General features: G+C 56.3%; 53 protein-coding genes and 1 tRNA gene (1 of these 54 cut by a window edge). 25 read left to right on the forward strand and 29 right to left on the reverse strand.

Going from position 1 to position 57463, the window contains the following annotated elements; genetic code table 11:
- Positions 1–67: 67 nt before the first annotated feature.
- Positions 68–2203 (reverse strand): ornithine decarboxylase, encoded by a 2136-nt coding sequence (locus EKN83_RS17175; protein ID WP_126801347.1) that lies wholly within the window; start codon positions 2201–2203, stop codon positions 68–70.
- A gap of 180 nt (positions 2204–2383) precedes the next feature.
- Here EKN83_RS17175 and EKN83_RS17180 point away from each other — a divergent pair, with 180 nt between their 5' ends.
- Positions 2384–3097, forward strand: a complete 714-nt coding sequence (locus tag EKN83_RS17180; protein ID WP_045286745.1) for a DUF554 domain-containing protein — start codon at positions 2384–2386, stop codon at positions 3095–3097.
- 95 nt (positions 3098–3192) lie between these two features.
- Positions 3193–3268, forward strand: a tRNA-Phe gene (locus EKN83_RS17185).
- 226 nt (positions 3269–3494) lie between these two features.
- Here the strand turns inward: EKN83_RS17185 and EKN83_RS17190 are convergent.
- From EKN83_RS17190 to EKN83_RS17200, 3 genes are all read right to left on the reverse strand, one after another.
- Positions 3495–3821 carry a hypothetical protein gene (locus EKN83_RS17190; protein ID WP_045286545.1) on the reverse strand — a complete coding sequence of 109 codons (327 nt, stop codon included), beginning with the start codon at positions 3819–3821 and terminating at the stop codon, positions 3495–3497.
- 113 nt (positions 3822–3934) lie between these two features.
- On the reverse strand, positions 3935–5734 hold the full coding sequence (locus EKN83_RS17195; RefSeq protein WP_126801348.1) for a hybrid sensor histidine kinase/response regulator: 1800 nt from the start codon (positions 5732–5734) through the stop codon (positions 3935–3937).
- Positions 5731–6363 (reverse strand): response regulator transcription factor, encoded by a 633-nt coding sequence (locus EKN83_RS17200; RefSeq protein WP_126801349.1) that lies wholly within the window; start codon positions 6361–6363, stop codon positions 5731–5733. The genes EKN83_RS17195 and EKN83_RS17200 overlap by 4 nt, the downstream gene beginning before the upstream one ends.
- 175 nt (positions 6364–6538) lie before the next feature.
- On the opposite strand from EKN83_RS17200, the gene EKN83_RS17205 reads away from it, so the two are divergent.
- Entirely contained in the window at positions 6539–6853 is a 315-nt protein-coding gene (locus EKN83_RS17205) for a lipoprotein (protein WP_045286548.1), read from the forward strand.
- A 116-nt stretch (positions 6854–6969) separates the two neighbouring features.
- Positions 6970–9987 (forward strand): autotransporter domain-containing protein, encoded by a 3018-nt coding sequence (locus tag EKN83_RS17210; protein WP_126801350.1) that lies wholly within the window; start codon positions 6970–6972, stop codon positions 9985–9987.
- 55 nt (positions 9988–10042) lie between these two features.
- Here the strand turns inward: EKN83_RS17210 and EKN83_RS23645 are convergent, their stop codons facing one another.
- Entirely contained in the window at positions 10043–10576 is a 534-nt protein-coding gene (locus tag EKN83_RS23645; RefSeq protein ID WP_050597176.1) for a helix-turn-helix transcriptional regulator, read from the reverse strand.
- A 672-nt stretch (positions 10577–11248) separates the two neighbouring features.
- On the opposite strand from EKN83_RS23645, the gene pgaA reads away from it, so the two are divergent.
- From pgaA to pgaD, 4 genes are read left to right on the forward strand one after another with little or no spacing between them, the layout of a single operon-like run.
- Positions 11249–13687, forward strand: coding sequence for a poly-beta-1,6 N-acetyl-D-glucosamine export porin PgaA (pgaA, locus tag EKN83_RS17220; RefSeq protein ID WP_126801351.1), 2439 nt, complete (start codon positions 11249–11251; stop codon positions 13685–13687).
- 8 nt (positions 13688–13695) lie between these two features.
- Positions 13696–15645, forward strand: coding sequence for a poly-beta-1,6-N-acetyl-D-glucosamine N-deacetylase PgaB (gene pgaB, locus EKN83_RS17225; RefSeq protein WP_126801352.1), 1950 nt, complete (start codon positions 13696–13698; stop codon positions 15643–15645).
- Positions 15638–16969 carry a poly-beta-1,6-N-acetyl-D-glucosamine synthase gene (gene pgaC, locus EKN83_RS17230; protein ID WP_045286648.1) on the forward strand — a complete coding sequence of 444 codons (1332 nt, stop codon included), beginning with the start codon at positions 15638–15640 and terminating at the stop codon, positions 16967–16969. The genes pgaB and pgaC overlap by 8 nt, the downstream gene beginning before the upstream one ends.
- Positions 16966–17400 carry a poly-beta-1,6-N-acetyl-D-glucosamine biosynthesis protein PgaD gene (gene pgaD, locus EKN83_RS17235; protein ID WP_025759795.1) on the forward strand — a complete coding sequence of 145 codons (435 nt, stop codon included), beginning with the start codon at positions 16966–16968 and terminating at the stop codon, positions 17398–17400. The genes pgaC and pgaD overlap by 4 nt, the downstream gene beginning before the upstream one ends.
- 438 nt (positions 17401–17838) lie before the next feature.
- Here pgaD and gss read toward each other — a convergent pair whose 3' ends face one another.
- From gss to EKN83_RS17265, 6 genes are all read right to left on the reverse strand, one after another.
- Positions 17839–19704: a bifunctional glutathionylspermidine amidase/synthase gene (gene gss, locus EKN83_RS17240; protein WP_126801353.1), complete on the reverse strand. Its 1866-nt coding sequence runs from the start codon at positions 19702–19704 to the stop codon at positions 17839–17841.
- A 110-nt stretch (positions 19705–19814) separates the two neighbouring features.
- Complete coding sequence (locus EKN83_RS17245) at positions 19815–20792, reverse strand: ABC transporter ATP-binding protein (RefSeq protein WP_126801354.1); 978 nt, start codon at positions 20790–20792, stop codon at positions 19815–19817.
- Positions 20789–21766 carry an ABC transporter ATP-binding protein gene (locus EKN83_RS17250; RefSeq protein ID WP_126801355.1) on the reverse strand — a complete coding sequence of 326 codons (978 nt, stop codon included), beginning with the start codon at positions 21764–21766 and terminating at the stop codon, positions 20789–20791. Before EKN83_RS17250 ends, EKN83_RS17245 begins: the two co-directional genes overlap by 4 nt.
- A complete protein-coding gene (locus EKN83_RS17255) occupies positions 21759–22604 on the reverse strand; it encodes an ABC transporter permease (RefSeq protein ID WP_025759790.1) in 846 nt (281 codons plus the stop codon). The genes EKN83_RS17250 and EKN83_RS17255 overlap by 8 nt, the downstream gene beginning before the upstream one ends.
- 5 nt (positions 22605–22609) lie before the next feature.
- Positions 22610–23563 carry an ABC transporter permease gene (locus EKN83_RS17260; RefSeq protein WP_126801356.1) on the reverse strand — a complete coding sequence of 318 codons (954 nt, stop codon included), beginning with the start codon at positions 23561–23563 and terminating at the stop codon, positions 22610–22612.
- A 45-nt stretch (positions 23564–23608) separates the two neighbouring features.
- Entirely contained in the window at positions 23609–25198 is a 1590-nt protein-coding gene (locus EKN83_RS17265) for an ABC transporter substrate-binding protein (RefSeq protein WP_126801357.1), read from the reverse strand.
- Positions 25199–25443: 245 nt separating this feature from the next.
- Here EKN83_RS17265 and yghU point away from each other — a divergent pair, with 245 nt between their 5' ends.
- The 3 genes from yghU to EKN83_RS17280 all read left to right on the forward strand — a co-directional run bounded on the left by yghU (position 25444) and on the right by EKN83_RS17280 (position 27251).
- The gene (yghU, locus tag EKN83_RS17270; RefSeq protein ID WP_059384918.1) at positions 25444–26310 is read left to right on the forward strand and encodes a glutathione-dependent disulfide-bond oxidoreductase; all 867 of its coding nucleotides are present in this window, start codon (positions 25444–25446) and stop codon (positions 26308–26310) included.
- A 160-nt stretch (positions 26311–26470) separates the two neighbouring features.
- Positions 26471–26803: a glycine zipper domain-containing protein gene (locus EKN83_RS17275; protein WP_045286656.1), complete on the forward strand. Its 333-nt coding sequence runs from the start codon at positions 26471–26473 to the stop codon at positions 26801–26803.
- A gap of 31 nt (positions 26804–26834) precedes the next feature.
- Positions 26835–27251, forward strand: coding sequence for a hypothetical protein (locus EKN83_RS17280; RefSeq protein WP_260591288.1), 417 nt, complete (start codon positions 26835–26837; stop codon positions 27249–27251).
- 46 nt (positions 27252–27297) lie between these two features.
- Here the strand turns inward: EKN83_RS17280 and EKN83_RS17285 are convergent, their stop codons facing one another.
- The 3 genes from EKN83_RS17285 to EKN83_RS17295 are packed head-to-tail and all read right to left on the reverse strand — an operon-like array spanning position 27298 to position 29929.
- The gene (locus EKN83_RS17285) at positions 27298–27963 is read right to left on the reverse strand and encodes an alpha/beta hydrolase (protein WP_126801358.1); all 666 of its coding nucleotides are present in this window, start codon (positions 27961–27963) and stop codon (positions 27298–27300) included.
- Positions 27953–28849, reverse strand: a complete 897-nt coding sequence (locus tag EKN83_RS17290; protein ID WP_126801359.1) for an alpha/beta fold hydrolase — start codon at positions 28847–28849, stop codon at positions 27953–27955. The genes EKN83_RS17285 and EKN83_RS17290 overlap by 11 nt, the downstream gene beginning before the upstream one ends.
- A gap of 24 nt (positions 28850–28873) precedes the next feature.
- Complete coding sequence (locus EKN83_RS17295; RefSeq protein ID WP_126801360.1) at positions 28874–29929, reverse strand: sugar phosphate isomerase/epimerase family protein; 1056 nt, start codon at positions 29927–29929, stop codon at positions 28874–28876.
- A gap of 141 nt (positions 29930–30070) precedes the next feature.
- Here EKN83_RS17295 and EKN83_RS17300 point away from each other — a divergent pair, with 141 nt between their 5' ends.
- The 3 genes from EKN83_RS17300 to EKN83_RS17310 all read left to right on the forward strand — a co-directional run bounded on the left by EKN83_RS17300 (position 30071) and on the right by EKN83_RS17310 (position 31490).
- Positions 30071–30661, forward strand: a complete 591-nt coding sequence (locus EKN83_RS17300) for a TetR/AcrR family transcriptional regulator (RefSeq protein ID WP_025759777.1) — start codon at positions 30071–30073, stop codon at positions 30659–30661.
- A 157-nt stretch (positions 30662–30818) separates the two neighbouring features.
- Entirely contained in the window at positions 30819–31151 is a 333-nt protein-coding gene (locus EKN83_RS17305) for a type II toxin-antitoxin system RelE/ParE family toxin (RefSeq protein WP_025759776.1), read from the forward strand.
- A 12-nt stretch (positions 31152–31163) separates the two neighbouring features.
- A complete protein-coding gene (locus tag EKN83_RS17310) occupies positions 31164–31490 on the forward strand; it encodes a DNA-binding protein (RefSeq protein ID WP_032672665.1) in 327 nt (108 codons plus the stop codon).
- Positions 31491–31522: 32 nt separating this feature from the next.
- Here EKN83_RS17310 and EKN83_RS17315 read toward each other — a convergent pair whose 3' ends face one another.
- Complete coding sequence (locus tag EKN83_RS17315) at positions 31523–33070, reverse strand: methyl-accepting chemotaxis protein (RefSeq protein ID WP_025759773.1); 1548 nt, start codon at positions 33068–33070, stop codon at positions 31523–31525.
- Positions 33071–33290: 220 nt separating this feature from the next.
- On the opposite strand from EKN83_RS17315, the gene EKN83_RS17320 reads away from it, so the two are divergent.
- Positions 33291–34331: an aldo/keto reductase gene (locus tag EKN83_RS17320; RefSeq protein WP_126801361.1), complete on the forward strand. Its 1041-nt coding sequence runs from the start codon at positions 33291–33293 to the stop codon at positions 34329–34331.
- Positions 34332–34456: 125 nt separating this feature from the next.
- Here EKN83_RS17320 and EKN83_RS17325 read toward each other — a convergent pair whose 3' ends face one another.
- Both EKN83_RS17325 and EKN83_RS17330 read right to left on the reverse strand, forming a co-directional pair.
- Positions 34457–34945, reverse strand: coding sequence for a TIGR00645 family protein (locus EKN83_RS17325; protein WP_014171606.1), 489 nt, complete (start codon positions 34943–34945; stop codon positions 34457–34459).
- An 81-nt stretch (positions 34946–35026) separates the two neighbouring features.
- Positions 35027–35530, reverse strand: a complete 504-nt coding sequence (locus tag EKN83_RS17330; RefSeq protein ID WP_025758470.1) for an ESA_00282 family adhesion-associated protein — start codon at positions 35528–35530, stop codon at positions 35027–35029.
- A gap of 103 nt (positions 35531–35633) precedes the next feature.
- Between EKN83_RS17330 and EKN83_RS17335 the strand changes: the two genes are divergently transcribed.
- Together EKN83_RS17335 and EKN83_RS17340 are read left to right on the forward strand one after the other, a co-directional pair.
- Positions 35634–36038 carry a hypothetical protein gene (locus EKN83_RS17335; RefSeq protein ID WP_025758471.1) on the forward strand — a complete coding sequence of 135 codons (405 nt, stop codon included), beginning with the start codon at positions 35634–35636 and terminating at the stop codon, positions 36036–36038.
- Between the two features lies 1 nt (position 36039).
- On the forward strand, positions 36040–36486 hold the full coding sequence (locus EKN83_RS17340) for a hypothetical protein (protein WP_045285891.1): 447 nt from the start codon (positions 36040–36042) through the stop codon (positions 36484–36486).
- On the opposite strand, the gene EKN83_RS17345 is transcribed toward EKN83_RS17340, so the two are convergent.
- The 3 genes from EKN83_RS17345 to exbB form a co-directional block, all read right to left on the reverse strand.
- Positions 36483–37934, reverse strand: coding sequence for a methyl-accepting chemotaxis protein (locus tag EKN83_RS17345; protein WP_126801362.1), 1452 nt, complete (start codon positions 37932–37934; stop codon positions 36483–36485). The genes EKN83_RS17340 and EKN83_RS17345 overlap by 4 nt on opposite strands.
- A 274-nt stretch (positions 37935–38208) precedes the next feature.
- Positions 38209–38634, reverse strand: coding sequence for a TonB system transport protein ExbD (gene exbD / locus EKN83_RS17350; protein WP_025758475.1), 426 nt, complete (start codon positions 38632–38634; stop codon positions 38209–38211).
- A 4-nt stretch (positions 38635–38638) separates the two neighbouring features.
- Positions 38639–39370 (reverse strand): tol-pal system-associated acyl-CoA thioesterase, encoded by a 732-nt coding sequence (gene exbB, locus EKN83_RS17355; RefSeq protein WP_025758477.1) that lies wholly within the window; start codon positions 39368–39370, stop codon positions 38639–38641.
- Positions 39371–39621: 251 nt separating this feature from the next.
- Here exbB and metC point away from each other — a divergent pair, with 251 nt between their 5' ends.
- Together metC and yghB are read left to right on the forward strand one after the other, a co-directional pair.
- A complete protein-coding gene (metC, locus tag EKN83_RS17360) occupies positions 39622–40809 on the forward strand; it encodes a cystathionine beta-lyase (RefSeq protein ID WP_126801363.1) in 1188 nt (395 codons plus the stop codon).
- A gap of 143 nt (positions 40810–40952) precedes the next feature.
- Complete coding sequence (gene yghB, locus EKN83_RS17365; protein ID WP_025758479.1) at positions 40953–41612, forward strand: DedA family general envelope maintenance protein YghB; 660 nt, start codon at positions 40953–40955, stop codon at positions 41610–41612.
- Positions 41613–41657: 45 nt separating this feature from the next.
- On the opposite strand, the gene EKN83_RS17370 is transcribed toward yghB, so the two are convergent.
- Entirely contained in the window at positions 41658–42557 is a 900-nt protein-coding gene (locus tag EKN83_RS17370) for an AraC family transcriptional regulator (protein ID WP_021242116.1), read from the reverse strand.
- 195 nt (positions 42558–42752) lie between these two features.
- On the opposite strand from EKN83_RS17370, the gene yqhD reads away from it, so the two are divergent.
- The gene (yqhD, locus tag EKN83_RS17375) at positions 42753–43916 is read left to right on the forward strand and encodes an alcohol dehydrogenase (RefSeq protein ID WP_126801364.1); all 1164 of its coding nucleotides are present in this window, start codon (positions 42753–42755) and stop codon (positions 43914–43916) included.
- A 105-nt stretch (positions 43917–44021) separates the two neighbouring features.
- The gene (dkgA, locus tag EKN83_RS17380) at positions 44022–44849 is read left to right on the forward strand and encodes a 2,5-didehydrogluconate reductase DkgA (RefSeq protein WP_025758482.1); all 828 of its coding nucleotides are present in this window, start codon (positions 44022–44024) and stop codon (positions 44847–44849) included.
- 41 nt (positions 44850–44890) lie between these two features.
- Here the strand turns inward: dkgA and EKN83_RS17385 are convergent, their stop codons facing one another.
- The 6 genes from EKN83_RS17385 to EKN83_RS17410 all read right to left on the reverse strand — a co-directional run bounded on the left by EKN83_RS17385 (position 44891) and on the right by EKN83_RS17410 (position 52879).
- The gene (locus tag EKN83_RS17385) at positions 44891–45292 is read right to left on the reverse strand and encodes a carboxypeptidase-like regulatory domain-containing protein (RefSeq protein WP_045285897.1); all 402 of its coding nucleotides are present in this window, start codon (positions 45290–45292) and stop codon (positions 44891–44893) included.
- Positions 45293–45401: 109 nt separating this feature from the next.
- Positions 45402–47576, reverse strand: a complete 2175-nt coding sequence (locus EKN83_RS17390; protein WP_045285898.1) for a YgiQ family radical SAM protein — start codon at positions 47574–47576, stop codon at positions 45402–45404.
- A gap of 151 nt (positions 47577–47727) precedes the next feature.
- Positions 47728–49140, reverse strand: a complete 1413-nt coding sequence (ftsP, locus tag EKN83_RS17395; RefSeq protein WP_126801365.1) for a cell division protein FtsP — start codon at positions 49138–49140, stop codon at positions 47728–47730.
- Positions 49141–49198: 58 nt separating this feature from the next.
- Entirely contained in the window at positions 49199–49936 is a 738-nt protein-coding gene (gene plsC / locus EKN83_RS17400; protein ID WP_025758488.1) for a 1-acylglycerol-3-phosphate O-acyltransferase, read from the reverse strand.
- A 164-nt stretch (positions 49937–50100) separates the two neighbouring features.
- On the reverse strand, positions 50101–52359 hold the full coding sequence (gene parC / locus EKN83_RS17405; protein WP_045285901.1) for a DNA topoisomerase IV subunit A: 2259 nt from the start codon (positions 52357–52359) through the stop codon (positions 50101–50103).
- Positions 52360–52477: 118 nt separating this feature from the next.
- Entirely contained in the window at positions 52478–52879 is a 402-nt protein-coding gene (locus tag EKN83_RS17410) for a YgiW/YdeI family stress tolerance OB fold protein (RefSeq protein ID WP_025758490.1), read from the reverse strand.
- A gap of 138 nt (positions 52880–53017) precedes the next feature.
- Between EKN83_RS17410 and qseB the strand changes: the two genes are divergently transcribed.
- The 4 genes from qseB to EKN83_RS17430 all read left to right on the forward strand — a co-directional run bounded on the left by qseB (position 53018) and on the right by EKN83_RS17430 (position 56056).
- A complete protein-coding gene (gene qseB, locus EKN83_RS17415) occupies positions 53018–53677 on the forward strand; it encodes a quorum sensing response regulator transcription factor QseB (protein WP_045285903.1) in 660 nt (219 codons plus the stop codon).
- Positions 53674–55023, forward strand: coding sequence for a quorum sensing histidine kinase QseC (gene qseC, locus EKN83_RS17420; protein WP_126801366.1), 1350 nt, complete (start codon positions 53674–53676; stop codon positions 55021–55023). Before qseB ends, qseC begins: the two co-directional genes overlap by 4 nt.
- 105 nt (positions 55024–55128) lie before the next feature.
- Positions 55129–55710 carry an NAD(P)H-dependent oxidoreductase gene (locus EKN83_RS17425; RefSeq protein WP_008502985.1) on the forward strand — a complete coding sequence of 194 codons (582 nt, stop codon included), beginning with the start codon at positions 55129–55131 and terminating at the stop codon, positions 55708–55710.
- A gap of 31 nt (positions 55711–55741) precedes the next feature.
- Entirely contained in the window at positions 55742–56056 is a 315-nt protein-coding gene (locus EKN83_RS17430) for a putative quinol monooxygenase (protein ID WP_025758496.1), read from the forward strand.
- Positions 56057–56152: 96 nt separating this feature from the next.
- Here EKN83_RS17430 and EKN83_RS17435 read toward each other — a convergent pair whose 3' ends face one another.
- A complete protein-coding gene (locus EKN83_RS17435; protein ID WP_047959473.1) occupies positions 56153–57040 on the reverse strand; it encodes a MurR/RpiR family transcriptional regulator in 888 nt (295 codons plus the stop codon).
- A protein-coding gene (locus EKN83_RS17440) for an iron-siderophore ABC transporter substrate-binding protein (protein ID WP_126801367.1) crosses the window boundary here: on the reverse strand, positions 57037–57463 show its 3' portion. The gene runs 524 nt beyond the window's last position; 427 of the gene's 951 nt are visible here — the last part of the coding sequence; its start codon lies beyond the right edge, outside the window; it ends in the stop codon at positions 57037–57039. The genes EKN83_RS17435 and EKN83_RS17440 overlap by 4 nt, the downstream gene beginning before the upstream one ends.

Here is a 57463-nt window from a genome sequence, read left to right on the forward strand (position 1 = left end):
CGAGGGTGAAAAGACGGCTCCGTGCAATCCCCTCTCCCCTTTGGGGAGAGGGTTAGGGTGAGGGGGTCTACTTCAATACATACCCATACAGCCGCTTAATCCCGTCGGCATCCTTCTCGCTGTAGACCCCCTGCAGCTCCGGCGAGAAGCCCGGCAGCAGGTTGATGCCCTCCTCCAGCGCCAGGAAGTAACGCTGCACCGCCCCGCCCCAGACTTCACCCGGCACCACGCACAGCACGCCCGGCGGATAAGGCAGCGCCCCTTCAGCAGCAATCCGCCCCTCAGCATCCCGAATACGCACCAGCTCCACGTTCCCGCGAATATACGCCTGATTGGCGTCCTGCGGATTCATCACCACCTCCGGCAGGCTCTCCTTGCGGAACATCGCCTTCTGCAGATCTTTCACGTCAAAGCTGACGTAGAGATCGTGCATCTCCTGACATAACTGGCGGAGCGTATAATCCCGGTAACGCACCGGGTATTTCTGGAAGATAGTCGGCAGCACGTCCGCCAGCGGCGTATCGTCTTCAATATGCTGTTCAAACTGCCCCAGCATCGCCACCAGCTGAGCCAGCTTGTCGCTGCTTTCGGCAGGCGTCAGCAGGAACAGGATCGAGTTAAGGTCGCACTTCTCCGGCACAATGCCGTTTTCGCGCAGATAGTGCGCCAGAATCGTCGCCGGAATACCGAAATCCGTGTACTCCCCCGTTTCAGCATCAATGCCCGGCGTGGTCAGCAGCAGCTTGCACGGGTCGACAAAGTACTGCTCGCGGGCATAGCCCTCAAACCCGTGCCATTTAGCACCGGGCTCGAAGCTGAAGAAGCGAAGCTCGCTGGCGATGGCGTGGGTGGGATGATCCTGCCACGGCCGCCCCGCCACCACCGGTGGGATAAACGGTTTGATCATATGGCAATTGGCAATGATCGCCTTACGCGCCTCAATGCCCAGCTCAACGCACTCCGCCCACAGCCTGCGCCCGCTTTCCCCTTCGTGGATTTTCGCGTTCACATCCAGCGCCGCGAACAGCGGATAGAACGGGCTGGTGGAAGCATGCAGCATAAACGCATTGTTAAGACGCTTGTGCGGGCAGAAACGCGCCTGACCGCGGATGTGGTTATCCTTTTTATGGATCTGCGACGTTTGCGAGAACCCGGCCTGCTGTTTATGCACCGACTGGGTCACAAAGATGCCCGGATCGTTCTCGTTCAGTTCCAGCAATAGCGGGGACGTCTCCGCCATCATCGGGATAAACTGCTCGTAGCCCACCCATGCGGAGTCAAAGAGAATGTAATCGCACAGATGACCGATCTTGTCGATCACCTGACGAGCGTTGTAGATCGTCCCGTCGTAAGTGCCAAGCTGAATGATCGCCAGGCGGAATGGCCGCGTCTCGTCGGCCTTTTCCGGCGCCGTCTCGCGGATCAGCTCCCGGAGATACGCCTCGTCAAAGCAGTGCTCGTCAATTCCGCCAATAAAGCCAAACGGGTTACGCGCGGCCTCAAGATACACCGGCGTGGCGCCCGCCTGGATCAGCGCCCCGTGGTGGTTGGATTTATGGTTGTTACGGTCAAACAGCACCAGATCGCCACGGGTGAGCAGTGCGTTAGTCACCACCTTGTTGGCCGCCGACGTACCGTTCAGCACAAAGTAGGTTTTATCCGCGTTAAACACTTTTGCCGCAAACTTTTGCGCATGCTTGGCGGACCCTTCGTGGATCAGCAGATCGCCCAGCTTCACGTCGGCATTGCACATGTCGGCGCGGAAGACGTTCTCACCGAAGAAATCATAGAACTGCCGCCCGGCCGGGTGCTTTTTGAAAAAGGCGCCGTGCTGGTGACCCGGACAGGCAAAGGTGCTGTTGCCCATCTCAACATACTGGCTCAGGGTGTCGAAAAACGGCGGCAATAGGGTCTCTTCGTAACGGCTGGCTGCGGTCTCCAGCTCCAGAAACTCCTGAGCTTTACCCGAGATGACCGCGCTGACGCCGTCGGGCGCTTCCGTGGGCTCCTGCGAGAAAATGAACACCGGCAGCTGAAAGCCCGTGCGTTTCAGTAGCGCAAGAATGCCGCTGCGACTGTCTGTCGTCGTCAGGACGACGGCGGCCACATCGGTGAAATCCGTGTTATCCAGCGTCACCTTTTCGCGGTGCGTAGACACAGTAGAGAGCAGCTCGCGGCTGACGGCGATTTTCATGGTTTTCATAAGCGCAGTTACCCTCACCGAACGGTGAGACAGGAGGAGAAAATTCGCGCAATAATGTCACCTTTTATTTTTAGCTGCAACAAGCAATCCTTATGCATTTAATCACCCAATGCTTACGGCCGGAAAGCAGAAGCATGTCATAATCATGCAATACCAATGAGTAAGTAACAGGAGTCAAATGTGGTTATCGGGCCATTTATCAACGCCGGCGCCGTATTGCTGGGCGGCGTACTCGGCGCAGTGCTGAGCCAGCGGTTACCGGAGCGTATTCGCACCTCAATGCCCTCCATATTCGGCCTGGCGTCGCTAGGGATCGGTATTCTTTTAGTCATCAAATGCGCCAATCTGCCCGTGATGGTGCTGGCCACCCTGCTCGGCGCGCTCATTGGTGAGTTCTGTTATCTGGAAAAAGGTATTAACAGTGCAGTCAGTAAAGCCAAAAACCTGATTGCCCGGCCGGGCAAAGCGAAGCACGGCACGCATGAGTCCTTTATTCAGAACTATGTCGCCATCATTATTCTGTTTTGCGCCAGCGGCACGGGGATTTTCGGTTCGATGCAGGAAGGGATGACCGGTGACCCGAGCATCTTAATTGCGAAGGCGTTTCTCGATTTCTTCACCGCCACCATTTTCGCCACCACCCTTGGCGTCGCAGTGGCGGCGATTTGCGTCCCAATGCTGCTTATCCAGCTGGCGCTCGCCACCTGCGCCACCTTGATTCTCCCGCTGACCACGCCAGCGATGATGGCGGACTTCACCGCCGTCGGTGGCCTGCTGCTGCTGGCGACAGGGTTGCGCATTTGCGGGATCAAGATGTTTGCCGTGGTCAACATGCTACCCGCACTGCTGCTCGCCATGCCGCTCTCTGCGCTCTGGACGCACTTTTTCGCCTAAAGATGCGGCGAAATGGCGAGAGATTGCGCAGTCTGTAACGAAAACAACATTTTTCGTTGACGACAGAGGGCAGATCGGGTTTAATGCGCCCCGTTGCCCGGATAGCTCAGTCGGTAGAGCAGGGGATTGAAAATCCCCGTGTCCTTGGTTCGATTCCGAGTCCGGGCACCACTTATTTCGAACCCTCGCTTAGGCGGGGGTTTTTGCTTTCTGAATCAGCAATTTTTGTTTTATCAGTAGTTAACGCCCTTATCTTTCCTCCGGCCCCGCTTCCCGGTGGTGCAACATCGGCATTATGATAAAGCCTACCAAAGACCGAAACGGTACCTTCTACATCCGAAAAGTGTTTCCTCAGGCGCTACGTTTAGGGTCACACCCGGAGACAATTTGTTGTCCGTCAGCGACCCGTCCCAGAATTAGTCAGCATTTTACGATAACGCCAGGATTTATAGCCAAGTTTTGCTGGCGTTATATACCAAATAAAAGGGAGTAAAATCAATAATGTGAGCGCAAGGTTAAGACTTGTATCCCTGGAGGCAAGTAAAAGAGTTAAAGCCAGTATGATGAACGCAATAATCGTTATCCACTTCATTGCCTTAAAACGATTGGACAGATCATGAGTTACGCTATCCAACGAACCACCGTAATTCTCAATATTGTTTTTTAGCTTTTGAAGATCTCGTTTACTGAAACCTGATTTTAAAAGTGCTTCTTCGCTGGTCATTCCGTTACCCGCCCTATAGCCCACTGAAATAATTTATTTATATCAAATAGTTGAAGATATCTACACCCTCGAACACTGACATTATTGCCCACTTCAGAGCTTCACTGCTGCTGTTATCTATTCCCATATTCACGACACCCCGACCACTGCGTCAGCAGCGCATGCAGTTTAGCCGGTTCGAGAGGCTTGCGAAGCACCAGGTACCCCTCCTGCTCCGCTTCCATCAGAACCGGTGAATTAAATTCGCCGCTGACTATCGCGCCGCTCATATCCGGGAGACGTTCAAAAAGCGCTTTCAGGATATCGAAGCCGCTTTCGCCGGATCGCAGGCGCTGGTCGCACAGCACGGCAAACGGCGTGAAGCCGTCGTCGATAATGGCGAACGCTTCTTCAGCAGAGGCCGCACATCGCACGTTGATTCCCCAGATGCTCATCAGGCTCTCCCAGGCAGACGTTACCAGCGGATCGTCATCGACGACCAGGCAGGAACCGTGCAGCGGCGCATAGCGTACCGGCGTGGCCGTGTTGTCACAGGTGGGCGAAATATCCGGCGCGATGTCTTCGCCAGTATATTGGGTGAAGCGCATCCAGAAGCGTGAGCCTTTACCTTCAATGGATTGCATCCCGTACTTCACCTTCATCAGCTTGGCACAACGGGCCACTACGGCCAGTCCCAGCCCGTGTCCGGCGCTGTCGATCTTCCATGCCAGCTCGGGACGGTAGTAAGGCGAGAAGATTTTGCCCTTCTCGTCATCGGCGATACCGACCCCCGTATCCCACACCTCCACCATACACTCCTCGCCGCGTGGTCGGATGGCGACCAGCACGCCGCCCTGGAGCGTGTAGCGAAGGGCGTTTTGAATCAGGTTAATCAGAGATTGTCGCACCAGCAGCGGATCGCCCAGCACGTAGATGCGGCGTTTGGGCCGCCGGGTACATAGCTTAAGCGCGCGGCTGTTGGCCTCTTCGCGAAACAGCGTGATGACCGAGTCGAGCAGAGCACCGATATCCACTTTGCCAGGGGCAGAAAGTACATTCCCGGATTCTATTTTGCTGAGATCGAGCAGAGAATTGAGCATCAAATGTACCGAGCGAACGCTCTGCTGCAGGTCAAGAAGCTGTGGCGTCAGGCTAACGTCCCGGTTTCGGTGGAGGATGGCCTCGATCAGAAAGCCCATCGCGTGCACGGGCTGGCGCAGATCGTGGCTGGCGGTGGTCAGAAACTGATTTTTATCCAGCAGCGCCTGCTCCGCGTCCTCTTTGGCCTGACGAAACTGTTCCGCCAGCCGTGAGCTTTTTTCCTCAAGCAGCGCTTGCTGAATAAAGAACGCATGTGACGTTAACGCATGGCGGTAAATCGCGAAGCCGTAAAGCAGATTCAGCATAAGCACGATAAACATCAACTCATCCAGCCGCCAGATAATACCGAGGTTCAGCATCCCCCAGGAGGCGAAGAAAAACCGCGTAAAGGTGCTGATGACAGGCGTCAGATGCGTCGCATTGGCGGCGACGATGGCGGCAATGCTGATATTAAGCAGCAGGAAAAAGTCAAAGTTCTGCGTCTGCGGGGTAATTAAATAGAGGGATGAGATTCCCAGCCCGTGAATAAAGGCGATATTATTAATACGCGGAAGCCAGCGTCTCAGGACGTCTTTTTCAACGTCTTCTTTCGCTTCGCGCTGATAACGTCGGTGCAATATTCGTATCGCCACAGCACATAGCAGATAAATGATTATCCAGGAAATCGTTGGGCCAAGGTCGTCCCCAAGCATATAAATCCAGATGGCGAAAGGAATACCGACAAAGGGCACCGCGCTAAAGCTGAACACCAGCCGTAAAAAGGTGTTGTTTAGCAAACGGATCTGCGCTGGAGCGGAGATACCATCGTTCTGTAAACTCTGAAAAAACCTCATTCCGACGGTTCCTGCTTGCCATGCAGAAGCGTAATGGCCTCGACACGACTATTAACGCCTATCTTTTTCAAAATATTACTAATATGTTCTTTTACCGTGGGCTCGGAAATTGAAAGCTGCGCGGCGATCCTTTTATTTGGCAGGCCGCGCATAATCATATTTAACACGTCAATTTGTCGCGGCGTTAAGTTAAATTTACTTAACTTCTCATTATTCGACTTGATGGAAAGTTCGTTTCCCTCAGGAAACCAGGTCAGATTATCGGTGAGTGCGAAAACGGCCCGTGAGAACATTTCAGGCGGCTCGCTTTTTAATACAAAACCGTGCCCCCCGGCGGTATGAACTTTCCGCCAGATATCATTATTGTCATCCCCGCTGACCACCAGGAGTCGTACCTGTGGGTAAAGTTGTTTTATTTCCTTGAGTAAACTCAAGGCCGTTCCGGACGAGAGCCAAAAATCGATTACCAGCAAGCGTGGTGGGCCATTGTCCCTAATTTGACGGTAGCAATCTTCCTCATTCGTCACCACATGCGCCTGCTTAAAGTGGCAGTGTGTAATCAGAAAATTGGCGATGCCGCTTGCTACCAATGGATGGTCATCAACGACCAACGCATAATTCTGTCCCAAAGGGTCCTCCTTTTACCTTCGCATATCTAAGAGTACGGATGAATTATTTTCTACCCACCCTACTTTAGGAGGGTTTTTTCGATTAGGAAAGGGAAATATATTATTTGCTGATTTGGGCAACTGTAAACATAAATACAATCAGTGAAATTAACTGATTGGATATAAAGGGTAATTTATGAGAAAACCACTAATCTTTTTAACCGTTACGTTGATGCTAGCCGGTTGTTCCACGCTAAAAACCGATCAGGCTATTCCACTTCTGCAGGCGGAGACCGCTAAAATGCTGGGGCTGGGCTCATCGGATGAAATAACCGTGACTAACGTTAATGGCGCCCAGCCAGACGCACTGGGAGGACAAAAACTCTCTTATCGCGCGACGACAGAAAAAGGGCGTATTTTCGATTGTTCATCGATGATGATGCCAGGGATTTTAGGATCCGCACCGACGCTGAGCGCGCCAACCTGTACACCTGTTGTCACCCATAAATAATTAACACCACATTAAAAGGCGTACTGAAATAACGCCTTTTACGTCATCTGACATATCTGAGTTTTCATATAAAAACGATTTTCCCGACATCACGCTAATGAGTACGGAGATAGCCCGTGAATAACTCTACATCGCATTCTTTAGCGGTTAAGACACCGCTTTCCAGACTTTACCTCGCTCTATTTTCCGCGCCGCTGTTACTGCTTTCACCTGCCGATTTCGCGCGTGCAGCGGATGCTATTTTTGATGGCGACTCGCGTATTACCGAAACGCTGGGTTACACCGGAGATGTTTACGTAGGACGTAATCAACGCGGAAACCTGCTGATCGATAATGGCAAAATCACCGCCTATAACATCAATATCGGTCGGCTGTTCGACGGCCAAATTTATGAAAGCGTGGTCACGGTCCGTGGGCCAAACGCGGAGCTTAACGCGCTGAACGATCAATACGTCCTGCACGGCGACCTGAATCTTGGCCTGGGCACCCTTCGAGTCGAAGAGGGCGCGCTGGCAAGCGCTAAGGAGATCGTTGTCGGCACCACGCGTGGCTATGACAGTCACCTTATCGCCACGGGTGCAGGCTCTCGCGTGACCAGTAATTTTCTTAGCGTAGGCACCGATCTGGGCGCACGCTCCACGCTGGCGATTGAAGACGGCGCGGCGCTCAATACCGCCTACGATGCGCGCATCGGCAATGGTACGGGGCCGGATGAAACCGACACGCTGAGCCCAAAAGCCACCGTCACGGGGAGCGGCTCACTGTGGAATGTTGGCCGTACGTTGACGCTTAATGGCGACCTGGACGTACTGAACGGCGGAGCGGTTAACGTTGGCGGCGTGCAGGTAGCGGGCGTCTCCGGGGCAGGGAAAACCGCTGAGCTGGTAATTGCGGGCAAAGGCTCGCGTTTTACCAGCCAGAGCAGCGTTAGCGTGGGCGATTATGGCAACGGTGTGCTGTCGGTTATTGACGACGGTTCATTTTCCGCTGGCAGCAATGCGCTGATCGTGGGGACATCGGGTTCCGGTTCGAACCGGGGTGCGCTAATTATCGGCAGCCGCGGCAACATGGACACCGGCACGGGTATAACTGAACCAACGCTTGGTAAGGCGGGCGGTGCGGGTACCCTCGATGCGAAGACGGCAATCAGCCTGCGTGGCGGGCTGTTCGGCAGCTATGTCTACTTCAACCATACCGACGAAAATTACGTCTTCAGCAACACGATGAGCGGCGAAGGTGAGGTGATCAATACCTCCGGACAGACAACGCTGAACGGCGATCTTTCAGCCCTTCAGGCGAACGTGACCGCGCGCGGAGGCAAAGTCATTATTGCCAGCAACATCAACACCCAGGCAGAAGACGATATCTTTGACATTCAGACCCTTAGCGCCGAGAACGGCGGCACGCTGATCCTCAACGCGACGGCGGGTTCAGACGTCAGCAATGGACTGGGTTACAGCAGCGCCGCGTCAATCAAGGCCGGCGGCACCCTGGGCGGCAACGGCACGCTGGGCCAGACCGAGATCCTGTCCGGTGGGCATATCTCGCCAGGGGATGGCGATATCGGCACGCTGACGCTGAAACGCTATCTGAATTTTGTGGGCGAGTCCTTCTATGACGTCGATATCGCAGGAGATGGCCGCAGCGACCAGCTGCTGGTATCGGGCAAAACGACTATCAGCGATCTGGCTAAAGTACAGGTCACCGCGCTGGACCCGCAAACCAGTTACAAAACGGGCCAAAGCTATCGCATATTAACCTCGGACGGGGGAATTGACGGTCAGTTCGCCGGAGCGATTTCCAAATCGGCCTTCCTGGACGTGGCGCTCAGGCAGGGCACCAACGCCGTCGATCTGACCATCGCCCAGAAAGAGACTGGCGGCGAGAATCCTGGAGGCGAAAACCCGGGTGGTGAGAACCCGGGAGGAGAAAACCCAGGAGGTGAGAATCCAGGAGGAGAAAACCCGGGCGGTGAGAATCCTGGCGGTGAAAACCCCGGCAGCGGCAAGCCGGGGATTTTCCAGACCGTGGCCAAAAGCAGCAACCAGTGGAACACTGCCGGCGCGCTCTCCACGCTGACGCAAAGCGGCCCGTCGCTGGCATTGTATAACTCGCTACTGGTGCTGAGCGCACCGGAAGCACGCGAGGCGTTCAACCAGCTATCCGGTGAAGTTTATCCGTCAATGCAGTCCAACCTGATTGCCGGCAGCACGCAGGTGTTTAATGTGTTAAACCAGCGGATGCAGCGCGCGTTTGATAACGACACCCTGGTGATACCACCGTTAGCAATGTCGCTGGTGCAGCAGCCGGAGCCGCAAAACAATGGCGTCTGGGGCCAGACCTTCAGCTCCTGGAGCCGAAACAGCGGCGACGGTAACGTGGGCAAGCTGGACGGCAACACCACCGGCTTCCTGCTGGGGGCAGATCGCAAGCTGGCGGACCATAACGTGCGTGTCGGTGGCTACTTCGGCTATAGCCGGGGGGATTACGACGTCGACAGCCGTCGTTCCTCAACGGATACCGACAACTACCATCTTGGCCTGTATGCGGCTGGCCAACAGGATGCGTTCTCCCTTCGTGGCGCGCTGGGTTACACCTGGCACAAGATTGAAGGCGAGCGCAATGTGGATTTCAGCGGCTTCTCGGATCGGCTGAAGTCGGATTACGACGCCAACTCGCTGCTGGCGTTCACCGAAGCGGGCTACCGTTTCGGCCAGCCAGAGATGAATGTCGAACCCTTTATTAATCTCTCCTGGATCCGACTGCATACCGACAGCTTCAGGGAAGACGGCGGTGCCGCCGCGCTGAGTGTACGTAACGAAACGATGAACACCTTCTATTCCACCCTCGGGGTGCGCGGCGTGACCGAGTTGCCGAAGAACGTTAACCTCTATGGTTCGCTGGGCTGGCAGCACGCCTATGGCGATAAGAATACGTCTTCGCGCATGGCGTTTGCGGGCAGCGACGCATTCATTACTCAGGGACAAGCCGTGGATGAGGACGTGATGGTGGGTGATATCGGCGTGAGCGTACAGCTGTCGCGGGCTGCGACGCTGGATGTGGGGTATCAGGGACAATACGGTGCGGATACCCGCGTCAACTCGGTTAACGCGAATCTGCGCTGGTCGTTCTGAATGATTTCCCTTTAAATAACCCGCCCTTGTGGCGGGTTCTTTGTTTTGGTTTCTGTCAAAGCCAGGGATCGTTCCCACCTGCGTCCAGCAGTTTGTTTTTAAAGATAAACAAACACGCCTCATTAAAGTTCTCAGCCCCCAGCCGTTCCGAGAGCGCCGTGCGTTTGCGGTAGAGGCTTTTAACCGACATCCCCAGCTCGCTTGCCACCTCCTCCATCGACATGCCTGCCCGCAGCAACCGCAACATGATCGCTTCGTGCATGCTTAGCCGCAGGTTAAGCAGCCACTTCGTGGTCAGACGCCTGCCCTTCATATTCAGCACCAGATTAAACAGTGAGGCCATATCCGTCGCGGTGTGCGACATGTTGGTAAACAATTTCATACTGAGCAGATTCTCCTCACGATGGCGCATATCGAGCATAACGCAGCAGATCGTTTTTTTCGTTCTGGCCGGATGGCGTATCAGGTAATCATATAAACGGAGCGGAGAACGACTATCAATCAATACAGAATATTCATCTGCACCGTTATCAAATATGTTTCTGTCAACCGAGTCGAGCAGGATAATATCCGGGAAAAATAGCCTCATCCCCCTGACAAGGTAGCGATCCTGAGTCACTAACACTATTGAAGTTGCCACTAACCATCCCTTTTAGATTAAAGCAAGAACGATCCTGCGGAAAGAAAACCGCCTTCGTTTTATAGCGCTGTCATATTAACGATAAATGTATTCTGGCTTTGGACATCCCTCAATTCAGACATTGATGAGTGAGACTTCCTGTAGACTCTCATTCAATGGCTACCATTAATTATAAATAAAAAACAATCGCAGAAAAGTCACTTCTCTGAACATTAAGAATTTTTGTCATGAAACTTCCCAAACATGCACCAGAAACTACTTTAATTGACGCAGGTAATCGGCATTAAAAATATAAACATTCTTGTCACAATAAAAATAAATTAATTTAATTTCAAATAGTTAGAATTAACCAACCCCTTCCAAATAATCGCTAAAACCGGCTCATCCCAGAATTATCTCAAAACAGCATAGCCGCTTTTCAGCATATTTATCCGGCAAGATATCAGGTGTACATTATCTTCCATCCCACCGACTGAGATAAGGATCCATAATTACCTTTAAGTAAGTACCCCGTAACATCACTGCATTCAGATTTAATGTTCTCATTTATGGCCTTTAACGCTGAGTTTAAAGGCGGCCGTGTTATGCAATGGATTCATGATAAACAAATGGCAAATAGATATGGAAAGTTCACTTCGCTTCAATACGTTATTCTTTTATCGCATCCCAACATTATTGTTCCTGTTATTACTCTTTCCTGTTCTGGTTCAGGCTACGGGATCCGTTTATGAGCAACAGATTCAGCAGGCGCGTAACGGTAATTACACTCCGTTTCTCGATTATGTTCAGCGTTATCAGCAACAGCATGCCCTGGCGCCTGAGAACGTTGCGGACTGGCTACAGGTAGCAGGATGGGCAGGTCGCGATGACGAGGTGATTCAGGTCTGGCGGCGTTATGGTATTTATATGCCGCTTCCCGCCCGGGGCGTTGCGGCCGTCGCGCAGTCCAGTCGAAATCAGAAAGCGTGGCAGCCCGCGTTATCGCTCTGGAATGAAGCGCGTAGCCTTGCCCCAGATAATGACGATTACCGTATCGGCTACATCAAAACCCTTGCTGATGCCCGCATGGATACCCTTGCGCTGCAGGAAGCCCGGCAGCTGGTGGCTGAAAATCCCTCGCAGGCCCATCTTCAGACGCTCGCGTATGTCTGGTTAATGCAGGGAAAAAACAGCGATCGGCTTTTAGCGGACACGCGCGCGTTGAATATCGCGCCAGAGAATAAGGCGCTGCAGAGAGACCTTATCGACGCGCTTACGGATAACCGGGTGAATACCCCCGCGCTTCAACGTTCACAACGGGTGGCGCTGACTCCCGCGCAGCGTCGCCGTCTTGAACTGAATGCCGCTGCCGAAACCGTTCGCCTTGCTGATGTGCCCGCCAGGACAGAAAAAGAGCGCCTGCTTCTTGCGCAAAGCGCACTGAATCGTTACGACACCCTCTTTGCTCGCTGGCAAAACGATCCGCAGGCGGCGGACGACATTATCCTTGCCCGTATCGACAGGCTTGGTGCGCTGTATGCGCATGGCGATTATCCGCAGGTCATCCGCGAGTATCAGGCGCTGACGGCCGCACGGCATCCGGTCCCGGGCTGGGCAATCGGCTGGGTTATCTCCGCGTATCTGCAGGAGAAAAACGCCGCTGTCGCCTTCTCACTTCTGCAACGCTATCCACAATATGCGTCCGATCCGCAGGACGAGGAGCATGCGCTGTTCTATGCCTGGCTGGATACCGGGCAGTATCAGGCCGCCCGCCAGTATGCTGAGCGCCAGACCCGCAACATCCCCTGGAGTCGTTACGATTTCGGTTCCCCTACCCCTCAGCCTAACGATCGATGGCTTAGCGGACAGTCGCTGCGCTTTAACTATTTACTGGCGACCCACGCCGAGCCGGAAGCCGAAAAGTTGGCTCAGCGTATGGCCGCAACGGCGCCCGGCAACCAGGGATTACAGATTGACTATGCCTCCCTGCTTCAGGCCCGGGGTCTGCCGCGCGCGGCCGAGCGAAAGCTGAAAATGGCGGAGGCGCTCGAACCGTCGAATCTGGAGCTGGAACTGCAGCAGGCCTACGTCGCGATGGATCTGCAGGAGTGGCGACAGATGGACGTACTGGCCGACGACGTGCTTGCCCGCGCACCCGTCGATCGCAGCGCCCGGCGTCTGGACAGGCTCAGAGCGGTCCACCACCTGTCCGAGCTGCGTCTCAATGCGGGAAAAGGCTTGCACTCCGATAACCCCGTTAGCGGTACCCACGACATGAACTGGGACGCCACGCTCTATGGTCCGCCAATGGCAGATAACTGGCGGCTGTTTGCGGGCACCCGCTACGCAGAGGGTAATTTCGATGAAGGCAAAGGTTCCAGCCGTCACCTGTCGGGTGGCGTCGAATGGCGGCCTCGTGACCTCCAGCTCGAAGCCGAACTCTCCGGAAACCGCTATCACGGGGCCAGCAAGCCCGGGGCTCGCCTCTCAACCACCTACAGCCTCACGGATAACTGGCAGGTCAGCGGCAGCCTCGAACGCCTGTCCCGCACCACGCCTCTGCGGGCGTTACGCAACGGGATCAGTGCTAACCGGGGTGAAGGTGGCGTGCGCTGGTATCAAAACGAGCGGCGTGAGTACCAGTTCAGCGCCGCCGTCAGTCACTTTTCAGACCATAACCGCCGACAGGAATACACCCTCACAGGAAAAGAGCGTCTCTGGCAGGCGCCGTCCCTGACGCTGGATCTCGAACCGGAGATCGCCGCCAGTAAAAACAGCCAGCGGAACACGCTCTATTACAACCCGGCGCGGGACCTGTCCCTGACGGCTGCCCTGTCCGTCGATCATGAGATGTATCGCCATTACGACACCCTCTGGAGCCAGCAGATCGTGGCGGGAGGCGGCAGGTACTGGCAGAAAAATCAGTCCGCCGGAGCCATCACCCTGGTGGGTTACGGTCAACGCATCCAGTGGAACAACGTCATTGATACCGGCGTGATGCTGAACTGGGATAAACGCCCTTACGACGGCAAGCGCGAAAGCAATCTCTCCGTCACGTTTGATGCGACTTTACGCTTTTAAGGATGAATATGCTGAATACACGTCTTTCCGTGAGCCTGCTCCTCTTCGGCTGGCTCTGCCTGAGCGCGAGCGCCTGTGCACAGGCTTTCTCATTTATTGCCCCCAAAGCGCGACCGCAGCTGGAGGCGAGCAAACCCTGGCCGACGAACCAGTTTCTGGTCCTGGCCTACCACGACGTAGAAGATGATGCCGCCGATCAGCGCTACCTCTCCGTTCGCACCAGCGCGCTGAACGAGCAGATTAGCTGGCTTGTGCACAACGGCTATCACGCCATCAGCGTGCAGGACATTCTGGATGCCCATGACGGGAAAAAAACGCTGCCGCCGAAAGCCGTATTACTCAGTTTTGACGACGGCTACAGCAGCTTTTACACCCGCGTCTGGCCGCTGCTTCAGGCATGGAACGTTCCTGCGCTGTGGGCGCCGGTGGGCAGCTGGGTGGATACGCCGGCAGATCAAAAGGTTAACTTCGGCGGCCTGATGACGCCCCGCGATCGCTTCGCGACGTGGGACATGGTGCGCGAGCTCAGCCACTCCCCGCTGATTGAGATCGGCTCGCATACCTGGGCCTCGCACTACGGCATTCCGGCCAACCCGCAGGGCAGCCGCGAACCGGCGATCGCCAATCGCTTTTATGATAACGCAACGGGCCGCTATGAAACGGACCTTGAGTTCAGCCAGCGGATCGGCGATGACGTGCGCAAAGTCACCGAAAAAATCACCCAGGTGACCGGCAAAGCTCCGCGTGCCTGGGTCTGGCCCTATGGCGCTGCCAACGGCACGTCGCTCGAAATTGCCAAAAAACAGGGCTATCAGCTGGCCTTTACCCTTGAGGACGGGCTGGGTGACGTGCGCAATCTCGGCAGCATTCCCCGTCTGCTGATCGCCGGGAATCCCTCGCTCAAAGCCTTTGCCAGCACGGTTAGCCAGGTTCAGGAGCCTGAACCGGTGCGCGTCATGCATGTCGATCTCGACTACGTTTACGATCCCGACCCGGCTCAGCAGACCCAAAATATCAACCGGCTGATCCAGCGGGTTTACGACATGAAAATCAGCCATGTTTTCCTGCAGGCGTTTGCCGATCCACAGGGCGATGGCAGGATCAAGGCGCTCTATTTCCCCAACCGACGGCTTCCGGTCCGGGCCGATCTGTTTAATTTTGTCTCCTGGCAGCTGCAAACCCGCGCGGGGGTAAAAGTCTTCGCATGGATGCCGGTGCTCTCGTTCGATCTCTCCCCTTCCCTGCCGCGCGTCCAGCGCCGGGATCGGCAAACCGGCCGGTTAAGCGACGCCACCGAGCCTTATATCCGGCTCTCCCCGTGGGATCCGCAGGTGCGTCAGCAGGTGACGGACATCTATGAGGATCTGGCCCGCTATGCCAGCTTCAATGGGATCCTTTTTCATGACGATGCGGTACTGACGGACGTGGACGACGCCGGGCAGGCGGCCTCGCAGAACACCCCGCGCCAGAAAAGCCGGCTTCTGATCGGTTTCACTCATGCCCTTGGCCTGGCGGTGAAGCACATCCGCGGTCCGCAGATACAAACCGCCCGTAATCTGTTTGCCTTACCCATCCTGCAGCCCGAAAGCGAGGCGTGGTTTGCGCAGAATCTCGATGACTTTCTGGCGGAGTATGACTGGACGGTGCCGATGGCCATGCCGCTGATGGAGTCCGTCCCGGTCGACGAGAGCAATGCCTGGCTGACGCGTCTGGTTAAGGCCGTCGCCGAACGCCCCGGCGCGCGCAATAAAACCATTTTTGAGCTGCAGGCCAGGGACTGGGGGCAGAAACCGCCCCGTGCCGTTTCCGATAGCCAGCTTGTGGCGTGGATGCAGGTGCTCCAGCTGAACGGCATTAAAAACTACGGCTACTACCCCGACGACTTCCTCAATAACCAACCTGATATTTCCCGTATCAGGCCTGAATTTTCATCGTACTGGTACCCTGACAATGACTGATCGCCTTATCGCCTTCTCTATTTTATGTCTGGTATTCGGGTTGCCGTTAGGCGTGGCCGCCCTCTTTACCGGCGAACTGATTCTGGATTTTGTCTTCTTCTGGCCGCTGTTTATGTCCGTACTCTGGATAACCGGCGGGCTCTATTTCTGGTTTCAGCTTGAACGACACTGGTCATGGGATCACGACACACCGGCCCCCACGCTCGCCGGCGAGCCGCTCATTTCCATTCTGATCCCCTGTTTCAATGAGGAAAGGAACGCCAGAGAGACCATCAGCGCCGCACTGGCTCAGCGGTATGAGAACATAGAAGTGATCGCCATTAACGACGGCTCGTCTGACAACACTGCGCAGGTGCTGCAGGAGCTGGCGCTGGAACAGCCGCGTCTGCGGGTGATCAACCTCGCGGAAAACCAGGGCAAAGCGCTGGCGCTCAAAGCCGGGGCGGCGGCGGCCCGGGGCGATCTGCTGGTCTGTATTGACGGCGACGCGCTGCTCGATCGCGATACCGCGGCTTATCTGGTGGCGCCGCTGATCCAGTACCCCCATGTCGGGGCGGTGACCGGCAACCCGCGTATTCGCACACGCTCCACGCTGATTGGCCGCATACAGGTGGGCGAGTTCTCCTCCATCATTGGGCTCATCAAGCGGACGCAGCGGATCTACGGTCGGGTCTTTACCGTCTCCGGCGTCATCGCCGCCTTTCGCCGGCAGGCGCTGGCGGATGTCGGGTACTGGAGCCCGGACATGATCACCGAGGACATCGACATCAGCTGGAAGCTCCAGTTGCGCCACTGGGATATTTTTTTCGAACCGCGTGCGCTGTGCTGGATTTTGATGCCGGAGACGCTGAAGGGCCTGTGGAAACAGCGTCTGCGCTGGGCCCAGGGCGGCGCGGAGGTGTTTCTGGTCAATCTTCGCAAGATCCTGCGCTGGGAGCATCATCGCATGTGGCCGCTGTTTTTAGAGTACGCCCTGTCAACGCTGTGGGCCTTCGCGTATGCGATGACGGTGCTGCTGTTCGTCTTCAGCCATGTCGCCCCGCTTCCCGCGAACCTGACCGTCGAGAGCCTCTTTCCCCCGGCGTTTACCGGGCTGCTGCTGGGGGTCATGTGTCTGCTGCAATTTCTGGTCAGCCTGTACATCGAGCGGCGCTATGAGCGAAACGTGGCCAGCGCGCTTTTCTGGGTGATTTGGTTCCCGATGGTGTACTGGATGATTGGCCTGTTCACTACCCTCGTCGCCTTTCCAAAAGTGATGCTTAAACGCCAGCGTGCCCGCGCGCGCTGGATCAGTCCGGACCGGGGAAAAGGAAGCCTGCAATGAACGAAAATACCTTAATTTTGACTGAACATCGGCTCTTGCCGCGTCTTTTTGATGCCGCGTTAACGCTGGTTGCGTGGGGAGGTTTTTTCTTTTTCCTGTATGCCCGGCTCTGGATGCAGCTCACCGATGAGAGCGACTACCGCTGGGGCGCGATCGTTGCGTCCTTTAATACGGTGTTGATCTATTTACTGTTCGCCGCGCTCAACGGCTGGCTGCTGATTTTGTGGTATCAGTACAACCGCCGCCGGGCTCAGGTGAGACGGCGTCAGCCGGGTTATTTGCCGGAGGAGGAGCTTGCCCGCAGCTTTAATGTCTCACCACAGATCATCTCTGAGATGAGCCAGTACAACCTGCTGACGGTCTATCATGACCAGATTGGCCGGATTATTGATTTGAAGGTCAGCGGGCAGCAGGAAGAGGAAGAACCGTAACAAAAGGCGCCCGCAGGATGCCCTGCGGGCTGAGGGATCCACAGTAATTTTTAAACAGAAGCAATAATCTTGTTTCAGAATGACTAAAGGCTTTCAGCGATGCCCTGGTCCGGCTGTAAATCGCTGAGGCGTTTTCCTTCCGGCCGGGGCGAGGCGCATGGATGCGCCGAGAGGGCGGGCTTTACAGGGACGTTACCTCCGCCCGTCCCCGATAAGCCGGAAGGAATTAGCCGAAGGTACCGCGAAGCGGCGATTTACCGCCGGGAGCCCGGGTCGCCAGGGTGGTGGCGACTGAGCCACCCTGGCACGTTCACAGGCCATGTCGTTGCAGAGTAGCAAGGAACATAAAGTGAACGGAATGACCACCAGAGCCGTATGTTCCCCCTCACCCCAACCCTCTCCCTCAATGGAGAGGGAGTCGTCCGTGCAGGTAATATTTTATAGTGAGTCCCTTACCACAATCAGCGGCTCAATATCACTCTCTTTTTTCACCACCAGCGAGTCATCGCCGCGCAGACAGGTTCCGCCGTAGTTTCCGCCCACGGTAAAGGTGCAAGCCTGAATATGCTTGCCATCAACGTTTGGCAGGCACCACAACTGCTGGTAGATATTTTTGCGGTCAACAAACTTGCCGCTGGATTTATCCAGCAGTTCATCCTCAGCACTAATCAGATCGATATTGCTGCCGCAGCGCCCGGCGATGGGCTTAACGGCATAGCCGGTCTGTTTCAGCAGATCGTTAACCTCAAAATCGGTATCGAGCAGGTAGCGGTGGTTCGGGAACAGTTGCCACAACACCGGGAGGATTGCCTTGTTGCCGGGGATCACCGTCCACAGCGGTTCGAAGACCAGCACTTCCGGGCGCAGCAGGACGTCAATCAGCCGTACTTCCCCAGCCGGGTGGCCGGTGCGAATCGGTACCGCAGCATACTCGGTTTCGCTCACCTCGCGGATCTGCTCTATCGCCGTCTCCCACGCCCAGGTTTTCCACACGCAGTTGACGTGGCGGCCTTCGTCGTCAATCAACTGCCCGGCGGCATCCCAGCTCAGGGCGCCAAGACCGTGCAGAATTTTCGTTTCAAACCCGGCCTGCAGCAGTGAGCGCTGGATAAAGAGCGCGTGATAGTCCTCTTCGACATCGTTGTCCTGCATGATATGCACGAACGGACGCGCGTGGCTGTGCTTCCATGCGCCGGTCAGCTCTTCCAGCAGGCCTTCCGCCGGGTTGTGCCCGTTGCCGCGATAGCCGTTTTTGACCCACTCTTCGAGGATCAGCCCGCCCTCCGTATGGCAGGAGGCGGAGTCGGCGTTGTACTCATACACCTTAATCCCGCGCTCATCCATGCAGAAATCCATACGACCGGTGATCATATGGTGGCGGCGCCACTGCCAGGAGAGGCGCAGGCGCGGCCAGAGGATTTTCGGTATGTCGAAAAGCGCCAGTAAGTTGTCATCTTTCAGCACCTTATCGGTCGCGTGCAGGTACATCAGGTGCAGCTCGTTGGTGGCTTTGATCAGCTCCTGCTCGGCGCTTTCGGTAATGGTGAAGTACTGGCAGGGATCTTTATTGATAAAGTGACCGTTGGCGCGGATATAGGCCTGTTGCAGGGGGTCATTTTCGTTGAGCCACTTCCCGTCGAACTGACGTCTGTTTTTCAGCCGCGCACCGCTGATTTTCAGCAGTTCGCCGTCGATTTCCGGCTGCGGAATGCTGTGTTCTGTGTCGTCAGTCTGGATCATCCAGCCGAGGATTTCGGTGTCAGTAAAGGTGTCGTGGATCGTGTAACTGCCGTTCTCAACACAGAGGCGCAGCTCGCGCGTCCACTGCTGCCCGAGCGGCAGCGGCGCGTGAATGACGTTCTGCTCCGCGATACGCACCTTATCGTCCAGAAGCTGGGTGATCACCGCCACGTGGCCGGTCTCGTGAAACTCGCCGCCTTTTTGCCAGATCAGCAGCGCCCCGGCGCGCGGCGCGCGCTTCGAGCCGTTGGCAAAGGCCTGAAGGGGCAGAATGTTATCGTTCACCACCTGACGCAAAAAGCGCAGAGAGAAGATCTCCCACGCCATACCGACATCGGTAAACACAAAGCCATAGTTGAGAAACAGAAAACGGCGGGCGAACTCAACGCACTGCCATTTGTGGCCCATGTATTCGTTGCCAATATAGCTGCGGAAATCCGCATCTTCCGGGTAATTTCGCGGGTCCAGACTGCCGTAATTTGAAGAGTAAATCGCCACGCCACCGGGCGCATAGCCTAACAATGTCCCGAATGGCGCATCACTGCTTAACGTTCCTTTACGCATGTATCCAACCTAAAACAGGCAGGCGGCAATTTTTTAAGGGTTGTCGTCGTCTGCACGTTGTAATTAACCTGACAGAGGAGGATTTATCATACACCTGCGTGGCGCATTAATTACACGTTAAACAACCAGCATGCTGCAAAATGCCCTGGCGCAATCTCCTGCATCGCCGGCTCCTGCGTCTGGCAAACCGGCATGGCATGCGGGCAGCGGCTGCAGAACTTACAGCCAGGCAGCGCGGAGGTGGGGCCTGGAATATCGCCGCGCAGGGTAGCGTCGTCGAGGTGACGAATGCGCGGGTCGGGACGGGGAACCGCCGCCAGCAGCGCGCGGGTGTAAGGGTGCGCCGGATGCTGATACAGCGCATTCGCCGGGGCCACCTCCACCAGCTTACCGAGATACATCACCCCAATTCGGCTCGAGATATGGCGCACCATGGAGAGATCGTGGGCGATAAACAGATAGGTCAGCCCCAGCTCCTGCTGCAGGTCCTGCAGAATATTCACCACCTGCGCCTGCACCGAGACGTCCAACGCCGAGAGCGGTTCATCGCACAGCACAAACTCCGGATTCACGGACAACGCGCGGGCAATACTGATGCGCTGGCGCTGCCCGCCGCTGAACTCGTGCGGGAACCGTTCAAGGTGTTCCTGCTTCAGCCCGACTTTATAGAGCAGCATTTCCGTACGCTCCTGCTGCGCTTCCCGGCTGTAGCCGTGGATTTGCATCGGCTCGGCCACCAGCTGTCGCACGGTCATCCCCGGGTTGAGCGAGGACCAGGGATCCTGAAAAATCGCCTGCATTCTTTTACGCAGCGGCTTCAGCTCTTTTTCACGGGCGTGGGCGATCGCCTGTCCGGCAAAGTGGATCTCGCCCGAGGTGATATCGAAAAGACGCAGAATGGCGCGCCCGAGGGTCGATTTCCCGCAGCCGGACTCCCCGACCAGGCCAAACGTCTCGCCGGGCTGGATATCAAAGCTCACGCCATCGACCGCTTTCACGGCCACGCCTTTACGCAGCAAACCGCCGTTAAGTTGATAGTGTTTGTGCAGGTCCCGGACGCGCACTAAAGGCGTCTGTTGTTCACTCATGCCTGAATCTCCTTATCGGCCCATAGCCAGCAGGCGGCGCGATGGCCCTCTCCGACGGAATAAAACGCGGGCTGCCGCTCACACTGCGGCATACGCTTCGGACAGCGTTCGGCAAACGGGCAACCCGGCGGCGGGTTAAGCAGGCCTGGCGGTGAACCTTCTATCGGCGACAACCGTTGATTCTCCTCATCCGGACGCGGCAGCGAGGCCAGCAGCCCCCGGGTGTAAGGATGCGCAGGGCGATAAAAAATGTCCTCCACGCTCCCCTCCTCCATCACCAGCCCGCCGTACATCACCACCACGCGGCTGCAGACCTGCGCCACCACGCCGAGATCGTGGGTGATCAGCAAAATCGCGGTTTGGGTCTGCTGCTGCAGGCTTTTCAGCAGGCGCAGGATCTGCGCCTGAATGGTCACGTCCAGCGCGGTGGTCGGTTCATCAGCAATAAGAAGCTTCGGATTACAGGAAAGCGCAATGGCGATCATCACCCGCTGGCGCATCCCGCCGCTGAACTCGTGGGGATACTGGTCGTACCGGCGTTCCGCCTCAGCAATGCCCACCTGTTGCAGCATAGCGATCGCCGCCGCTTTAGCCGCTTTTTTACTGAGCCCTTTATTGCGCATCAGGATCTCCGCCATCTGCTTGCCGATGGTCAGCACCGGGTTGAGGGCGGTCATCGGATCCTGGAAAATCATCGCGATCTCGTTGCCGCGAATGGCGCGCATCTGCGCCGGGGTTTTCTGCGCCAGGTCCTCGTTCTGAAAGCGGATGCTGCCGCCCGTTATCCGGCCGTTGCTGCCGAGAAGCTGGATAATCGACTTACAGGTGACGCTCTTGCCGCAGCCCGATTCGCCAACGATACCCACCAGTTCTCCCGGCTGAACCTGAAAGCTCACGCCGCGCACCGCATGCATTTCCCCCTGCCGGGTGCGGAACGTGGTATGCAGGTCATCGAGTTCTAATAAGCTACTCATCGCGACTGGCTCCCGGCTCAAAGGCGGTACGGAACACATCGCCCAGCACGTTAAAGCTGAACACCGTCAGCAGGATCAAAATGCCGGGGAACATTGCCAGCCACGACGCTTCGCCAATATAAGACTGCGCGTTGTTCAGCATACTTCCCCACGACGCCGCAGGCGCCTGCACGCCCAGCCCTAAGAAGCTGAGCGTTGATTCCATCAAAATCGCCGAGGCGATATTGAGCGTGGCGGCCACGATAATGGTCGGCAGCACACCGGGAATAATGTGGCGCACGATAATGCGCAGCGGATGTTCTCCCGACGCGCGGGCATAGAGCACATACTCGCGCTCTTTCACCGACAGTGTTTCGGCACGCACCAGCCGCGACATGTTCATCCACGTCAGCAGGCTGATGATCAGGATGATGTTATCCACGCCCGGCTTGAGGTAAGCATTCACCACCAGCAGCAGGAAGAAGGCCGGAATGGCCATCAGGATATCCACGGCGCGCATCATCAGGTTATCCAGCCAGCCGCCAAAATAGCCGCTCACCGTTCCCACCACCGTGCCGATAAGCGTGGAGAAGAGCATGGCGAGAAAACCGACCATTAACGAAATCTGGCCGCCATACAGCGCGCGGGTGAAGTAATCGCGTCCGTATTCATCGGTACCGAACCAGTGCGCGGCATCCGGCGGTAGCGTGCGTGCGCCGAGCGCCATCCGATCCGGATCGTACGGACTTAAGCCGGCGCAAAGCGCGGCGACAACGAAAATAAAAAGCACAAACAGAGAGAACTGCGCCGGACGATTGCGGCGCAGCTGGTGACGAACCTGCTGCCAGCGTCTGCTCATCCGGGTTACCTCAGCGTACGAATGCGGGGATCGGCGAAGCGATAAAGCAGATCGGCGATCAGGTTACCGACGATCAGCATCATCGACGAGAGCATGATGATCGCCATGATCAGCGGGTAGTCCAGCGAGGCGATCGACTGGATCCCAAGCAGCCCCATCCCCGGCCAGGAGAAGACGCTCTCCGTCACATAGGCCCCCACGATCAGCTCGCCGAACGACAGGCCGAACAGGGTAATCACCGGCAGCAGCACGTTTTTCAGCACGTGACGGAACAGAATACTGGCGCGCGTCGCGCCGTAGGCCAGCTGGGTCTGCACGTAGTCGGCCGAGAGCTGCGAGATGGTGTTGGAGCGGATGTAGCGCACGTAGCTGGAGAGGTTGTAGAACGTCAGCGCAATGCACGGCAGCACGCCGTGGCGCAAGACATCCAGCGCGCTGTCTTCCATGCCGATGGTGCGCATCCCCATGCTGGGGAACCAGTTAAGCTGCACGGCAAAGACGGTGATAAGCAAAATGCCGAACCAGAAAATCGGCACCGAGATGCCGATATAGGCGAACAGGTTCAGCACGTGATCCAGCCAGCGGTGCTTAAATGCTCCCGCCAGCAGACCGAGCGGAATAGCCAGTACGATCGCCAGCAGCAGCGACGCCCCCATCAGCCCCAGCGTGGCCGGAATGCGTTCGCCGATCATCTCCAGCACCGGGCGGTGGTAGATCAGCGAATAGCCGAGATCGCCCCGCAGGACGTTTTTCAGCCACAGAACGTACTGCGTAACCAGCGGCTTATCCAGCCCCAGGCTCTGGCGAATACGTTCGATATCTTCCGGAGCCATACGCGGCGTGATGTACGCCGCCACCGGATCGCCGGGGGCGAGTTTGACCAGCAAAAACGCCACCAGTGAAATAAAGAACAGCATCGGCAGCAGTTGCAGCAACCGACGCGTGAGAAGTGTGTTCACGACATGCCCTTACTCAGACCCCGGCCTGACGGCCGGGGCTATCGCTTATTTCTGATAGATTTTTGACAGATCCTGGAACAGGTAGACCGGCTTCGGCTCTGCTTCCTGGGTGCCGCCGAAGCGCTTGTCCACCGCGACGGTCGCATTGGTATAGGCAATCGGGTAGTAGGTCATGTCGTTTGCCACGGTCTGCTGAATTTGCTTGTAGATATCTGCCCGTTTCGCGGCGTCGGTTTCCACGGCGCCTTTATCCCACAGGGCATCAAACTGCGGGTTTTTATAATGCGCGTAGTTATAGGCTTCGTTGCTCATGAACAGTGATTTGTAACCGTCCGGCTCTGAGCCCATGATGTAGCCGCCCAGGTTCAGCTCCCAGGCGGTGTTGTTCATGTCGAGACTGCGCTGAGACATGGCGTTGGAGTCCAGCGGCATCAGCTCCACGTTCACCCCAATGGCCTTCAGCGCCTGCTGAATGTAGAGCGCCATACTCTCCTGGGTTTTGTTGGTGTTCACATACGCCAGGCGCAGCCTGAGGTTGTCCGGCGCGCCGGACGCTTTAAGCAGATCTTTGGCTTTTTGCAGATCGAATTTGTACTGTTCTACATCGTCCGTCTTGTAAAGCGTATCTGGCGTCAGGAACGAGGTCGCCGGTTTGGCGTAGTCCAGCGAGGTAAACGCGGTCTGGGTCAGCTCATCTTTGTTGATGGCGTAAGCAATGGCCTGACGCAGCGCCTTGCTCTTCATCACCGGCACGTTCTGGTTGAAGGTCATGTAGGCCAGACGCCCTTCCGGATAGACCACGAAGTCAAACTTACCGGTATTTTTCAGGCGGTTCACATCCTGCGGGTCCACCATCTTGAGGTTGATTTCACCGTTTTGCAGGGCAAGATTCGCGGCATTGCTGTCTTTGGCGAAACGGTAAGTCACGGAATCAAGCTTCGCTTTGCCGTTCCAGTAATCATCAAAACGGGTCAGAGCGTAATACTGTCCGGCGCGGTACTCTTTAAATTTAAACGGCCCGGAGCCCACCGGCGCATCGTTTTTGCTGCTCTTTTCCAGATCGCCTTCACTGGCGAACACGTGCTGCGGGATCGGGTAGATCTGCACCAGGGTACCGGTAAAAGCCGCGCTGACCTGCGGTAAGGTGAATTTAACGGTGCGCTCGTCAACCTTGCTTACCTGCACCGGCTTATCGCCGTAAGTGAACATGCTGCGGAAAAAGCTGTGCTGTTTGGCATCCAGCAGCTTATTGAACGTAAAGACCACGTCGTCCGCCGTCAGCGGCTGCCCGTCCTGCCATTTCAGGTTGGGTTTTAACGTGAGGGTGTAGCTCAGGTTATCGGCAGACGGCGTCAGGCTTTCCGCCAGGCCCCACTCAATTTTGCCGTTATTAAAGCTGTACAGCGGAGCATACAGCGCCTGCATGATGGTTAACGTTGTGCGGTCACTGGCATAGAGCGGATTAACGGCTAGCGGGTCGCCGGAGGTTATGCCGATAATAAGCGAACCGCCCTCTTTTGGCGCGTCGTTTTTTGCCGCGGGGGGCGTATTTGTCTCTTTATTTTTCGCATCATCACAGCCCGCCAGGCCTAACGCGAGCGAAACGACCACGGCCGATAACAGAAGCTTACGCATCTCACTAACTCCTTGCCTTATAAAGTGTTTATGACTGCATCTTTTATTTATGTTGAAGCATCATATGCAGCTTTATCTGTTTACGCATTAATTATGAAAATGCGATTTTCGATTAAGCTTATGCCGGATTTGTTATATATAAGCGCCGGAAGGAATAGCGGCAGATCGATTACGCTCAGTTCGTTAAACGCTTCACAAATCTCCTGCTACACTGCCTCAACACATCACAAAAAAGGCAGGCCAACATGTCAGACAACACCTATCAGCCACCCAAAGTGTGGGAATGGAAAAAGAACAACGGCGGCGCGTTCGCCAATATCAACCGTCCCATTTCCGGCGCAACGCATGAGAAAGATCTGCCTGTCGGCTCTCACCCGCTACAGCTCTACTCACTGGGGACACCTAACGGCCAGAAAGTCACCATCATGCTCGAAGAGCTGCTGGCGCTGGGCGTGACGGGCGCGGAGTACGACGCGTGGTTGATCCGCATCGGCGAGGGCGATCAGTTCTCCAGCGGCTTCGTTGAAGTGAACCCGAACTCGAAAATACCGGCGCTGCGTGACCACTCCACGAACCCGCCAACGCGCGTATTTGAATCCGGCCATATCCTGCTCTATCTGGCAGAGAAATTTGGTCACTTCCTGCCAAAAGATCCGGCGGGACGCACCGAGACGCTGAACTGGCTGTTCTGGCTTCAGGGCGCGGCACCGTTCCTCGGCGGTGGTTTTGGCCACTTCTACAACTATGCGCCGGTGAAGATAGAGTACGCGATCGACCGCTTCACGATGGAAGCCAAACGCCTGTTCGACGTTCTGGATAAACAGCTGGCGCGCGGTCGTTACGTCGCGGGTGAGGAGTACACCATTGCGGATATGGCGATCTGGCCATGGTTCGGCTGCGTGGCGCTGGGTAGCGTCTACAACGCCGCCGAGTTCCTGGACGCAGAGAAGTACACCAACGTCCAGCGCTGGGCGAAAGACGTGGCAAACCGCCATGCCGTGAAGCGTGGACGGATTGTCAACCGCACCAGCGGCGAGCTGAACGAGCAGCTCCACGAACGTCACGCGGCGAGTGACTTTGATACGAATACCGAAGACAAGCGTCAGGCATGACGACTGGCCGGGCGGTTTACCGCCCGGCAGAACAGATCCCTGTTCAGGGCATGATTAGCCTAAAGGTTGGGCCGGTATTGCTGGCACTATCCAGGCGTGTTTCTTCCGCCAGACGGTGAGAAATGACGTATCAACCGACAGCAGTCACAAAGGATCTGTTATGAAACTGATTAAAACAACGCTGGTTATCAGCGCCCTCATTTTTTCCGCCTCGGGAATGGCTATCGACAAAACCGCCGCTGGCGCGGTAGCAGGCGCGGCAATTGGCGCGGCCACGGGTAAAGATCTGAAATCAACCGTTGGCGGTGCCGTGGTGGGCGCAGGCACCGGTGCCATGTTCAAAAACGGCGACAAAGGCAAAGCCGCACGTAAAGGCGGTGCCGTTGGTGCTGTTGTGGGTGCTGGCGCAGCTGCCGTGACGGGCAATAGCGTGCTGAAAGGCGCGGCTGTCGGCGCCGGTTCCGGCGCGCTGATCGGTGAAGCGACGCACTGATAAACGCCGTAATTCTCCCTTTCGAACCGGCATGATGAAGAAACCCAGCTATTACGCTGGGTTTTTTGTCTTCTCTTATTATTGGTTTAATACAGTATATTTTCGCCTGATTAGGGAGGACGTGATGGCTATCAGTGAGAAAGACCTGCTTGAGGCAGGTTTCAGCCAAAGCGAAGTAGACAATTTACAGGCCCGACTCTCAGCAGCTGGAGGCACCCTGCAGAATCTCATCGATGCGCTCTCACGGCGCTTCCAGGTTTCGGTATGGCTCACGGTCGCGCTGGTTCTGGTTATGCTGGTCACCCTCATCGCGGGTAGCCGGACACACATTCTTTCCGGGAGCATGAGTTTCCTCATTATCCTGATCATTGCCTGGGTGACCTTTCCACCCGCTCTGGGCTGGAAAGCATTCCGCCTGCAGAGGACTCTTACCCGGAAGGCTCGATAGCCAGCAAAACAAGCGCCACGTTTGGAAAACGAAGCCCCATCCAGAACTATATACAAGCCCGTTCAAACAACCGACGCGCGGCAGGCGTTAACCCTGTCATATGAATACAGGCATGCACCATTCCCGGCAGCCGTTCACAGCGTACCGGTACTCCCGCCTCCTCAAGCCGCCGCGCATACGCTTCAGCCTCATCGCGCAGGGGATCATACTCACAACTCAGGATGGTTGCTGGCGGTACACCCCTCAGCGAGGCCATACGCAGCGGCTCGGCATAAGGATGACGACGGTCTCCCAGATAGTTTTCCCAGCACAATGCCTGATAAACGTCTTCTAACGGCCTCGGGAAGGGGAACTCCGGCGCCAGACGGTAATCCACGGAGAGTATTTTCCGGCCAGTAGCATTCGCCAATGCCTGACAGGGTCGATCGTACAGTGACAGCGACCCCAGGCACCATCCGCCGCCATGAGCAAACAGCATTGCAGGCTGCGCGATTTCTGCCTTCGAGGCGGCAGGGGTATAGACGCGAAGTTCAATCTCATAGCCATCATCGGCAATCACAACGTGATGTTGAATGGCGCCACCCGTTTCCTCCTCGCCCTGTAGCCGCAGCAATTCCACGTCGGTGGCGACACGCAGTTCGGCTAATGACGCCGGCTGCGGCGCGCCCGATGACGCAGCCAGAAAATCAGCAATATGTTTATCAAGCGGCATGATGTGCATCCTCTGAGAGGAATGGCACGATCAGCCCAATAAACGCCTCGTGACACTCTTCGGTAATAAAATGCCCGCAATCGGCCACCGTCTCACCACGCAGATCACGGGCATTGCCCTGCAGGGTTATCAGTGGTGCGTCGCGCGTGGCATGTTCGGCCCCCACCGTTAACACCGGCATGGTTAAAGGCGTTTGCGCGCGACGCTGGTTCTGCCGGATGGTCTCCGGGATAGCGCGGTAATAGTCGAAACCCGCACGCAGCCCGCCGGGCGTCGAATAGGCGGTGATATACACCTCTGCTGCGACCCGTTCACGGCGATGCGACCAGCGGTCAAAAATATAGCTGAGATACTGTGATTCGCGCCCGCTGGTCAGGGTTTCGGGTAAATCCGCCAGCTGATTGAACATGAAGTGCCAGAGAAAGATGTTCTCTTCCGGTGCGACAAAAATCGGCGGTGGCGGTGCCAGTCCAGGGATAACCGCTTCTGTCAGCACAAGCCGTTCTATCGCCTGTGGAAAATCGCTCGCCATGGCATAACCCACCCACATGCCGATATCGTGGCCCACGATGCTGTAATGTGAATGCCCCAGTTGCGCCATCATCGTATGCAGCGTGGCACCAACGCGTCCGGTGTCATAGCCGTCGCGCGGTTTGTCTGATTCCCCCATGCCTGGTGGATCAACCGCGATAGCCTTAAAACCTGCCGCTGAGAGCGCGCGCATGACATAGCGCCAGGTATACCAGGTCTGCGGCCAGCCTGGTATCAGTAATACCGGTTGACCTTCTCCCGCCACGACGCAATGGATGCGCTGTCCGTTCACTTTCGTATAGACGTGTTCTGCCCTGAGATCCGCATGCGCGATCTCACCGTATTGTTGTTCCATGGGGACTCCCTGTAATGTCGTGGCTTAGCGAATGCCGAGTAATGCGTTGATTTGTTGAGGGTTCACCGGCGCACCGGCGAAATCATCGAAGACTTTATCGGTGATGTGAATAATATGGTTGCGGATGAACGCAGCCCCTTCTCTGGCACCGTCCAGCGGATTTTTCAGACAGCACTCCCACTCGAGGGTTGCCCAGCCGGCATAATCGTATTGGGTCAGCTTTGAGAAAATAGCCCTGAAATCCACCTGCCCGTCACCCAGTGAGCGAAAACGTCCTGCACGATCAACCCATGACTGATAGCCACCATAAATCCCCTGACGGCCGGTCGGATTGAATTCAGCGTCTTTGACGTGGAACATGTTGATCAGGTCCTTATAGATATCAATGAACGCCAGGTAGTTAAGCTGCTGGAGCACCATGTGGCTGGGGTCGAAAAGTATCCGGCAGCGGGGATGTTCTTTCACCCGCTGATAAAACATTTCAAAGGTTATTCCATCATGCAGATCTTCACTCGGGTGGATCTCATAGCAGAGGTTTATGCCCTGCTCGTCACAGGCGTTGAGCACCGGTATCCAGCGTCTGGCCAGTTCGTCAAAGGCGGTTTCAATTAACCCTTCCGGACGCTGCGGGAACGGGAACAGATAGGGCCACGCCAGCGAGCCAGAGAAGGTACCCAGATCGCTGAGGCCAAGCCGGGCAGAGGCCTTGACCGCCAGGAGCAGCTGCTGCCGCGCCCATTCGCCGCGGGCTTGTGCGTTGCCGTGTACTTCTGGCGGCGCAAAGCTGTCGCATAAGCTGTCGTAAGCAGGATGTACCGCCATCAGTTGGCCAAAAATATGGCTGGTCAGTTCACTTATCACCAGGCCATGCTCTGCCAGCATACCGGTCAGATCGTCGCAGTAGGTCTGGCTTTCTGCCGCCGTCGCCACGTCGAAGAGACGGCGGTCCCATGCCGGAATTTGCAGAGCGCTAAAACCCGTTTGCGCCGCCCACCGGGCGATCGCGGGCAAATTATTAAAGGGGGCCGCATCATCGCTGAACTGAGCCAGATGGAGAGAGGGACCTTTGAGGGTTTTCATCGTATACTCCTATTGTTTGTCGATTGACAAACAATAGGAGTAAAGCCGGATAACCGCAAGCGAAAATTATAAATTCGTTGGTAATCCAGATGATTTAGGCGATCCTGTTGCACAGAATTCAGGACCAACCGGAGCAACAAAATGGCAGGCAGACCGCGCCAGTTCGATCGTGACCAGGCGCTTATCAAAGCGCGTAACCTGTTCTGGCGACAGGGTTATGAAGGCACCTCAATGTCGGACCTGGTGGCAGAGCTGGGGATTGCATCGGCACGTATTTACAAGGCGTTCGGTTCAAAAGAGCAGCTCTTTCGGGAAGCTATCGCCGATTACGAAAAACAGGAAGGCGGTTTTGCGGATCGGGCCTTAGCTGCCGGGGGCAGCGTGCGGGATACCCTCCAGACGCTGTTAATGGATGCGGTTCACCTGTACTGCCATCCGGAATTGCCGCAAGGATGTATGGTGGTGGCCTCGGCAGCCAGCGTCAGTGCGGAAAATGAGACGATCAAAACCTGGCTGGCACAGCATCGCCTGCAGCGTACACAGCAGATCATCGACCGTCTCCATCTGGCAGTGCGTAACGGTGAATTGCCGGAGTCGACCGATGCCGAGAGTCTGGGAGACTATTTTGCCGTCTTTTTACATGGTTTGTCGGTGCAGGCCCGGGACGGAGTGCCGGAATCACGTTTGCAGGCGGCGGTTAAACAGGCGCTTAGCCTGCTGCCGCATTCCTGAGTGAGAGGGTGAGAAAGGCCGAACACAACGGTTTCGTATTTTTGCGATCCGCTTTCAGAAATCACATCTTCCCCACTGTCACAACCCTGTAAACCGTTGCCTGTCGTAGCCTGAAGATTACAATGCATTTGCTTATCGTAAACTACAGGCTACAATAATGGCTAAGGTTAAACACTACATCACAGCTGACGGGTACGACCCGTTTGATGCATATCTGAGAAGTGTGAAAGATCCCATAGCAAAAGCCATGATTGCTACGCGTGTCGCCAGAATGTCAACGGGTAACTATGGTGATTGTAAACCATGCAGAGAGAGCGTTTCAGAGCTCAGAATTAACCAGGGACCGGGTTACCGAGTCTATTTCAGCGAAGTCTCCGATCCGGCAGATGGCGCAGTAAGCCTGGTGCTATTGACTGGAACGAAAAAAAAGCAAAATGCAGATATAGAAAGAGCCGTTGAGTACCTCAACGACTACAAGCGCAGGATATAAGAGGAAATCGGAATGGCTAAATCAGTACTCCATGATGACGCAATGGTACAACTCCTGAAAGATTCTCCGGATTTCGCGCCCGTATATCTTCATCAGGCTTTTATAGAAATTGACGAGCCCGGAGGTTATGAGGCGTTCATGCTGGCTTTACGTCATGTGATTGAAGCCTCGGGCGGGATGACTGTCATTGCAAAACGTGCAGGTATTTCCCGCGAATCACTCTACAAATCACTTTCACCAAACGGTAACCCCTCATTTAAGCGTATCGCCGAAGTGGCATCTGCAACGGGATACCCGATTTCCCGAATTGCATCAGCAGGGTTAAACACACCCGCGTGAAAAGAAAGGCCGCACAGGGCGGCCTTTGCGCGTTAAGCCGTCAGGCGGAACTTCTGCACCGAACGCTGAAGATCTTCGGTCTGGCGCTCAAGCGCCGCCGCCGCCGCGGAAACCTCTTCCACCAGCGAGGCGTTTTGCTGGGTAACGCCGTCCATCTGGGTGATGGCGATACCGACCTGAGAAATGCCTTTGCTTTGCTCCTCTGAAGCCGACGCAATCTGCTTCATGATGGTGGTGACCTCTGTCACGTCACGCAAAATCGCATCCATGGTCGTGCCCGTGTCGCTCACCAGCTGCGCCCCCTGCTCCACGCGGGAAACCGAATCGGCAATCAGCCCCTCAATCTCTTTCGCCGCGTTGGCGCTGCGGCTGGCCAGATTGCGGACTTCGCCTGCCACGACGGCAAAACCACGCCCCTGCTCGCCCGCGCGCGCCGCTTCAACCGCGGCGTTAAGCGCCAGGATATTGGTCTGGAAGGCGATGCTGTTGATGACGTTGGTGATTTCCGCAATTTTCTTCGAGCTTTCCGAGATCCCGCTCATGGTGGTGACCACCTCTTCCACCAGCGAGCCGCCGCGGCTGGCGGTGGTCGAGGCCACATCGGCCAGCTGGCTCGCCTGACGCGCGCTTTCGGCGTTCAGTTTCACCGTGGCGGTCAGTTGCTCCATGCTGGCCGCCGTCTCTTCCAGCGCCGCCGCCTGCTCTTCGGTACGGGAAGAGAGATCGTTGTTACCGCTGGAAATCTCCGTCGCCCCACGCCAGATATTCTCACTGCCGGAACGGATGGTGCTGACCGCTTCGCGCAGGCTGTCCTGCATGGCGCTCAGCAGCGGCACCAGCTGTCCCACACAGTTGCGGCCAAACGGCTCAATGGGCTGGCTGAGATCGCCCTGGGCAATCTGGCGGAACTGCTGGCGAATGCGATCCAGCGGTTTGACCAGCATTGCCACCAGATAACGGTCGGTGAAGAGGAGGATCAGCAGGCCGATAATCGTGGCGACGATAATCACCGTCCGGGTCATGCTGGTCAGGCCGTCCACCACCACACGGGTGCTGTCGAGCGACGTCGCTGCGGCAGTGTTGAATGCCTCAGCCGCCGCACCGAACGCGCGGCTCAGCGGTGGGGTGACATTATTCGCCTGCTGACGATAGCCGTCCAGCGCGCCCTGTTTCGCCTGCTGCATTTGCGGGGTCACCCCCTGTTCGAGCAGCGCCTGCCAGGCGCCAATCACCCGGGATGAAACCTGCTCATCCATCGGGCCTGGGGAGATGGCTTTCATCTCGGCCAGTTTCTTGCCCATGTTATCCAGCGCCTGTTGGGCAGAGGCCAGATCCGGCGTGCCGCCTGCGGCTTTGACTTCCATTGCGCGGCTCAGACGGGTCACGAAGCGGAAATACTGATCGTTACCCTGGCTGAGTACCGTCATCTGTTTAACCAGCTGGCGGTCCACGTCATTGCCATCGGAAACGCGGGAAAGGGACCAGGTGCTGTACAGCCCAACCCCCGCCCACATTACACAAAAGATCCCGAGGATCGTCAGCATGACGAAACGTATTGTGAAATTACGGAGCATATTCATAAGTCTTCCTTGCCGTGAGGGTGAATTCGCCCAGAGGCGAGTGCTTCTCTCGTTATCGGCAGGAAAGAGGGAAATTATAACGTTTTGTGATCATTTTTAATTAGCGTGGCTTCACTGGTCACACAGCCACCGTTAACCCTTATCTTCGCGAGGAGCGATGTGATAAGTTCAGAATGAAAACGACGTTTCAAAAAAATTATCGATAAGAAAAGGAGACATCATGACCTGGTACCCTGACGCTGCCCGCTATGAAACGATGCTCTACCGCCACTGCGGCAAGAGCGGCCTGCGCCTTCCTGCGCTGTCGCTGGGGCTGTGGCATAGCTTCGGCCACGTACAGCCTCTTGATGCCCAGCGCGCGCTGCTGCGCAAAGCCTTCGACCTCGGCATTACCCATTTAGATCTCGCCAACAACTATGGCCCGCCGGCGGGCAGTGCGGAAGAAAATTTTGGCCGTCTGCTGCGTGAGGATTTCGCCGCGTATCGCGACGAGCTGATTATCTCCACCAAGGCGGGTTACGACATGTGGCCGGGGCCTTACGGTTCGGGCGGTTCGCGCAAGTATCTGCTCGCCAGTCTCGACCAAAGCCTGAAGCGGATGGGTGTGGAGTATGTGGACATTTTCTACTCCCACCGGGTGGATGAAAACACGCCGATGGAAGAGACTGCCGCTGCGCTGGCCCATGCCGTGCAGAGCGGTAAAGCGCTGTACGTCGGAATTTCGTCCTATTCAACCGAGCGCACCCGGAAAATGGCTGACCTGCTTCGCGAGTGGAAAATCCCGCTGCTTATTCATCAGCCCTCCTATAACCTGCTCAACCGCTGGGTCGATCATACTGGCCTGCTGGATACGCTTGAGAAAAACGGGACGGGCTGCATCGCCTTTACCCCGCTGGCACAGGGGCTGCTCACCGGAAAATACCTGAACGGTATTCCTGACGGTTCACGCATGCAGCGCGAAGGAAACAAAGTGCGCGGACTGACGCAGAAGATGCTGACCGAAGCCAATCTGAACAGCCTGCGCTTGCTGAATGAGATGGCGCAGGCACGCGGTCAGACAATGGCGCAGATGGCGCTGAGCTGGCTACTGAAAGATGAACGCGTGACGTCCGTACTCATTGGCGCAAGCCGTCCGGAGCAGATAGAGGAGAACGTGCGGGCGTTGGATAATCTGCACTTTAGCCCGGATGAGCTGGAAAGAATTGATCGGCATGTTGCGGATGGAGAGTTGAATCTTTGGCAGGCGTCGTCGGAGAAATAGTGCGGTCTGTTGCCTTCCCCCCCCCTCACCCTAACCCTCTCCCCAAAGTGGCGAGGGGACTGCTCGGTGCGGCCTTTCTCCCTCTCCCCTTTGGGGAGAGGGCGGGGTGAGGGGGAAGGTGAATTTTACTTCTTACTGATCTTATCCAGATACCCCATCACAAACGCCGACAGTACAAACGTCAGATGGATAATCACATACCACATCAGTTTGTTATCCGGCACGTTCTTTGCGTCCATAAACACGCGTAACAAGTGGATAGAGGAGATCGCCACAATCGAGGCGGCCACTTTATTCTTCAACGACGAGGCATCCATTTTGCCCAGCCAGTTCAGTTTTTCTTTTCGCTCATCGATATCCAGCTGAGAGACGAAATTTTCATAGCCGGAGAACATCACCATCACCAGCAGTCCACCCACCAGCGTCATGTCCACCAGCGACAGCAGAACCAGAATTAAATCTGCTTCGGCGATGGAAAAAATGTTCGGCAGAACATGCAGGATTTCCTGAAAGAACTTAATCGTCAGCGCGATAAGGGCCAGCGAAAGGCCAAAATAGACGGGGGCCAGTATCCAGCGAGAGGCGTACATGGCGTTTTCAAAAAAGCGTTCCATAAAGTCCTGTTTGCAAAAGAAACCAGCGCCCAGTATAGCTCAACGGCGCTGACTGTTTGCAATAGCTAACCAGAACGTCACTCAGACGTTGTCGGGGTTAACCTCAGGACGGGCATATTCCGGCCAGACCAGCGCCACCAGCTCCGGGTAGGCTTCCAGACTGAACTCACGAAAACACTGGCGCAAATTTAATACGTCCAGATCGGAATAAGAGACCTTCTCACCGTTAAGGCAGCGCTTTTTGATATTGTCGTAATATTTATACACGGCTGAATTGAGGTCGCTACAGCGACGCTGAGCCTCAAACAGTCCGGGCGTGTCATTAATTTCCGACATTTTCATACGCTTAATTGTTGCGTGTAAAAAATCGATATATTCATGGTTGACCCGCCAGTACCAGACAGGCGTAACGGAGTTCATCAAAACAGAGAAATGGTCTTCACCTTCCTCTTTTGTCATGCGTTCCGGTTGCGGGGGTTCACTGGTGTCGTTCGACACTTTCGTTTTATTGAACTCCTGCATCAATAAAAGAACACCAGCGGTCAGTAATAGTAATGTGATGACCGTAAAAAAGATGCTGTTCATGGGTTGGCTCCATTTTTTTTGATTTTAAATTTGCCTCATGATATTGTCAACGAATCTCACGCCTTTACCAACCCCACCCTGTTGAAATTAAAGGAAATTAAAAATGCTGCCCGACTATCTCGTCCCGGCTAAGTACCACATTACGCCTGTGGAACAGCAACCGATGGAAGCAGAAAAAGAGGCCAGTTTCACTCAGGGGAAAAGAAAGCTCTCTGATTTCGAGCCTGATATATTAATTGGTGTTTCCGACAGCGGCAAATCCCGTAATATGTTGCTGGAAGAGCACGATCGCCATATAAAAGACCGCTTATTTCGTGCCATGAAAATTGAAGCCTTCGTCCATCTGCTGAATGACCTGCAGGCCGAAGGTGAAATAGATGCCCAAAAATTAAGCCAGATAATGGCCGAAAAAACCAAAGCAATTAATGAAGCGGGCAATGAAATTTGGCTTAATCTAATTACACGCGAAAAAAACAACCCTATTTTTTATACCCTGGGGGAAGATTAACGTGAAAGAAATTAAGAACAATGACGTTTATTTGACTTTAGATGATAAAAAAAGTGATGAATTTATCTTAAAGCAAAATCTCGATGCACTGAGAAAATCAAAAAATGACGAGATGACACGTATTACGCAAGACCTGGTCTCGATCCCGGCAGCACTGGTTCGACTGAAATGGCAGAACCGGCGCGATATTTATCCGTTACAGGTAAAGGAAGAGATTTACGGTGCAGTGATGAATGCCATTATCGAACAGCGACCGGAGCTCAAAGAGAAGCTTCTTGGACGCCTTGAAGCCAACTATCAGTATCTGCTTGCCAGAGAAATCGCCACCCTGCGCCTGACGCGCAAACTGGCAGACGGCGAGTACCGCACCTCAAACGTGACCTGCGTTGCGCTTGATGAGGACGCGCTGGCGTCTGGCAGCAGCGCCCCCACCGAACCTCCACGCTAATTAAATCTGAATACGGCAATCGCCTCTTTTAACTGACTTGTCTGCTGCCGCTGTGCTTCAGCCACCTGCAGGGTCTGCGCAACGTGGCGCACATTCTCCTGTACGCTGGCATCAATGCTGGCAATGCTGTCGTTCATTTGTGCGATGCTCGCCCGCTGCTGCTCACTCATCTGTGAGAGCTCTTCCAGCAAAGAGCGAAGCCCTTCGATACTCTCAATGATCGACTTCATCGTTAGACCCGCGTGCTCAACCTGCTCGACCCCGTGCTGGGTGGTCGCCTGCGCCGCCGTCAGCAGCTGGCGGATCTCTTTTGCGGCCTCCTCGCTACGTTGCGCCAGGACGCGCACTTCGGAGGCGACCACCGCGAAACCTTTGCCATGCTCGCCCGCTCTGGCAGCCTCGACCGAGGCGTTAAGCGACAAAATATTGGTCTGGAAGGCAATGCCGTCGATCAGTTCCAGAATGGCGTAAATACGCTGCGACTCCTCGCGAATCTGCTCCATTGCCGCCATCGCCTGCCGTACGTTATTTCCCCCCTGCTCCGCCACGTGGCTGGTGCTGAATGCCACCTCTCTGACCTGGCTGGCTTTTTCACTGGTCAGGGTGGCGACAGCCCGTAGCTGTTCCATCGCGCTGGCCGCCGTTGCCAGCGAGTTTGCCTGGTGATCGGTACGCTCTGACAGCGCACTGTTACGCTGGCCTAATGTGCGGGAGGCCTCCAGCAGTAGGCCAATATTGGCGCTGACCTGCTCAAGCGTGGCGCGCATGGTGCCCAGCGTCAGGCTAAAGGTACGGGCGAAGGGCGACCCGGCGGGTGCGGCATCGACGGCGAGCGTCAGATAACCCGGCTCGCGGTTAATGACCCCGGCGAGTGCGGCCACCTCACTCGCCGAGCGGGCGTCCTGCTCCATGCGCACCGCCAGCAGGATCAGGATCGCCGTCTGGACTACCACAAACAGGGCGTGAAAAACCACCATATGAAAACCGGTGTGCATAAACACCACCACGCCATACAGGTCGTGCTCCTGCAAATAGTTAAAGACCAGATGGTGTATAGCGATGACCGCAGCCCCCATCAACAGCGGTCGCCAGTCGCGCCAGGCAAGCAGCGCGGAGAGGAGGACGAAAACAGAGAAGTGATATTCGGTTTCCCCATGCCCCAGATGGATCAGCAGCGCGGAAAAGGCCATCAGCACAAACGCCGAGCTCAGACGAAGCAGCAGCGCGCCGGGAAACAGCAGTGTGAGCACCGACGATAAACACGCCAGCGCAGTCGCCACGATGGCGCCCTGCACCACATTCTCATTGAGATAGCCCACGGCCAGTGAGATGCCCCAGAGTGACCAGATGAGCATCAGTATTAGTCTGTCGGCGCGGCGGCGTATAGAAGAAAGGGAAATCAGATCGTTTTGATGCGCGTGCGGATAGAGCCATGTCATCGTAGGCATACGGAGTCTCTTGCTGTGCAGGTGAAAAAGATCCTTCGAAGAAGGTCTGTTTTTATTATCTTTTTTAAGCGTAGCGGGGATATTGCGCGACGCCAGTACAACAAAAGATAGCGTTAAATGACGCAGCCGAATATTGATATTTGCTTAACAATCAAGAGATTATTAATGATGGCTTTATTGATAAATAAATATGATGTGTGGGGAAATACGGCAGAAAATAATAACGATTTGGCCTTAGAGAAAACAAAAAAGCCGGCTTTCGCCAGCTTTTATTTTATTTTTTAGCCGCTTTTTCTTCGCCGACCAGTCCAATCTTCAGGTAACCCGCCTGATGCAGCGTGTCCATTACCTTCATCATGGTTTCGTAATCAACGGTTTTATCCGCCCTGAAGAAGACCGTGGTGTCTTTCTTACCGCCGGTAAGCTGCTCCAGCGCCGGGATGACAGAGTCAGTCGTTACCGGGTCGTTACCGAGGAACATCGATTTATCCGCCTTCACGGACAGATAAACAGGCTTCTCCGGACGCGGCTGTGGCTGGCTGGAAGAGGCCGGCAGATTGACCTTCACGTCAACCGTCGCCAGCGGCGCAGCCACCATGAAGATAATCAGCAGAACCAGCATGACGTCGATAAACGGCGTCACGTTGATTTCATGCATTTCGCCGTTATCGTCCAGGTTTTCGTTTAGACGCATCGCCATCGCATTAACCTACGCGCAGTTTGGACGCCGCATGCACCGGCTTAACCGAGCTGGCATTGAGGTCGAGATCGCGGCTTTGCAGCAGCAGAACCTGCGCGGCAACATCACCAAGCGTGGCTTTGTAGCTGCCAATCATCCGTGCGAAGATGTTGTAGATAACCACCGCCGGGATGGCCGCTACCAGACCGATAGCCGTCGCCAGCAGCGCTTCCGCGATACCCGGTGCCACCACCGCCAGGTTGGTGGTTTGGGTCTGGGCGATACCGATGAAGCTGTTCATGATGCCCCAGACCGTACCGAAAAGACCGATGAACGGCGAAATTGCGCCGATCGTCGCCAGATACCCGTTACCACGTCCCATATGTCGGCCAACGGCCGCAACGCGACGCTCCAGACGGAAGCCGGTACGCTCTTTGATGCCTTCGTTATCTTCACTGCCAGCGGAGAGTTCCAGCTCGTTTTGCGCTTCGTTAACTAACAGGGTGGTCAGGCTTTTCGCGTGGAAGGATGAGGTCATGTCAGAAGCCTGATCCAGCGAGCGGGCTTCGGCTAACTGCAGCTGCTCCCGCTTGAGGCGACGCTTCTGAGAAATGAGTTCGGCGCTCTTGCTAAAGAAGATAGCCCACGTGATCACGGACGCCAGAATCAGGCCGATCATCACAATCTTAACCACGATGTCAGCATGTTGATACATGCCCCAAACGGAGAGATCCGTCTGCATCAAATTATTACCCACTCTGTATCTCCAGGACGCAAATCACAAAATCTGAGCATAATAATATCAAAACGTCGTCGAATTGATAGTCGTTCTCATTACTATTTACATAGTGCCGCAATTTTTGCTCACTTTCTTTGCGCTTACGCAGTAAAAATTTCTTATGCGGTTTTTTGCTAATATTTTCTGCTTATTCGATAAGCCTCAGGGTGCAGATTTTTACAATCGTGGTAGTCTGGACGTCCAGACGTATAAAAACAGGGTTAGCGAACATGACTAAGAAGCATCTTGATACCACGCTGGTACAGGCAGGACGCAGCAAGAAATATACCCAGGGCTCGGTCAACAGCGTGATTCAACGCGCCTCCTCACTGGTGTTTGATACCGTGGAGGAGAAAAAAAACGCCACGCGTAACCGCGCGAAAGGCGGGCTGTTTTATGGCCGTCGTGGCACGCTAACCCATTTTTCTCTGCAGGAAGCGATGTGTGAGCTGGAAGGCGGTGCGGGCTGCGCGCTGTTCCCGTGCGGCGCCGCGGCGGTCGCCAATACCATTCTGGCTTTTGTGGAACAGGGCGACCATATCCTGATGACCAACACCGCCTATGAACCCAGCCAGGACTTCTGCACCAAAATCCTCAGCAAGCTCGGCGTCACCACCGGCTGGTTCGATCCGCTGATTGGCGAAGACATCGCCGAGCTTATTCAGCCAAACACGCGCATTGTGTTTCTGGAATCGCCAGGATCGCTCACCATGGAAGTACACGACGTGCCGGCCATTGTGAAAGCCGTGCGCAGTAAAGCGCCAGAGGCAATTATCATGATCGACAACACCTGGGCGGCTGGTGTGCTGTTTAAGGCGCTGGAATTCGACATTGATATCTCGATTCAGGCGGCAACCAAGTACCTGATTGGCCACTCTGACGGCATGATTGGCACGGCGGTCTCTAACGCCCGCTGCTGGGAGCAACTGCGTGAAAATGCCTACCTGATGGGGCAGATGGTGGATGCAGACACGGCCTATATGACCAGCCGCGGTATTCGCACGCTGGGGGTTCGTCTGCGTCAACACCATGAAAGCAGCCTGAAAGTGGCCGAATGGCTGGCACAGCACCCGCAGGTTGAGCGCGTTAATCATCCGGCGCTACCGGGCAGTAAGGGACATGAATTCTGGCAACGTGACTTTACGGGCAGCAGCGGTTTGTTCTCGTTCGTTCTGAAAAAACGCCTGACCCATGACGAGCTGGCAAATTATCTGGATAACTTTACCCTCTTCAGCATGGCCTACTCCTGGGGCGGATTTGAGTCCCTGATCCTGCCTAACCAGCCGGAACAGATTGCGGCGCTGCGTCCCGGCGGCGAAGTGGACTTCAGCGGTACCCTGATCCGACTGCACATCGGTTTAGAAAATGTGGACGATTTAATTGCCGATTTAGCAGCAGGGTTCGAGCGTATCGTGTAAAGTGCTGGCTGAAAATGTACTCCCTGGACGCTTTTGTGGACACTGCAACCAGAAAAGTCTGCATGAGATGCGCCCGCGATCAAACCCGACGGGCGAATAAGGGAGTACAATAGCGTTATATCTGCTGTTCCACAGGAAAGTCCATGGCTGTTATTCAAGATATTATCGCGGCGCTCTGGCAACACGACTTTGCCGCGCTGGCGGATCCTCACGTCGTCGGTATCGTCTATTTCGTGATGTTCGCAACGCTGTTCCTGGAAAATGGACTACTGCCAGCCTCATTTTTACCCGGTGACAGCCTGCTTTTACTTGCCGGGGCGTTAATCGGCAAAGGCGTTATGGACTTCACGCCAACCATGGTCATTCTCACCTCCGCCGCGAGCCTGGGCTGCTGGCTGAGCTATCTGCAGGGCCGCTGGCTGGGGAATACACGCGTCGTTAAAAGCTGGCTGGCGCAGTTACCGCATAAATATCATCAGCGTGCCACCTGCATGTTCGATCGGCACGGTCTGCTGGCGTTGCTGGCCGGGCGTTTCCTGGCGTTTGTTCGCACCCTTCTGCCTACCATGGCGGGCATTTCCGGTCTGTCGAACCGCCGCTTCCAGTTCTTTAACTGGCTGAGCGCTCTGCTGTGGGTCGGCGTGGTCACTACGCTCGGTTACGCGCTGAATATGATCCCGTTTGTGAAACACCATGAAGACCAGGTGATGACCTTCCTGATGGTACTGCCGATGTTCCTGCTGGTGGCGGGACTGGTAGGGACTATTGCGGTAGTGATTAAGAAGAAGTACTGCAGCGCCTGATCTCCTCACCCTGACCCTCTCCCCATAGGGGAGAGGGAAAAAAGCCTAAGCTCCCTGCATGGTTCTTATACGTGACGCATCTTCTCCCGGCGTGACGCCGAAGTAGCGTTTAAATTCCCGACTGAACTGTGACGCGCTTTCATAGCCTACCCGCATTGCCGCCGCACTGGCCTTCATGCCATCGTGGATCATCAGCATCCGCGCCTTATGCAGCCGGTAGGTTTTGAGGTACTGCAGCGGCGAGGTGCTGGTCACCGATTTAAAGTTGTGGTGAAACGCCGAGACGCTCATGTTCGCCTCCGCGGCGAGCTGGTCAACGCTCAGGTTTTCGGTGTACTGGCTCTCAATACGCTTGAGCACGCGGCTTATCAGACTGAAGTGGGTCTGTCGGCTCACCAGGGCGAGCAATGCCCCACCGCCGGGTCCCAGCAGTACGTGGTAAAGAATTTCGCGGATGATCTGTTTGCCGAGAATGCGCGCATCCAGCGGCCTCTCCATCACGTCCAGCAGACGCTCAATGGCGCAGAGGATCTCTTCCGATAACGTCGCAGAGTTAATGCCGCTCGACGCCATTGACGGCTGGAAGAGTTCGTCTTCGCCAATCTCCATCAGCAACTCCTGCAGCTGAAGGATATCGACATTGACGCGGATCCCCGCCAGCGGAACCGCCTCTGTCGCGAAGGTTTCACATTCAAAGGGTAAAGGTACCGTCAGCAGCAGATATTCATTGGTGTCGTAACGGAAGACGCGCTCGTTGATATAGCCAATTTTATGGCCAGAAAAGAGAAAAACGATGCCCGGCTGGTACATCACCGGCGTACGCGTCCCGGGCTGGGTGCCATAAAGCAGGCGAATATCCGGCAGCAGTTCGCTGGCGCGGTTTTCATTATCTATCAATCTCTTAATCTGCGCAGTGAGCTGCTGACAGATAGCCTCACGGTTCATTTTTCGTTACTCCGGGTACGGTTTCCGACGTTGACAGTGTGCGTCGTTTTCCGCGCTTTCTCCAGCGCTCTGTAGAAATGGGCAAGACATCGGCAGGAATGTGCATTGAGAGGATAGCCGCAGGCGACCACAATGTGCAGCATCAGGTTGCCCTCTGCGCCACCACGATTATTCACCCACTAAAGGGAACGAGCCATGAACAACTTTAATCTTCACACCCCAACCCGCATTCTGTTTGGTAAAGACGCTATCGCCGATCTGCGCGCGCAGATCCCGGCAGACGCCCGCGTCCTCGTCACCTACGGTGGCGGCAGCGTGAAAAAAACCGGCGTGCTGGATCAGGTTTACAGCGCGCTGGACGGTCTGGACGTGCGTGAGTTTGGCGGTATTGAGCCAAACCCCTCTTACGAAACGCTGATGAACGCGGTGAAAATCGCCCGCGACGAGAAGGTCACCTTCCTGCTGGCGGTCGGCGGCGGCTCCGTACTGGACGGCACCAAATTTATCGCTGCGGCAGCCCACTACGCAGACGGCGTTGATCCGTGGCACATCCTGGAGACCCGCGGCAGCGACATTAAAAGCGCAATCCCGATGGGCTCGGTGCTGACTCTGCCGGCTACCGGCTCTGAATCCAACAAGGGCGCGGTGATCTCCCGCAAAACCACTGGCGATAAACAGGCCTTTATGAACGAACACGTTCAGCCGGTGTTCGCTATCCTGGATCCGGTTTACACCTACACCCTGCCTGCGCGTCAGGTGGCGAATGGCGTGGTCGATGCCTTTGTGCATACCGTTGAGCAGTACGTCACCTACCCTGTGAACGCCAAAATTCAGGATCGTTTCGCGGAAGGCATTCTGCTGACGCTGATTGAAGAAGGTCCGAAAGCGCTGAAAGAGCCGGAAAACTACGACGTGCGTGCCAATGTGATGTGGGCTGCAACGCAGGCGCTGAATGGCCTGATCGGGGCTGGCGTGCCGCAGGACTGGGCGACCCACATGCTGGGCCACGAGCTGACGGCGATGCACGGCCTGGATCACGCCCAAACGCTGGCCGTTGTTCTGCCTGCGCTGTGGAACGAAAAGCGGGATACCAAACGTGCCAAACTGCTGCAGTACGCCGAGCGCGTGTGGAACTTCACCGAGGGCTCTGACGATGCGCGTATTGATGCGGCAATCGACGCGACCCGCAACTTCTTTGAAGGGCTGGGCGTGCCAACGCGTCTGTCTGGCTACGGTCTGGATGGCAGCTCTATCCCTGCCCTGCTGGCGAAACTGGAAGAACACGGTATGACCCATCTGGGCGAACACGGCGACATTACGCTGGACGTGAGCCGTCGTATCTACGAGGCGGCACGCTAAGCGTTTTTGTCCCTCCGACTTTCGTTTTTTGACATTTCGTCCAGACTTAATGCACACCCCATCGCCGGGGTCCCTCTCCGGCGATGCGCACCTGAAGGAGGAAAAATGGCAAACCAAACCGTAATCAAGCTGCAGGACGGCAACGTGATGCCCCAGTTGGGGCTAGGTGTATGGAAAGCCGGTAACGACGAGGTCGTCTCCGCCATTCATAAGGCCCTGGAAGTCGGCTATCGGTCGATTGATACCGCCGCCGCATATAAAAATGAGGACGGCGTGGGTAAGGCTCTGGCCAGCGCCGGTGTCCCTCGCGATGAGTTATTTATCACCACAAAACTCTGGAACGACGATCAAAAGCGCCCGCGCGAAGCGCTGCAGGAGAGCCTGGAGAAACTCCAGCTTGATTTCGTCGACCTGTATCTGATGCACTGGCCGGTTCCGGCTATCGACCATTACGTTGACGCCTGGAAAGGGATGATTGAACTGCAGAAAGCGGGGCTGGTGAAAAGCATCGGCGTCTGTAACTTCCAGGTACATCACCTGCAGCGACTGATAGACGAAACGGGCGTCGCGCCGGTGATTAACCAGATCGAGCTGCACCCGCTGATGCAGCAGCGCCAGCTTCACGCCTGGAACGCCACGCACAAAATCCAGACCGAATCCTGGAGCCCGCTGGCTCAGGGCGGCGAGGGGGTGTTCGACCAGAAAATTATCCGCGATCTGGCGGATAAATACGGCAAAACCCCGGCGCAGGTTGTCATTCGCTGGCACCTGGACAACGGCCTGGTGGTGATCCCGAAATCGGTCACGCCATCGCGCATCGCCGAGAACTTCGACGTCTGGGATTTCCGCCTGGACAAAGATGAGCTGGGTGAGATTGCGAAGCTGGATAAGGGGAAACGTTTAGGGCCGGATCCGGATCAGTTTGGCGGGTAATACCTAAAACGAGCCCGATCTTACACCGGGCTCGTTTTAATCTATAAACCGGACTGACATCTCGCTTCTCCGGGGAGGTCAGGCAAGGTGCAAATAACGTTAAACGCTTTCCCTTCAAGTTCATGTGGTCCGCCGAGACCGCCGCCTGCTTCTGCTTCATATTCCTTTCCGTTGACACTTATCTGGAGCGGAGTGCGATAAATCCAGTCCATCGGACCTATTGGCAGAAAGAAGATCCACTCATGCTGGCTCTGAAAAGCAAAACGACCGTTGTCGTCAGAAAGCGTTTGCTCCCTCTCTAATGTTATTTTAGCGCCCGGGACTGGCTTACCTGCGCTGTCGATAAGACGTCCTTCCACTTCTGGCTGTGTCTGGCGGTGCATTACACAACCGCTTAACGTCAGGCCAATCAGCATCGCTCCCGTTAACTTCATTATTTTCATGTTGGGCCTCCTGCCCTTATGCAGAAAAAAGCCGGGTGGCGTCTGCGCCTTACCGGGCCTACGCGCTGAACTGTAGGCCCGGTAAGCGCAGCGCCACCGGGCAATATGTCTAGCCGCTCTTACGTTTTACGTTTTTCTTCGTTCCCGCCCCACCGTTCGAACGCTGATGCACAATCGGCGTGTGCTTGGTCAGCGCCGGGCGCGTATTGCGGTTCTGGCGACGCGCTTCGCGCATCTCCTCAAGCGTAGGCGCCGGCACCAGGCAGTCGCGGCGCGAGCCGATCAGGTGCTTTTTGCCCATCTCTTCCAGCGCCTGGCGGATCAGCGGCCAGTTTTTCGGATCGTGATAACGCAGCAGCGCTTTGTGCAGACGACGCTGTTTATCCCCTTTCGGCACCACCACCTCTTCGCTCTTATAGCCAATCTTACTCAGCGGGTTTTTGCCGGTGTAATACATGGTCGTCGAGTTGGCGAGCGGTGAAGGATAGAAGTTCTGCACCTGATCCAGACGGAAGCGACGCTGCTTAAGCCACAGCGCCAGGTTCACCATGTCCTCATCACGCGTGCCAGGGTGCGCCGAGATGAAATACGGGATCAGATACTGCTCTTTGCCCGCCTGCTTCGAGTAGGTGTCGAACAGCTCTTTAAAGCGGTCGTAGCTGCCCATGCCCGGCTTCATCATCTTCGACAGCGGGCCTTCTTCGGTGTGCTCCGGCGCAATCTTCAGATAGCCACCCACGTGGTGCGTCGCCAGCTCTTTGATGTAGCGCGGATCTTCCACAGCGATATCGTAACGTACCCCGGAAGCGATCAGGATCTTCTTGATGCCTTTCAGATCACGCGCGCGGCGGTAGAGGTTGATCGTCGGCTCGTGGTTGGTGTCCATGTGCTGACAGATATCCGGATAGACGCACGACAGGCGGCGACAGGTCTGCTCCGCGCGCGGCGACTTACAGCGCAGCATATACATGTTGGCGGTTGGGCCGCCAAGGTCGGAAATCACGCCGGTAAAGCCCGGTACGGTGTCGCGAATGGCTTCGATCTCATTGATGATCGAATCTTCAGAACGGCTCTGAATAATACGTCCTTCGTGCTCGGTAATGGAGCAGAAGGAGCACCCGCCGAAGCAGCCGCGCATGATGTTGATCGAGAAGCGGATCATCTCATACGCCGGGATACGGGCGTTGCCGTACGCCGGATGCGGCACGCGCTTGTACGGCAGCGCGAAGACGCTGTCCATCTCTTCCGTGGAGAGCGGGATCGCCGGCGGGTTGATCCAGATAAAGCGCTCGCCGTGCTTCTGCATCAGGGCGCGGGCACAGCCCGGGTTGGTTTCATGGTGCAGAATACGGGACGCGTGCGCGTAGAGCACCTTGTCGGCTTTCACCTTCTCGTAGGACGGCAGCAGCACATAGGTTTTTTCCCACGGTTTCGGGCGCGGCGGCTGCACGACGATCGCCTTTGCCTCCGCCTTCTTTGGCTCTACCGGCTTGTTATCGGCACACGGCAGATCTTCACCATAGGGGTGGGGGATCGGGTCGATTTTGCCCGGCATATCGATGATGCGGGAATCCACCCCGCTCCAGCCCGGCAGCGCCTCTTTCACCATGATCGCGGTATTGCGCACGTCGCGGATGCTGCTCACCGGCTCGCCCTGCGACAGACGGTGCGCCACTTCCACCAGCGGACGCTCACCGTTACCGTAAATCAGCATGTCGGCTTTGGAATCCACCAGCACCGAGCGGCGCACGGTATCTGACCAGTAGTCGTAGTGCGCGGTGCGGCGCAGGCTCGCCTCGATGCCGCCCAGGATCACCGGCACGTCTTTCCAGGCTTCTTTGCAGCGCTGGGTATAGACCAGCGTGGCACGGTCTGGACGTTTACCCGCTACGTTATCCGGGGTGTAGGCATCGTCATGACGCAGCTTACGGTCGGCGGTATAGCGGTTAATCATCGAGTCCATGTTGCCTGCAGTCACGCCGAAGAACAGGTTGGGTTTACCCAGACGCATAAAGTCGTCTTTGCTGTTCCAGTCAGGCTGGGAGATGATCCCCACGCGGAAGCCCTGCGCTTCAAGCATACGGCCGCAGATGGCCATGCCGAAGCTCGGGTGGTCAACGTAGGCATCGCCCGTGACCAGAATGATATCGCAGCTGTCCCAGCCCAGTTGGTCCATCTCTTCCCGGGACATCGGCAGGAACGGCGCCGGTCCAAAGCAGGCCGCCCAGTACTGGGGCCAGGAGAAGAGGTCACGATCCGGCTGGATCAGGGAAATTGCGCTCATAATGCTTCCGAAGAAAAAATAGACAAAAGGGCGGGGATTATACGCTGGATCATTGCGGGAAATGAAGGGGTATTTATTGCCCGGTGGCGCTACGCTTACCGGGCCTGGGGGCCTGTAGGTCGGGTAAGGCGAAGCCGCCACCCGACTCGTTTTACGGCGCCGGGTTAACCAGCATTTGCCCCACGGAGCCCCTGTCCATCATCTCCAGCGTCTGGCTGTGGAACAGGAACGGGAAGTGCGGCCACGAAGGCTGACCATAGTAGACGAGCAGTTCAACCTGACCATCCACCCAGACGGTATCTTTCCAGCCGCGGTCTTCCGGGAACGGCATCGCACCGTTCACGTTGCGGATCAGGAATGACACGCCTTCAATATGGAACGACTGCGGCATGTCCGAGCGAACAATCCAGCGCTCCCAGGTGCCCTGCTGCGCGGTAATGTCGATACGGTTGACGTCCCACAGCGCGCCGTTGATGCCCGGATCGTCGCCCAGGCTGATATCCCGGCTGCGCACCGGCGAACCGCTCATGATCTCCTGCGGCAGCAGGCGCATGGGCAGGCTGTCGGTCACCAGCGGCAGCAGACCGGTTGGGCGCAGGGTCAGCACCAGGGTGGACACCAGAATACTCGATGGCTCAAAGAACCCGCGAATACGATCCACAATGCTCGCCGCTTCGCCGCAGGTGACAGAAACTTCATCCCCGTTGGTCATATCAATGAGGATTTCGCGGCGCTCACCCGGCGAGAGGGCCAGCTGTTTAACGGACACCGGTGCCGGTAAAAAGCCCTGATCGCCGGAGATGACGTGCAGCGGACGGCCATCGCTCATCTGGAGCTGATAGCGGCGCGAGTTAGAGGCGTTGAGCAGACGCAGGCGTACCCAGCCGCGCGAGACTTCTACGTAAGGGCTTTGTGCGCCGTTAACCAGCAGCGTATCGCCCACAAAGCCACCGCTGCCCGGCTCGCTGTATTCCGGCGTACCGAAGTTATCCAGACGTTTGTCCTGGATAATAATCGGGAAGTCGTCCACACCGTAGTGGTTCGGGATCGGCAGAGATTTACTGACCTCATCTTCCACCAGCCACATACCGGCCAGGCCGTTATAGACCTGCTGCGCCGTACGGTTAGGGGTGTTGGCGTGATACCACAGGGTGGCCGCGCTCTGACGGATCGGCAGCACCGGCGCCCAGTCGGCGTTAGGCGACATCATGCGCGCCGCGCCGCCAATCAACGGACCCGGAACCTGTAAACCGCTGATGGTCATGGCGACATTTTCAGACGTACGGTTGCTGTAGATGAGCTTAACGTCATCGCCATTCCATACGCGGATGGTCGGCCCAAGGTAACGTCCGTTAATGCCCCAGACCGGCGCGCGGGTTCCCTGGGTAAAGGACCAGTGGCTGCGCTGCAGCGTCAGGAAAAGCGGCTGACCGCGACGGGATTCAATCAACGGCGGAATGGGCAGCGGCTGCTGCTGCCCGGCGGCGCTGGCTGTCAGCGGCATCGCACCCGCACAAAGGGCGATCCCCGAAGCCTGAATAAACTGACGCCGACTGAGTGACATATAAGCTCCATCTGAAACGACTAACAACGCGGGAATTCGTTTTCCCTTCAACGCCGGGTTAAATCTTACCGGCGGCTTCTCTCTCTGCGACTTCTTTGTCGAGCAGCGCAATATGCTGAGCCATCAGCTCGCGGCAGTGTGCTGCCAGCTCGCGCACCTGATCTTTACCGTATTTGCTGGTATCAACGGGTGGCAACATCTCGACAATCACCAGCCCGTTATTCAGGCGGTTAAGATTAATCTTATTAGAAGTATTGGAAACGCACACAGGAATAATTGGAACACCTGCCGCAATTGCGGCATGAAACGCTCCGGTTTTAAACGGCAGCAGGCCACGGCCGCGGCTGCGCGTTCCTTCCGGGAACATCCAGATTGAGATTTTGCGCTTTTTAAAATGGTTCACCACTTCCGCAATGGTGCTGTGCGCTTTTGCACGGTTATTACGATCGATCAGCAGGTTGCCGGTAAGCCAGTACAGCTGACCGAAAAACGGGATCCACAGCAGGCTTTTTTTCCCCACCGTCACGGTCGGCGGAAGGACAATATTGGAGGCCGTCACCATATCGTAGTTGTTCTGATGGTTAGCGATATAGATGGCGTTACCGAAATTCTCCGCCCCTTCAGGCAGACGTTTTTCAACCTTCAGACCGAACAGTGGCGCCAGACGACCGAACATATGACCAAAAGTGGCAACATGCTTCGGATTACGCGGGCTGAACAGGCAATAAACAGAGCCGAAAACACAGACCAGAATGCAGTAGATAACGGTAAGAATGAGACGAACAATGTATAGCATAGCGACCTCTGAAGCCCTGACAGCTGACAATTATACTTCACCTGTGGCCAGGTAAGGACTTTATTACGAGCGCGTATTGTTAATCGCAACGCACGAATTAACAACGATTTTACGGGAAATTTTATTGAAATTCCCCCTCCGGACAGAGGGGGGATATCACGACATTACTCTTCGCTGTCACCCGCGGAGCTGCGTGCAGGAGAGTCAATCTCCACGCGGTCGATACGCTGCAGGCCACGCATCAGCGAGCCGCGGCGACCGCGCTCACCCACCACTTTCTGCAGCTCTTCCGGACGAAGTTTGATTTTACGCTTGCCGACATGGATGGTCAGCGTGCTCTGCGGCGGCAGAAGGAAGAGGTGCGCCAGGCCATCTTCGCCTTTCGCGGCTTCCGCCGACGGGATGTTGATGATCTTGTTGCCCTTGCCTTTTGACAGCTCCGGCAGATCGCTGACCGGGAACATCAGCATACGTCCGGCGGTGGTGATCGCCAGCAGCATATCGCTTTCGTTCTCGATCACCAGCGGCGGCATCACGTGAGCGTTGTCCGGCAGGCTAATCAGCGCCTTACCGGCACGGTTACGCGAGACCAGATCGTTAAAGGTACAGATAAAGCCGTAACCCGCATCAGAGGCCAGCAGCAGTTTCTGGTCATCGGCTTCCATCAGCATATGGTCAACCGTCGCCCCCGGCGGCAGCGTTAGCTTACCGGTCAGCGGTTCGCCCTGCCCGCGCGCGGATGGCAGCGTAATCGGGTCGATGGCGTAGCTACGACCGGTGGAGTCGATAAACGCCACCGGCTGGTTGCTCTTACCTTTCACCGCCGCTTTGAAGCTGTCGCCCGCCTTGTAGCTGAGCCCCGGCGCGTCGATATCGTGCCCCTTGGCGCTGCGCACCCACCCGCTCTGCGACAGGACAATGGTCACCGGCTCGGACGGCTGCATGTCGTGCTCGTTCATCGCCTTCGCTTCTTCGCGCTCGTGCAGCGGAGAACGGCGGTCGTCACCAAACGCGTCGGCATCGGCCTGCAGCTCTTTTTTCAGCAGGGTATTCATCTTGCGTTCGGACGCGAGGATCGCCTGCAGCTGATCGCGCTCTTTTTCCAGCTCGTTCTGCTCACCGCGGATCTTCATCTCTTCCAGTCTGGCGAGATGGCGCAGCTTCAGTTCGAGGATCGCTTCGGCCTGGGTTTCGCTGATGCCAAAACGCGACATCAGGGCAGGTTTCGGTTCGTCCTCGGTACGGATGATCTCAATCACCTCGTCGATATTGAGGAACGCCACCAGCAAACCTTCGAGGATATGCAGGCGCTTAAGCACTTTCTCCAGACGATGGTTCAGACGACGGCGAACCGTATCGCGGCGGAACGTCAGCCATTCGGTGAGGATCTCCAGCAGGTTTTTCACCGCCGGGCGTCCGTCGAGGCCAATCATGTTCAGGTTGATGCGGTAGCTTTTTTCCAGATCGGTGGTGGCAAACAGGTGGTTCATCACCTGCTCCATGTCCACACGGTTAGAGCGCGGCACAATCACCAGACGGGTCGGGTTTTCGTGGTCGGACTCGTCGCGCAGATCATCCACCATCGGCAGCTTTTTGTTGCGCATCTGGGCGGCGATCTGCTCCAGCACTTTAGCGCCGGAGACCTGATGCGGCAGCGCGGTGATCACCACGGCGCCGTCCTCTTTGGTCCACACCGCGCGCATGCGCACGGAGCCGCGACCGTTCTGGTAAATTTTACGGATTTCCGCGCGTGAGGTGATGATCTCGGCTTCGGTCGGGAAGTCCGGCCCCTGCACGATATCCAGCAGCTCATCCAGCGAGGTTTTCGGTTGCTCAATCAGGGTGATGGCGGCATTCGCCACTTCACGCAGGTTGTGCGGCGGAATGTCCGTCGCCATACCAACGGCGATACCGGTGGTCCCGTTCAGCAGGATGTTCGGCAGACGCGCAGGCAGCATCTTCGGCTCCTGCAGCGTGCCGTCGAAGTTTGGCACCCAGTCAACGGTGCCCTGCCCCAGCTCGCCCAGCAGCACTTCGGCATATTTTGACAGACGGGATTCGGTATAACGCATCGCCGCGAAGGATTTCGGATCGTCCGGCGCCCCCCAGTTCCCCTGACCATCCACCAGCGGATAGCGGTACGAGAACGGCTGGGCCATCAGCACCATCGCTTCATAACAGGCGCTGTCACCGTGCGGATGGTATTTACCCAGTACGTCACCGACGGTACGGGCGGATTTCTTGAACTTGGCGGTAGCATTCAGCCCCAGTTCGGACATCGCATACACGATGCGGCGCTGTACGGGCTTCAGGCCATCCCCGATAAACGGTAACGCCCTGTCCATGATGACGTACATGGAGTAGTTCAGGTAGGCGTTTTCCGTGAATTCATGTAGCGCGAGGCGCTCTGCCATATCGCTCATTACGTGTGATTCCTCAACTCAGAAACCGATGGGTTTCAGGCAATATTGCCGCAGATACTACCCTATCTGACGAGTTGAGTCACAAAGAAAAAGGGCCGCTCAGGCGGCCCTTTCCGGGTTATTTGTTCAGCTTAATGATCTGCTTCACGTCGATTTCAAAATCGTTCCACTCTTTATCGACCTTGCCCTGGATTTCAACTTTATCCTGCGGGGTGACGGTCACGCCGTTCCAGCGCTTGTGGTCAATCTCCACGTTTACCGTGCCGGTCTCATCGCGGAAGGTATAGCGGTCGTCGGACAGACGCTGGGTAATGTTCCCGCGCAGCTTCACCCAGCTGTCATCTTTCATCTCTTTAACCTTCACCGCGGTGGTGAGGTTCGCGTCATTATCAACAAACCCGCCTGTCTGCGCGTGAGTCTGAGTTTGCGTGGCTGACGGGCCGTTAAATCCGCCCTGGGCAGCAAAAACAGGGGCAGTGGTCATCATCATGATGGCAGCAATCGCAGCGAATTTTTTCATATTAACTCTCCCTTTAATCTGGTTTCGCAAACCATTTAACAGGGTAATCCTTAACAACTTCTTAAGGGGAAAATTTATTTATTTTTACTGTACAGCAGGCAGATTCAGAGGGTTTACTGACGGCATCAAGGAGGGAATATGCGCATTTTACTGGTAGAAGACGACAAGCTCATTGGCGACGGCATCAAAACGGGCTTAAGCAAAATGGGCTTTAGCGTGGACTGGTTTACCGATGGAAAAACCGGCCAGGCCGCACTCTACTCTGCACCTTACGATGCCGTGGTGCTGGACCTGACGCTGCCGGAAATCGACGGTCTTCAGATCCTGCGCGCATGGCGAGAAAGCGGCCGCAGCGAACCGGTATTGATCCTGACCGCGCGGGATGCGCTTAACCAGCGCGTCGAAGGGTTGCGCCTGGGCGCGGATGATTATCTCTGTAAGCCGTTCGCGCTGATCGAAGTGGGGGCCCGCCTCGAAGCGCTGGTCCGCCGCAGCCACGGCCAGACGCGCAGCGAGCTGCGCCACGGTAAGGTCACTCTCGACCCGACAAGCCTCGTCGCCACGCTGGAGGGGGAAACGCTGACGCTCAAGCCCAAAGAGTTCGCCCTGCTGGAGCTGCTGATGCGCAATGCCGGCCGCGTGCTGCCGCGCAAAGCGATCGAAGAGAAGCTCTACACCTGGGACGACGACGTCTCCAGCAATGCGGTGGAAGTCCATGTCCACCATCTGCGCCGCAAGCTTGGCAGCGAGTTTATCCGCACCGTGCACGGCATCGGCTATACCCTGGGTGACGCATGAAACTGACGCAACGCCTGAGCCTGAAGCTGCGCCTGACGCTCCTCTTTTTAGCGCTCTCCCTGACAGCATGGTTTGCCGCCAGTCTGGTGGCCTGGCAGCAGACGACCCACAAGCTGGATAAGCTGTTTGATACCCAGCAGATGCTGTTCGCCAAACGGCTGCTGACGATGGATCTGGACGAGATCCGTGCCCCTGAGCGCATGCGCGAGATCCCGAAAAAAGTGAAACATGGTCGTCTGGATGACGACGCGCTGGCTTTCGCCATTTATGCCGTCGACGGCAAAATGATCCTCAACGACGGCGAAAACGGGCGCGATATCCCGTATCACTATCGTCGCGACGGGTTTGATAACGGAAGGCTTAAAGACGATAACGATGAATGGCGTTTCTTATGGCTGACGTCACCCGACGGGAAATACCGCGTGGTGATCGGCCAGGAGTGGGAGTACCGCCAGGAGATGGCGCTGGACGTGGTCAGTTCACAGCTCACGCCCTGGCTGGTGGCGCTGCCGGTGATGCTGCTGTTGCTGATTGTCCTCCTGAGCCGGGAACTGAAGCCGCTGAAAAAGCTGGCGCAGACCCTGCGCGCCCGCTCGCCGGATGCCACCGATACTCTGCCGACGCAGGGTGTCCCTGCGGAAGTGCGCCCCCTGCTTGACGCGCTGAATCATCTCTTCGCACGTACCCAGGAGATGATGATCCGCGAGCGTCGTTTTACCTCCGATGCCGCTCACGAGCTGCGCAGCCCACTGGCGGCCCTGAAGGTGCAAACCGACGTGGCGCAACTCTCTCTGGATGACCCACAGGCGCAGGAAAAAGCACTTTCGCAGCTTCATGCGGGGATCGACCGCGCCTCCCGGCTGGTGGATCAGCTTCTTACGCTCTCGCGTCTGGATTCGCTGGACAATCTGGAAGATGTCGAACCCATCACGATGGCCGATTTACTGCAGTCAGCGGTGCTGGATATCTGGCATCCGGCTCAGCAGGCGGGCACGGATATTCGCCTGAATATTCATGCCCAGGAGGTGACACGCACGGGTCAGCCACTGCTGATGAGCCTGCTGGTGCGTAACCTGCTGGATAACGCGATTCGCTACAGCCCGCGCGGCAGCGTGGTGGACGTGACGCTGGATACCCGGAGCTTCACCGTGCGCGACAACGGCCCGGGGATTTCCCCCGAGGCGCTGGCGCGTATCGGCGAGCGGTTTTATCGCCCGCCCGGCCAGGATGCGACGGGCAGCGGGCTGGGGTTATCCATTGTGAAACGTATTGCTGCGCTACATGGACTGCGTGTCTCGCTGAACAATGCGCCGGAAAGGGGCCTGGAAGTCAGGGTCAGCTGGTAAGGGATTATTGCGTTTAATGCAAAAGACTATGCACATTTTGCTCATTTTACCGTCCCGCCCTCGCGCGTAGAATACTCGCCATACTCTCATCGACGAGGACAAATAATGAGCAACATTCTGATTATCAACGGCGCGAAAGAGTTCGCGCACTCGAAAGGCCAGCTGAATGACACCCTGACCGAGGTCGCGGACGGTTTCCTGCGCGACGCCGGGCATGATGTTAAGGTCGTGCGCGCGGACAGCGATTACGATGTGAAAGCCGAAGTGCAGAACTTCCTGTGGGCTGACGTGGTGATCTGGCAGATGCCTGGCTGGTGGATGGGCGCACCGTGGACCGTGAAAAAATACATGGACGATGTGTTCACTGAAGGTCACGGCTCGCTGTATGCCAGCGACGGCCGCACCCGCTCAGATGCGTCTAAAAAATACGGTTCCGGCGGCCTGATTCAGGGCAAAAAATATATGCTGTCGCTCACCTGGAACGCCCCGCTGGAAGCTTTCACCGAGAAAGATCAGTTCTTCGAAGGGGTGGGCGTTGACGGCGCGTACCTGCCGTTCCACAAGGCTAACCAGTTCCTGGGCATGGATCCGCTGCCGACCTTTATCGTCAACGACGTGATTAAAATGCCTGATGTCCCGCGCTATATCGCAGAATATCGCAAGCATCTCGCGGAAATTTTTGCTTAACTGGTAACCTGGAATTAAAGGAGTAGTCACAATGCTTACCGTTATTGCAGAAATCCGTACTCGTCCAGGTCAACATCACCGCCAGGCGGTGCTGGATCAGTTCGCGAAAATTATCCCGACCGTACTGAAAGAAGAAGGCTGCCACGGCTACGCGCCGATGGTGGATGCCGCCACTCACGCCAGCTTCCAGGCGACCGCACCGGACTCGATCATCATGGTTGAGCAGTGGGAAACCGTCGCGCACCTTGAAGCGCATCTGCAGACCGCGCACATGAAAGCGTGGAGTGATGCCGTGAAAGGTGACGTGCTGGAAACCCACATCCGCATTCTGGAGCAAGGGGTTTAAATTTGTGGAATTTGCCGGGTGGCACTGCGTTTACCCGGCCTACAAAACCTGAACCGTAGGCCCGGTAAGCGCCAGCGCCACCGGGCTTTGTTGTTTTTAGCTGCTTTTCTTCCCCGGTTTTAACCCACGGTGTAGCTCGTTAATGCGCTTCATGGACCTGATGGTGCGCTGCGGCTCGGTGGCGGCGACGGATAAAATGAGCATCTCCAGACACAGCAGCACCGTGCCATGGAGCGGAATTTTACCCTTTTCACCGCCGCGCGGGACGTGGATCACTACGCTTGCCTCTTTACTGAAACGTGAATCCAGCGCGTTGGTCAGCAAAATGGTGGGGATGCCCAGACGTTTCGCTTCACGCAGCGTAGTTTGCCCTTCCCGGTGCGCGGATTTCTGCGCCATCATCACCAGCACGTCGCCGCGCTGAAGCGCTATCAGCTGTTCAGCAAGGCCTATCCCGGTACGATTAAGCGGCGTGGCGGGCAGTCCCATCCGGCTGAACAACCTGGCGGTGTACTCGGCCAGAATGCCGGAGGCGCCAATCCCAAACAGGGCGACCTGCCTCGCCTGTGCCAGCAGTGAGACCGCCTGGGCCATCGCGTAGCGGTTGTGCGGTTGCGACAATACCTCGCAGGTGTGCTGGTGCCCTTCCAGCACAAAATCGATACTCGCATTCACGTCGCTGGTGAGCGTATTGACCGTAGACGAGATTTTTTCGCTCGAGGTCACCACCGGACCAAACCACTGCTCCAGGGTCTGCTTGAGATCGCGCAGCCCGGCAAAGCCCAGCGCCTGGATCGCGCGGACCACCGTGGCGTCTGACGTTTTAAGCTGCGTGGCGATCTCCATTGCCGTCTGCTCCATCACCGCTTCGCGATTGTCATGAATATAGCGGGCGACCTGCAGCAGACGCGGCGTCAGCTGATGCGCCCGCGCGCGAAAACGTTCGCCATAAACATCCACGCGACCTTTCTCTTTGCGGATCACCGTGATGCCTCCGGCAGCGGACGCCCGGCAATCTGCGACTGCACCTGCGCGGCCATCAGCCCTAACGAGGCGAACGAATTCGAGATGGCCTCCTCGCGTGAGATCAGCACGTAGTGTCCGGTCCGGCAGGCGTTCAGGAACTGGCACCAGCCCGGCATCACGGCATCCATTGCCGCCAGCTCATCCTGCGGTTTTCCGCCGGTGTCCCCACGCCAGGTAGCAAAGACAAAATCGGCATCCAGCTCCGGCAGGCGCTCGGCGCTGACGTCAATGCGCCCTCCGTCCGGGATGCTCTCAATCAACGGCGGGAATGTGAATCCTGCGTCGCGCAGCACGCGTCCAAGCGAGTGGTAGCTGTGCATGGCGTTAATTTTCCCCTGGTTGGCCTGAATGACCGACACGGTGATATGGCGGGTGTCGAGG

This window comes from Enterobacter sp. WCHEn090032, assembly GCF_003986875.1.
Lineage (GTDB): Bacteria > Pseudomonadota > Gammaproteobacteria > Enterobacterales > Enterobacteriaceae > Enterobacter > Enterobacter sichuanensis.

Bases quoted from the DNA above. Each gene is read 5' to 3' on its own strand.
- EKN83_RS17175 (WP_126801347.1), bottom strand. From the start codon at position 2,203: ATGAAAACCATGAAAATCGCCGTCAGCCGCGAGCTGCTCTCTACTGTG.
- EKN83_RS17190 (WP_045286545.1), bottom strand. From the start codon at position 3,821: ATGACCAGCGAAGAAGCACTTTTAAAATCAGGTTTCAGTAAACGAGAT.
- EKN83_RS17195 (WP_126801348.1), bottom strand. From the start codon at position 5,734: ATGAGGTTTTTTCAGAGTTTACAGAACGATGGTATCTCCGCTCCAGCG.
- EKN83_RS17205 (WP_045286548.1), top strand. From the start codon at position 6,539: ATGAGAAAACCACTAATCTTTTTAACCGTTACGTTGATGCTAGCCGGT.
- EKN83_RS23645 (WP_050597176.1), bottom strand. From the start codon at position 10,576: ATGAGGCTATTTTTCCCGGATATTATCCTGCTCGACTCGGTTGACAGA.
- pgaA (WP_126801351.1), top strand. From the start codon at position 11,249: ATGGAAAGTTCACTTCGCTTCAATACGTTATTCTTTTATCGCATCCCA.
- pgaB (WP_126801352.1), top strand. From the start codon at position 13,696: ATGCTGAATACACGTCTTTCCGTGAGCCTGCTCCTCTTCGGCTGGCTC.
- pgaC (WP_045286648.1), top strand. From the start codon at position 15,638: ATGACTGATCGCCTTATCGCCTTCTCTATTTTATGTCTGGTATTCGGG.
- pgaD (WP_025759795.1), top strand. From the start codon at position 16,966: ATGAACGAAAATACCTTAATTTTGACTGAACATCGGCTCTTGCCGCGT.
- gss (WP_126801353.1), bottom strand. From the start codon at position 19,704: ATGCGTAAAGGAACGTTAAGCAGTGATGCGCCATTCGGGACATTGTTA.
- EKN83_RS17245 (WP_126801354.1), bottom strand. From the start codon at position 20,792: ATGAGTGAACAACAGACGCCTTTAGTGCGCGTCCGGGACCTGCACAAA.
- EKN83_RS17250 (WP_126801355.1), bottom strand. From the start codon at position 21,766: ATGAGTAGCTTATTAGAACTCGATGACCTGCATACCACGTTCCGCACC.
- EKN83_RS17255 (WP_025759790.1), bottom strand. From the start codon at position 22,604: ATGAGCAGACGCTGGCAGCAGGTTCGTCACCAGCTGCGCCGCAATCGT.
- EKN83_RS17265 (WP_126801357.1), bottom strand. From the start codon at position 25,198: ATGCGTAAGCTTCTGTTATCGGCCGTGGTCGTTTCGCTCGCGTTAGGC.
- yghU (WP_059384918.1), top strand. From the start codon at position 25,444: ATGTCAGACAACACCTATCAGCCACCCAAAGTGTGGGAATGGAAAAAG.
- EKN83_RS17275 (WP_045286656.1), top strand. From the start codon at position 26,471: ATGAAACTGATTAAAACAACGCTGGTTATCAGCGCCCTCATTTTTTCC.
- EKN83_RS17280 (WP_260591288.1), top strand. From the start codon at position 26,835: ATGATGAAGAAACCCAGCTATTACGCTGGGTTTTTTGTCTTCTCTTAT.
- EKN83_RS17285 (WP_126801358.1), bottom strand. From the start codon at position 27,963: ATGCCGCTTGATAAACATATTGCTGATTTTCTGGCTGCGTCATCGGGC.
- EKN83_RS17290 (WP_126801359.1), bottom strand. From the start codon at position 28,849: ATGGAACAACAATACGGTGAGATCGCGCATGCGGATCTCAGGGCAGAA.
- EKN83_RS17295 (WP_126801360.1), bottom strand. From the start codon at position 29,929: ATGAAAACCCTCAAAGGTCCCTCTCTCCATCTGGCTCAGTTCAGCGAT.
- EKN83_RS17300 (WP_025759777.1), top strand. From the start codon at position 30,071: ATGGCAGGCAGACCGCGCCAGTTCGATCGTGACCAGGCGCTTATCAAA.
- EKN83_RS17305 (WP_025759776.1), top strand. From the start codon at position 30,819: ATGGCTAAGGTTAAACACTACATCACAGCTGACGGGTACGACCCGTTT.
- EKN83_RS17310 (WP_032672665.1), top strand. From the start codon at position 31,164: ATGGCTAAATCAGTACTCCATGATGACGCAATGGTACAACTCCTGAAA.
- EKN83_RS17315 (WP_025759773.1), bottom strand. From the start codon at position 33,070: ATGAATATGCTCCGTAATTTCACAATACGTTTCGTCATGCTGACGATC.
- EKN83_RS17320 (WP_126801361.1), top strand. From the start codon at position 33,291: ATGACCTGGTACCCTGACGCTGCCCGCTATGAAACGATGCTCTACCGC.
- EKN83_RS17325 (WP_014171606.1), bottom strand. From the start codon at position 34,945: ATGGAACGCTTTTTTGAAAACGCCATGTACGCCTCTCGCTGGATACTG.
- EKN83_RS17330 (WP_025758470.1), bottom strand. From the start codon at position 35,530: ATGAACAGCATCTTTTTTACGGTCATCACATTACTATTACTGACCGCT.
- EKN83_RS17335 (WP_025758471.1), top strand. From the start codon at position 35,634: ATGCTGCCCGACTATCTCGTCCCGGCTAAGTACCACATTACGCCTGTG.
- EKN83_RS17345 (WP_126801362.1), bottom strand. From the start codon at position 37,934: ATGCCTACGATGACATGGCTCTATCCGCACGCGCATCAAAACGATCTG.
- exbD (WP_025758475.1), bottom strand. From the start codon at position 38,634: ATGGCGATGCGTCTAAACGAAAACCTGGACGATAACGGCGAAATGCAT.
- metC (WP_126801363.1), top strand. From the start codon at position 39,622: ATGACTAAGAAGCATCTTGATACCACGCTGGTACAGGCAGGACGCAGC.
- yghB (WP_025758479.1), top strand. From the start codon at position 40,953: ATGGCTGTTATTCAAGATATTATCGCGGCGCTCTGGCAACACGACTTT.
- EKN83_RS17370 (WP_021242116.1), bottom strand. From the start codon at position 42,557: ATGAACCGTGAGGCTATCTGTCAGCAGCTCACTGCGCAGATTAAGAGA.
- yqhD (WP_126801364.1), top strand. From the start codon at position 42,753: ATGAACAACTTTAATCTTCACACCCCAACCCGCATTCTGTTTGGTAAA.
- dkgA (WP_025758482.1), top strand. From the start codon at position 44,022: ATGGCAAACCAAACCGTAATCAAGCTGCAGGACGGCAACGTGATGCCC.
- EKN83_RS17385 (WP_045285897.1), bottom strand. From the start codon at position 45,292: ATGAAAATAATGAAGTTAACGGGAGCGATGCTGATTGGCCTGACGTTA.
- EKN83_RS17390 (WP_045285898.1), bottom strand. From the start codon at position 47,576: ATGAGCGCAATTTCCCTGATCCAGCCGGATCGTGACCTCTTCTCCTGG.
- ftsP (WP_126801365.1), bottom strand. From the start codon at position 49,140: ATGTCACTCAGTCGGCGTCAGTTTATTCAGGCTTCGGGGATCGCCCTT.
- plsC (WP_025758488.1), bottom strand. From the start codon at position 49,936: ATGCTATACATTGTTCGTCTCATTCTTACCGTTATCTACTGCATTCTG.
- parC (WP_045285901.1), bottom strand. From the start codon at position 52,359: ATGAGCGATATGGCAGAGCGCCTCGCGCTACATGAATTCACGGAAAAC.
- EKN83_RS17410 (WP_025758490.1), bottom strand. From the start codon at position 52,879: ATGAAAAAATTCGCTGCGATTGCTGCCATCATGATGATGACCACTGCC.
- qseB (WP_045285903.1), top strand. From the start codon at position 53,018: ATGCGCATTTTACTGGTAGAAGACGACAAGCTCATTGGCGACGGCATC.
- qseC (WP_126801366.1), top strand. From the start codon at position 53,674: ATGAAACTGACGCAACGCCTGAGCCTGAAGCTGCGCCTGACGCTCCTC.
- EKN83_RS17425 (WP_008502985.1), top strand. From the start codon at position 55,129: ATGAGCAACATTCTGATTATCAACGGCGCGAAAGAGTTCGCGCACTCG.
- EKN83_RS17430 (WP_025758496.1), top strand. From the start codon at position 55,742: ATGCTTACCGTTATTGCAGAAATCCGTACTCGTCCAGGTCAACATCAC.